The 54,447-nt window shown below is 70.5% G+C and carries 58 protein-coding genes and 1 pseudogene (1 of these 59 only partly in view); 29 read left to right on the forward strand and 30 right to left on the reverse strand.

The genetic code is table 11. The features are described 5' to 3' along the window. Positions 1-12: 12 nt before the first annotated feature. A complete protein-coding gene (gene gcvH / locus ACIPSJ_RS09105) occupies positions 13-402 on the forward strand; it encodes a glycine cleavage system protein GcvH (protein WP_401344744.1) in 390 nt (129 codons plus the stop codon). Positions 403-425: 23 nt separating this feature from the next. On the opposite strand, the gene ACIPSJ_RS09110 is transcribed toward gcvH, so the two are convergent. The 3 genes from ACIPSJ_RS09110 to ACIPSJ_RS09120 all read right to left on the reverse strand — a co-directional run bounded on the left by ACIPSJ_RS09110 (position 426) and on the right by ACIPSJ_RS09120 (position 2,992). Continuing rightward, positions 426-1,832: a purine-cytosine permease family protein gene (locus ACIPSJ_RS09110; protein ID WP_401344746.1), complete on the reverse strand. Its 1,407-nt coding sequence runs from the start codon at positions 1,830-1,832 to the stop codon at positions 426-428. 153 nt (positions 1,833-1,985) lie between these two features. Beyond that, the gene (locus ACIPSJ_RS09115; protein ID WP_355709794.1) at positions 1,986-2,228 is read right to left on the reverse strand and encodes a chaplin; all 243 of its coding nucleotides are present in this window, start codon (positions 2,226-2,228) and stop codon (positions 1,986-1,988) included. A 113-nt stretch (positions 2,229-2,341) separates the two neighbouring features. Further along, complete coding sequence (locus tag ACIPSJ_RS09120; RefSeq protein ID WP_359210093.1) at positions 2,342-2,992, reverse strand: NAD(P)H-dependent oxidoreductase; 651 nt, start codon at positions 2,990-2,992, stop codon at positions 2,342-2,344. A 97-nt stretch (positions 2,993-3,089) separates the two neighbouring features. Here ACIPSJ_RS09120 and ACIPSJ_RS09125 point away from each other — a divergent pair, with 97 nt between their 5' ends. Continuing rightward, entirely contained in the window at positions 3,090-3,443 is a 354-nt protein-coding gene (locus ACIPSJ_RS09125; RefSeq protein ID WP_359210096.1) for a helix-turn-helix domain-containing protein, read from the forward strand. Between the two features lie 150 nt (positions 3,444-3,593). Then, positions 3,594-3,695, forward strand: a pseudogene (locus tag ACIPSJ_RS09130) (DUF397 domain-containing protein); the annotation flags it as partial. A 15-nt stretch (positions 3,696-3,710) separates the two neighbouring features. On the opposite strand, the gene ACIPSJ_RS09135 reads toward ACIPSJ_RS09130, so the two are convergent. Next, the gene (locus ACIPSJ_RS09135; RefSeq protein ID WP_355709787.1) at positions 3,711-4,238 is read right to left on the reverse strand and encodes a peptidoglycan-binding protein; all 528 of its coding nucleotides are present in this window, start codon (positions 4,236-4,238) and stop codon (positions 3,711-3,713) included. Positions 4,239-4,518: 280 nt separating this feature from the next. Here ACIPSJ_RS09135 and ACIPSJ_RS09140 point away from each other — a divergent pair, with 280 nt between their 5' ends. Further along, positions 4,519-6,237, forward strand: a complete 1,719-nt coding sequence (locus ACIPSJ_RS09140; protein ID WP_401344749.1) for a LamG-like jellyroll fold domain-containing protein — start codon at positions 4,519-4,521, stop codon at positions 6,235-6,237. 16 nt (positions 6,238-6,253) lie between these two features. On the opposite strand, the gene ACIPSJ_RS09145 is transcribed toward ACIPSJ_RS09140, so the two are convergent. Further along, positions 6,254-6,520 (reverse strand): PLD nuclease N-terminal domain-containing protein, encoded by a 267-nt coding sequence (locus ACIPSJ_RS09145; protein WP_401344751.1) that lies wholly within the window; start codon positions 6,518-6,520, stop codon positions 6,254-6,256. 86 nt (positions 6,521-6,606) lie between these two features. On the opposite strand from ACIPSJ_RS09145, the gene ACIPSJ_RS09150 reads away from it, so the two are divergent. Further along, positions 6,607-7,101, forward strand: a complete 495-nt coding sequence (locus tag ACIPSJ_RS09150) for a DUF3515 family protein (RefSeq protein ID WP_401344753.1) — start codon at positions 6,607-6,609, stop codon at positions 7,099-7,101. 37 nt (positions 7,102-7,138) lie between these two features. On the opposite strand, the gene ACIPSJ_RS09155 is transcribed toward ACIPSJ_RS09150, so the two are convergent. Further along, on the reverse strand, positions 7,139-7,705 hold the full coding sequence (locus ACIPSJ_RS09155; protein WP_401344755.1) for a TlpA family protein disulfide reductase: 567 nt from the start codon (positions 7,703-7,705) through the stop codon (positions 7,139-7,141). 64 nt (positions 7,706-7,769) lie between these two features. Between ACIPSJ_RS09155 and ACIPSJ_RS09160 the strand changes: the two genes are divergently transcribed. From ACIPSJ_RS09160 to ACIPSJ_RS09200, 9 genes are all read left to right on the forward strand, one after another. After that, the gene (locus tag ACIPSJ_RS09160; RefSeq protein ID WP_359210112.1) at positions 7,770-9,227 is read left to right on the forward strand and encodes a menaquinone biosynthesis decarboxylase; all 1,458 of its coding nucleotides are present in this window, start codon (positions 7,770-7,772) and stop codon (positions 9,225-9,227) included. Then, the gene (gene mqnP, locus ACIPSJ_RS09165) at positions 9,224-10,126 is read left to right on the forward strand and encodes a menaquinone biosynthesis prenyltransferase MqnP (protein WP_401344758.1); all 903 of its coding nucleotides are present in this window, start codon (positions 9,224-9,226) and stop codon (positions 10,124-10,126) included. Before ACIPSJ_RS09160 ends, mqnP begins: the two co-directional genes overlap by 4 nt. 46 nt (positions 10,127-10,172) lie before the next feature. After that, a complete protein-coding gene (locus tag ACIPSJ_RS09170; protein WP_401344760.1) occupies positions 10,173-10,745 on the forward strand; it encodes a Uma2 family endonuclease in 573 nt (190 codons plus the stop codon). A 55-nt stretch (positions 10,746-10,800) separates the two neighbouring features. Continuing rightward, entirely contained in the window at positions 10,801-11,445 is a 645-nt protein-coding gene (locus tag ACIPSJ_RS09175; protein WP_359210121.1) for a UbiX family flavin prenyltransferase, read from the forward strand. A 60-nt stretch (positions 11,446-11,505) separates the two neighbouring features. Continuing rightward, complete coding sequence (locus ACIPSJ_RS09180; protein ID WP_359210124.1) at positions 11,506-11,961, forward strand: Lrp/AsnC family transcriptional regulator; 456 nt, start codon at positions 11,506-11,508, stop codon at positions 11,959-11,961. 82 nt (positions 11,962-12,043) lie between these two features. After that, the gene (mqnE, locus tag ACIPSJ_RS09185; protein WP_355709767.1) at positions 12,044-13,207 is read left to right on the forward strand and encodes an aminofutalosine synthase MqnE; all 1,164 of its coding nucleotides are present in this window, start codon (positions 12,044-12,046) and stop codon (positions 13,205-13,207) included. Between the two features lie 220 nt (positions 13,208-13,427). Further along, positions 13,428-13,952 carry a GNAT family N-acetyltransferase gene (locus tag ACIPSJ_RS09190; RefSeq protein ID WP_401344762.1) on the forward strand — a complete coding sequence of 175 codons (525 nt, stop codon included), beginning with the start codon at positions 13,428-13,430 and terminating at the stop codon, positions 13,950-13,952. A gap of 80 nt (positions 13,953-14,032) precedes the next feature. Beyond that, positions 14,033-14,344: a DUF4229 domain-containing protein gene (locus ACIPSJ_RS09195; protein ID WP_355709763.1), complete on the forward strand. Its 312-nt coding sequence runs from the start codon at positions 14,033-14,035 to the stop codon at positions 14,342-14,344. Between the two features lie 40 nt (positions 14,345-14,384). After that, on the forward strand, positions 14,385-15,071 hold the full coding sequence (locus ACIPSJ_RS09200; protein ID WP_359210135.1) for a TetR/AcrR family transcriptional regulator: 687 nt from the start codon (positions 14,385-14,387) through the stop codon (positions 15,069-15,071). Here the strand turns inward: ACIPSJ_RS09200 and ACIPSJ_RS09205 are convergent. From ACIPSJ_RS09205 to ACIPSJ_RS09220, 4 genes are all read right to left on the reverse strand, one after another. Continuing rightward, complete coding sequence (locus ACIPSJ_RS09205; RefSeq protein ID WP_401344765.1) at positions 15,037-16,056, reverse strand: hypothetical protein; 1,020 nt, start codon at positions 16,054-16,056, stop codon at positions 15,037-15,039. The two genes, ACIPSJ_RS09200 and ACIPSJ_RS09205, sit on opposite strands and share 35 nt — an antisense overlap. Before the next feature lie 25 nt (positions 16,057-16,081). Then, entirely contained in the window at positions 16,082-17,374 is a 1,293-nt protein-coding gene (locus tag ACIPSJ_RS09210) for a DUF6716 putative glycosyltransferase (RefSeq protein WP_401344767.1), read from the reverse strand. 215 nt (positions 17,375-17,589) lie between these two features. Then, positions 17,590-18,426, reverse strand: coding sequence for a MaoC/PaaZ C-terminal domain-containing protein (locus ACIPSJ_RS09215; RefSeq protein WP_401344769.1), 837 nt, complete (start codon positions 18,424-18,426; stop codon positions 17,590-17,592). A gap of 134 nt (positions 18,427-18,560) precedes the next feature. Then, entirely contained in the window at positions 18,561-19,862 is a 1,302-nt protein-coding gene (locus ACIPSJ_RS09220; RefSeq protein ID WP_401344771.1) for a 3-oxoacyl-ACP reductase, read from the reverse strand. A 361-nt stretch (positions 19,863-20,223) separates the two neighbouring features. Here ACIPSJ_RS09220 and ACIPSJ_RS09225 point away from each other — a divergent pair, with 361 nt between their 5' ends. Continuing rightward, entirely contained in the window at positions 20,224-22,134 is a 1,911-nt protein-coding gene (locus tag ACIPSJ_RS09225; protein ID WP_401346194.1) for an AMP-dependent synthetase/ligase, read from the forward strand. Here the strand turns inward: ACIPSJ_RS09225 and ACIPSJ_RS09230 are convergent. Next, positions 22,116-23,030: an SDR family oxidoreductase gene (locus tag ACIPSJ_RS09230; RefSeq protein ID WP_359210148.1), complete on the reverse strand. Its 915-nt coding sequence runs from the start codon at positions 23,028-23,030 to the stop codon at positions 22,116-22,118. The two genes, ACIPSJ_RS09225 and ACIPSJ_RS09230, sit on opposite strands and share 19 nt — an antisense overlap. Before the next feature lie 111 nt (positions 23,031-23,141). Here ACIPSJ_RS09230 and ACIPSJ_RS09235 point away from each other — a divergent pair, with 111 nt between their 5' ends. After that, positions 23,142-23,774 carry a TetR/AcrR family transcriptional regulator gene (locus ACIPSJ_RS09235; protein WP_401344773.1) on the forward strand — a complete coding sequence of 211 codons (633 nt, stop codon included), beginning with the start codon at positions 23,142-23,144 and terminating at the stop codon, positions 23,772-23,774. Between the two features lie 52 nt (positions 23,775-23,826). Here ACIPSJ_RS09235 and ACIPSJ_RS09240 read toward each other — a convergent pair whose 3' ends face one another. Next, positions 23,827-24,471: a class I SAM-dependent DNA methyltransferase gene (locus ACIPSJ_RS09240; protein WP_401344775.1), complete on the reverse strand. Its 645-nt coding sequence runs from the start codon at positions 24,469-24,471 to the stop codon at positions 23,827-23,829. Positions 24,472-24,899: 428 nt separating this feature from the next. On the opposite strand from ACIPSJ_RS09240, the gene kstD reads away from it, so the two are divergent. After that, positions 24,900-26,666, forward strand: a complete 1,767-nt coding sequence (gene kstD / locus ACIPSJ_RS09245; RefSeq protein WP_401344776.1) for a 3-oxosteroid 1-dehydrogenase — start codon at positions 24,900-24,902, stop codon at positions 26,664-26,666. Between the two features lie 4 nt (positions 26,667-26,670). On the opposite strand, the gene ACIPSJ_RS09250 is transcribed toward kstD, so the two are convergent. The 4 genes from ACIPSJ_RS09250 to ACIPSJ_RS09265 form a co-directional block, all read right to left on the reverse strand. Further along, positions 26,671-26,847, reverse strand: coding sequence for a hypothetical protein (locus tag ACIPSJ_RS09250; protein WP_359210160.1), 177 nt, complete (start codon positions 26,845-26,847; stop codon positions 26,671-26,673). Continuing rightward, on the reverse strand, positions 26,844-27,032 hold the full coding sequence (locus ACIPSJ_RS09255) for a hypothetical protein (protein ID WP_401344779.1): 189 nt from the start codon (positions 27,030-27,032) through the stop codon (positions 26,844-26,846). The genes ACIPSJ_RS09250 and ACIPSJ_RS09255 overlap by 4 nt, the downstream gene beginning before the upstream one ends. Before the next feature lie 135 nt (positions 27,033-27,167). Continuing rightward, on the reverse strand, positions 27,168-27,482 hold the full coding sequence (locus ACIPSJ_RS09260; RefSeq protein ID WP_359210166.1) for an AzlD domain-containing protein: 315 nt from the start codon (positions 27,480-27,482) through the stop codon (positions 27,168-27,170). Continuing rightward, complete coding sequence (locus tag ACIPSJ_RS09265; protein ID WP_401344781.1) at positions 27,479-28,141, reverse strand: AzlC family ABC transporter permease; 663 nt, start codon at positions 28,139-28,141, stop codon at positions 27,479-27,481. The genes ACIPSJ_RS09260 and ACIPSJ_RS09265 overlap by 4 nt, the downstream gene beginning before the upstream one ends. Positions 28,142-28,208: 67 nt before the next feature. On the opposite strand from ACIPSJ_RS09265, the gene ACIPSJ_RS09270 reads away from it, so the two are divergent. Continuing rightward, positions 28,209-28,775: a helix-turn-helix domain-containing protein gene (locus ACIPSJ_RS09270; RefSeq protein WP_401344783.1), complete on the forward strand. Its 567-nt coding sequence runs from the start codon at positions 28,209-28,211 to the stop codon at positions 28,773-28,775. A 93-nt stretch (positions 28,776-28,868) separates the two neighbouring features. Here the strand turns inward: ACIPSJ_RS09270 and ACIPSJ_RS09275 are convergent, their stop codons facing one another. Further along, on the reverse strand, positions 28,869-29,072 hold the full coding sequence (locus tag ACIPSJ_RS09275; protein WP_007490911.1) for a cold-shock protein: 204 nt from the start codon (positions 29,070-29,072) through the stop codon (positions 28,869-28,871). A gap of 313 nt (positions 29,073-29,385) precedes the next feature. Here ACIPSJ_RS09275 and ACIPSJ_RS09280 point away from each other — a divergent pair, with 313 nt between their 5' ends. The 7 genes from ACIPSJ_RS09280 (at position 29,386) to ACIPSJ_RS09310 (ending at position 39,610) form a co-directional block, all read left to right on the forward strand. Continuing rightward, complete coding sequence (locus ACIPSJ_RS09280) at positions 29,386-30,234, forward strand: menaquinone biosynthesis protein (RefSeq protein WP_359210175.1); 849 nt, start codon at positions 29,386-29,388, stop codon at positions 30,232-30,234. Positions 30,235-30,330: 96 nt separating this feature from the next. Continuing rightward, positions 30,331-31,908 (forward strand): serine/threonine-protein kinase, encoded by a 1,578-nt coding sequence (locus tag ACIPSJ_RS09285; protein WP_401344786.1) that lies wholly within the window; start codon positions 30,331-30,333, stop codon positions 31,906-31,908. A gap of 328 nt (positions 31,909-32,236) precedes the next feature. Further along, on the forward strand, positions 32,237-36,748 hold the full coding sequence (locus ACIPSJ_RS09290) for an FtsK/SpoIIIE domain-containing protein (protein WP_401344788.1): 4,512 nt from the start codon (positions 32,237-32,239) through the stop codon (positions 36,746-36,748). A 209-nt stretch (positions 36,749-36,957) separates the two neighbouring features. After that, on the forward strand, positions 36,958-37,233 hold the full coding sequence (locus ACIPSJ_RS09295) for an SAV_915 family protein (RefSeq protein ID WP_401344790.1): 276 nt from the start codon (positions 36,958-36,960) through the stop codon (positions 37,231-37,233). Beyond that, complete coding sequence (locus tag ACIPSJ_RS09300) at positions 37,226-38,683, forward strand: hypothetical protein (RefSeq protein ID WP_401344792.1); 1,458 nt, start codon at positions 37,226-37,228, stop codon at positions 38,681-38,683. The genes ACIPSJ_RS09295 and ACIPSJ_RS09300 overlap by 8 nt, the downstream gene beginning before the upstream one ends. A 25-nt stretch (positions 38,684-38,708) precedes the next feature. Then, a complete protein-coding gene (locus ACIPSJ_RS09305) occupies positions 38,709-39,311 on the forward strand; it encodes a DUF3592 domain-containing protein (protein WP_359210190.1) in 603 nt (200 codons plus the stop codon). Beyond that, positions 39,308-39,610 carry a hypothetical protein gene (locus ACIPSJ_RS09310; RefSeq protein WP_401344794.1) on the forward strand — a complete coding sequence of 101 codons (303 nt, stop codon included), beginning with the start codon at positions 39,308-39,310 and terminating at the stop codon, positions 39,608-39,610. Before ACIPSJ_RS09305 ends, ACIPSJ_RS09310 begins: the two co-directional genes overlap by 4 nt. A gap of 110 nt (positions 39,611-39,720) precedes the next feature. On the opposite strand, the gene ACIPSJ_RS09315 is transcribed toward ACIPSJ_RS09310, so the two are convergent. Next, a complete protein-coding gene (locus ACIPSJ_RS09315; RefSeq protein WP_352225532.1) occupies positions 39,721-39,981 on the reverse strand; it encodes a WXG100 family type VII secretion target in 261 nt (86 codons plus the stop codon). Between the two features lie 203 nt (positions 39,982-40,184). Between ACIPSJ_RS09315 and ACIPSJ_RS09320 the strand changes: the two genes are divergently transcribed. The 4 genes from ACIPSJ_RS09320 to ACIPSJ_RS09335 all read left to right on the forward strand — a co-directional run bounded on the left by ACIPSJ_RS09320 (position 40,185) and on the right by ACIPSJ_RS09335 (position 43,382). Further along, positions 40,185-40,445, forward strand: coding sequence for a hypothetical protein (locus ACIPSJ_RS09320; protein ID WP_401344796.1), 261 nt, complete (start codon positions 40,185-40,187; stop codon positions 40,443-40,445). A gap of 40 nt (positions 40,446-40,485) precedes the next feature. Next, positions 40,486-41,325 (forward strand): hypothetical protein, encoded by an 840-nt coding sequence (locus ACIPSJ_RS09325; protein WP_355709714.1) that lies wholly within the window; start codon positions 40,486-40,488, stop codon positions 41,323-41,325. Positions 41,326-41,350: 25 nt separating this feature from the next. After that, complete coding sequence (locus ACIPSJ_RS09330) at positions 41,351-42,799, forward strand: PE-PGRS family protein (RefSeq protein ID WP_401344798.1); 1,449 nt, start codon at positions 41,351-41,353, stop codon at positions 42,797-42,799. A 226-nt stretch (positions 42,800-43,025) separates the two neighbouring features. Further along, positions 43,026-43,382, forward strand: a complete 357-nt coding sequence (locus ACIPSJ_RS09335; RefSeq protein WP_401344800.1) for a hypothetical protein — start codon at positions 43,026-43,028, stop codon at positions 43,380-43,382. Positions 43,383-43,448: 66 nt separating this feature from the next. Here ACIPSJ_RS09335 and ACIPSJ_RS09340 read toward each other — a convergent pair whose 3' ends face one another. The 12 genes from ACIPSJ_RS09340 to ACIPSJ_RS09395 all read right to left on the reverse strand — a co-directional run. Continuing rightward, positions 43,449-44,885 carry a PE-PGRS family protein gene (locus ACIPSJ_RS09340; protein WP_355709708.1) on the reverse strand — a complete coding sequence of 479 codons (1,437 nt, stop codon included), beginning with the start codon at positions 44,883-44,885 and terminating at the stop codon, positions 43,449-43,451. Positions 44,886-45,027: 142 nt separating this feature from the next. Beyond that, entirely contained in the window at positions 45,028-45,750 is a 723-nt protein-coding gene (locus ACIPSJ_RS09345; protein ID WP_401344802.1) for a hypothetical protein, read from the reverse strand. Positions 45,751-45,794: 44 nt separating this feature from the next. Continuing rightward, positions 45,795-46,475 carry a hypothetical protein gene (locus ACIPSJ_RS09350; RefSeq protein WP_401344804.1) on the reverse strand — a complete coding sequence of 227 codons (681 nt, stop codon included), beginning with the start codon at positions 46,473-46,475 and terminating at the stop codon, positions 45,795-45,797. Between the two features lie 134 nt (positions 46,476-46,609). Then, on the reverse strand, positions 46,610-47,419 hold the full coding sequence (locus ACIPSJ_RS09355; protein ID WP_401344806.1) for a hypothetical protein: 810 nt from the start codon (positions 47,417-47,419) through the stop codon (positions 46,610-46,612). Further along, a complete protein-coding gene (locus ACIPSJ_RS09360) occupies positions 47,400-47,726 on the reverse strand; it encodes a hypothetical protein (RefSeq protein WP_401344808.1) in 327 nt (108 codons plus the stop codon). The genes ACIPSJ_RS09355 and ACIPSJ_RS09360 overlap by 20 nt, the downstream gene beginning before the upstream one ends. Positions 47,727-47,766: 40 nt before the next feature. After that, positions 47,767-49,263 (reverse strand): C2 family cysteine protease, encoded by a 1,497-nt coding sequence (locus tag ACIPSJ_RS09365; protein ID WP_401344810.1) that lies wholly within the window; start codon positions 49,261-49,263, stop codon positions 47,767-47,769. Beyond that, positions 49,263-49,628 carry a hypothetical protein gene (locus ACIPSJ_RS09370; protein ID WP_401344812.1) on the reverse strand — a complete coding sequence of 122 codons (366 nt, stop codon included), beginning with the start codon at positions 49,626-49,628 and terminating at the stop codon, positions 49,263-49,265. Before ACIPSJ_RS09370 ends, ACIPSJ_RS09365 begins: the two co-directional genes overlap by 1 nt. A 230-nt stretch (positions 49,629-49,858) precedes the next feature. Next, positions 49,859-50,536 carry a hypothetical protein gene (locus ACIPSJ_RS09375; RefSeq protein ID WP_401344814.1) on the reverse strand — a complete coding sequence of 226 codons (678 nt, stop codon included), beginning with the start codon at positions 50,534-50,536 and terminating at the stop codon, positions 49,859-49,861. Between the two features lie 48 nt (positions 50,537-50,584). Further along, positions 50,585-50,911 (reverse strand): hypothetical protein, encoded by a 327-nt coding sequence (locus ACIPSJ_RS09380; RefSeq protein ID WP_401344816.1) that lies wholly within the window; start codon positions 50,909-50,911, stop codon positions 50,585-50,587. A 78-nt stretch (positions 50,912-50,989) separates the two neighbouring features. Further along, a complete protein-coding gene (locus ACIPSJ_RS09385) occupies positions 50,990-51,511 on the reverse strand; it encodes a hypothetical protein (protein ID WP_401344818.1) in 522 nt (173 codons plus the stop codon). 47 nt (positions 51,512-51,558) lie between these two features. Continuing rightward, the gene (locus tag ACIPSJ_RS09390; RefSeq protein ID WP_401344820.1) at positions 51,559-53,370 is read right to left on the reverse strand and encodes a hypothetical protein; all 1,812 of its coding nucleotides are present in this window, start codon (positions 53,368-53,370) and stop codon (positions 51,559-51,561) included. 497 nt (positions 53,371-53,867) lie between these two features. After that, positions 53,868-54,447, reverse strand: the 3' portion of a protein-coding gene (locus ACIPSJ_RS09395; protein WP_401344822.1) for a hypothetical protein. 56 nt of this gene lie beyond the right edge of the window; 580 of the gene's 636 nt are visible here — the last part of the coding sequence; its start codon lies beyond the right edge, outside the window; the stop codon is at positions 53,868-53,870.

Consider the following 54,447-nt stretch of genomic DNA (forward strand, 5'->3'; position numbering starts at 1 on the left):
AGGAGCTGCGCCATGGCCATGTACCCGACGGACCGCAAGTACACCCAGAACCACGAATGGATCCAGGTCGACGGCGGTACCGCCACCGTCGGGATCACCGAGTTCGCCCAGAAGCAGCTCGGGGACATGGTGTTCGTGGACGTGCCGACCGTGGGCCAGAAGGTCGAGACGGGCGAACCTTTCGGCACCGTGGAGTCTGTGAAGGTGGCGAGCGAGCTCTTCATGCCGGTGGGCGGCAAGGTGACCGAGAGGAACGAGGAGCTGATCGACGAGCCCGAGCTGCTCAACTCCGAGCCGCACGAGGTGTGGGTGATCAAGGTCCAGGTCTCCGACAAGGAGGCGATCAAGGGTCTGCTGAGCGCCGAGCAGTACGAGAAGTACCTCAAGTCGGAGGCCGAGTAGGGCTCCCGGTCAGCCGGTCCGGGTCACGGCGTCGGCCGGACCCGGGCCCGGCTCCGCAGCGCCGCGTACAGCAGCGCGCTCACCGCGAAGCCGACCACCGGGGTGATGTCGCCGAAGGCCGGGTGGTGCTTCGGCACCCAGCCCACGTAGTCCTCCTGGTTGGAGAAGAGCGGGACGGACACCGCCACACCGATCAACAGGGATGCGAGCCCCGGCCAGTTGGTGAAGGAGCGGTCGGTCAGCCGGGCGGCGAGTTCCGCGTCGGTCGCGGTACGGCGCTGCAGCCACCGCTCGACCAGGACCACGCCCAGCCAGGGCGCCACCCAGTACGCGATGACCAGCAGGAACGCCTCGTAGGCCGCGCCCGCGTCGTCCAGCGAGGCCCAGGCCGCCGCCGTACCGGCGATGCCCGACACCACGACCAGCGCGCTGCGGCTCAGCCAGGTGGGGAGCTTCAGGCCGAAGGAGGCGATGGAGATCGCCCCGGAGTACACGTTGAGGGCGTTCGCCGAGACCCCGCCGAGCATGATGGCGATCAGCACGAGGTCGCCGAGCCAGCCGGGGAGATGCCCGGTGAAGGCGGCCGTCGGGGTGGCGTCCTTGGGGGCGAGGATGGTGGCGGAGGCCGCTCCGATGACGGCGACGATCGACACGGACACGAACAGGCCGACGGCCGGCCAGAGCACCGTTTTCACCTTGTCCGCGGTGCGCGGCAGATAGCGCGAGTAGTCCGAGGCGTACGGGTTCCAGCCGGCCGCGTAGCCCCAGGCCGCGCTGAACGCGAGCAGGAAGCCGCCGACACCGCCGCCCGAGCCGCCCCCGCCGAGGTCGGCGTCCTTGAAGGTCCACACCCCGGCGAGCAGGAAGATCACCGCGAGCGCCGGGAACGCGTACTTCTCGAAGGTGTGCACGAAGTTGTGGCCGATGAAGCCGATCAGGATCTCGGCGACCACGACCAGGAGGAGGGAGGGCAGCGGGCGCAGCCCGGTGAGCGTGTTGAGGGCGAAGGCGGCGCTCACGCTGTTCACCGCGAACCAGCCGACGCCCGCGAGCAGTCCGTTGGCGGCGGAGGGCAGGATGTTGCCGCGGTGGCCGAAGGAGAAGCGGCCGATCACCATCTGGGGGACGCCGAACCGGGGGCCGTCGAGCGACAGCACGCCCTGGGTGACCGCGCCGAGCGCGGTGCCGAGCAGGATCGCGGCGGTGGCCGTCCAGAAGCCGAGGCCGAAGAAGAGGACCGCGATCACGCCGATGTAGACGGTCGCGAACTCGATGTTGGGGGACGCCCAGGTCCACAGGAGCTGGAGCGGGCCGCCGTGGCGTTCGGCTTCGGGGATCGGTTCCGAGCCCGCCGCCTCCACGGCGATGACCCGGTCACCGTATTCGGGTGCGCTACTGGTGGTGGTGGAACCGGCGGGAGCAGTCGTCATACGAGGTAAGTGTCGGGTTCGTTCCCGGTCCGGCCCAGAGGCGCACTGTCCGCTTCGGGCGGCTCACCGGCGTACAACCTGCACGCATGCGAGGAGTTCCGGAGGCGCGTGTCCTCCGGAAGTTCCTCGCGCGTACGGCTTCTGCGGCCGGGGTCAGCCGTTCTTGCAGGTGTTGCCGATCGCCGGGTTGAGCAGGCCGATCACGTTGACGGTGTTGCCGCACACGTTGATCGGGATGTTGATCGGCACCTGGACGACGTTGCCCGACAGGATGCCAGGGCTGTTGACGGCGACACCGTTGGCCTCGGCGCCGTTGTCGGCGTAGGCGGCGGTGGAGCCGGCGAGGGCGAGGACGGCGGTGACGGCGCCGGTGACGGCGAGGGAACGGATGCGCATGACTGCCTCCTGGGCGTCGGGGGGTCGCAACCCGTTCATCACAACCGCACACCACCGGGACCGCATGCGCTGCTGGGCCGATCGGCGCAACCGGCCCGGCGAGCGGGTGGCGCTTACGCGGCGAGACGCTCCGCGAGGGTCTTCGCCTTGGCCGCGGCCTCCTGGAGGGCGCGCTCCCGGGAGGCCTCGTACAGCGGGACGAGTTCGGCCATCGCCGGGTTCTGCGGGGCCATCGTCAACTCCGGCACGATGAAGTCGAGTTCCAGGCCGAGCCCGTCGCCGAGCGCCGCCGCCAGGTAGTTCTGCACGTACTCGAACGGCTCGCGCGGGGTGCCCGGCGCGTAGGAGCCGCCGCGGCTGGCGACGACGGTGACCGGGATGCCCTTGGCGGAGGGGTTCTCGCCCGCCGTGCGGCCGAACAGGATCACGTTGTCCAGCCACGCCTTGAGCGTCGAGGGGATCGTGAAGTTGTACATCGGGGCGCCGATGAGCACCGCGTCCGCCTGCTCCAGCTCCTCGATCAGCTTCACGCGGTCCGCGAAGGCCGCCGCCTGCTCGGGGGTGTGGGTGGCGGGGTCCGCGAAACCGGCGGTGTGGGAGGCCGCGGTGATGTGCGGCACCGGCTCCGCGGCGAGGTCGCGGTAGACCACCGTGCCGTCGGGGTGCTGTTCCTGCCAGGCCTTGCGGAAGGCGTCCGTGACCGTGCGGGAGGAGGAGGCGTCGCCCGGCAGGAGGGACGAGTCGATGTGCAGAAGGGTGGCCATGGGAATCTCCAGTAGCTGAGAATTAGTACTCAGCTATAGATAACATAGGTACTTACTTTTTTTCATCCCATTCCCTCCGGGGCTGTACCCTGATGGCATGGCGTTGGAGCAGGCCCATGACCCGGAACAGTGCAAAGCCGTCGACACCGGCATCACGCGCGTCTTCCAGGTGCTCGGCAAGCGCTGGAACGGCCCGATCCTGTCCGTCCTGATGGACCAGCCGACGCACTTCGCCAGCCTGCGCCGGGCCATCCCCGGCATCAGCGAGCGCATGCTCTCCGACCGCCTCACCGAACTCGGCGCCGCCGGCCTCGTCGTCCGCGAGGTCGACGAGGGCCCGCCGCTGCGCGTCTCCTACCGCCTCACCGCCGCCGGTGCCGCCCTCGAACCCTCGCTGAAGGAACTCGGCCAGTGGGCCACGCAGCACCTGCCGGGCGACTCGCCCTGCTAGCGCCCCGGCGTCCCCCAGTGGTCCCCGCGCAGATGCCTGCGCGGCAGCACGGCGGCGTCGGTCGTCCCGCTCGCGTCGGCCCCGCCTCGGCGGCCTCCCGTCACCCGGCGAACTCCGCGCAGGCGACACGGCCGGGCACCGGCTCAATGCCTGGAAACCGCCCCCGAGTTCACCTCCGTCGTCCCTGTCCCTGACAGCAGGAACCCCGACGGCCCGGTCGTCGTCGACCGGGCCGCCTGGGACGCCTTCGTCTCGTCGCTCCGACCGTCAGCCGCAGGCCGCCGCCTTGGTGTAGGACGCGTCCTTGTAGCCGATGCTCGTCGACTTGCGGACCTGGTAGCGGCCGTTGTTGAGGTTGATCTTGAACCAGACCTTGCGGGCGATGCCCTTGTAGTAGGCGACCTCGTAGTGGCCGCTGTAGTAGTCGTGGACGAGGCGGTTGTCGGCGCTGGAGAAGCTCTTCTTGCCGGCGATGCCGTCCACGGCGAGGTGGTAGTAGTCCTGGAACATCTTGGTCGCGGTCTTCGTCCCGGCGCCGAACCGGCAGTCGATGTCACGGGCGTTCAGGAATCCGTCGGCGAAGAGCACCGCCTGCCACAGGGCCGTCGCGCTGCTGTGGGCGTGCGAGGAGGTGCTGAGGGTGCCCTCGTCGCCCCAGTCGCCGGTGATCGGGCCGGAGCCCATCGTGATGTAGCCCTGGGACGTGCTCGCCGAGGCCGGTGCCGTACCGGCCGCCATCCCGCCCGCGAGGGCCGTCGCGAGGACGACGGCCGCGGTCCGCTTCCGAACGGACATGGTGTTCCCCCTTCGTGTCGGGCCGCCCCCGTGCCGGCCGGCCCTCGGTACACCGGGAACGTAGGGGCCGGGCCGGGGGCGGCGCGTCCCGTGGGGGTTTGAGTTCCGGGGACGGCTACAACCTCCGTCGTACTGCCGCGCACCACGCTCGGTTGACGCGGTGTCCTCAAGGGCAGACCAGGGGGCAACTTGCCGTACGGGGACGGGATTTGGCCATCCTGGGCATTCGGCCCGCCCTATGCTGACCGGGTTTGCGGGAGTCGGTGGCGCGGGAGGGATCGTGGCAGCTCTGGAGCCCGGTGACCCCCGCTCCGTCGGGGAGTACCAGCTGCTGAGGCGGCTGGGCGCGGGCGGGATGGGCCGGGTCTACCTGGGGCGTTCGCCGGGCGGCCGGGCCGTCGCGGTGAAGGTCGTGCACGCCGAACTGGTCGTGGGACAGCCCGAGTTCAGGTCCCGGTTCCGCCGTGAGGTGGCGGCCGCGCGCAAGGTCAGCGGTGCCTTCACCGCACCGGTGGTGGACGCCGATCCGGACGCGCCGCTGCCGTGGCTGGTCACCAGCTACATCGCGGGGCCGTCGCTCCAGGAGGCGGTGGCCGAGCGGGGGCCGCTGCCCGCGGACACCGTCCTGGGGCTCGCCGCCGGACTCGCCGAGGCGCTCACCTCGATCCACGCGGCCGGGCTGGTGCACCGGGACCTCAAGCCGTCGAACGTGCTGCTCGCCGAGGACGGGCCGCGGGTCATCGACTTCGGCATCGCCCGCAGCGTGGAGTCGGCCACCATCACCCGGGCCGGGCTCATGGTCGGCTCGCCCGGGTTCATGTCGCCGGAGCAGGTCGCGGGCGCCGAGGTGACCGGCGCGAGCGACGTGTTCGCGCTGGGCGCGGTGCTCGCGTTCGCGGCCACGGGCGGCAACCCCTTCGGGGCCGGGCCGACCCCCGCCCTGCTCTACCGGGTCGTCCACGACGAGCCGGACATCGGCGCCGTCACCGACCCGGCGCTCGCCGTGCTGGTCGCCGACTGCCTGGCCAAGGACCCGGCGCGGCGGCCCACTCCGAGGGAGATCCTGACGAGGATCGGCCCCGCGGCCGACGCCACCGCCTTCCTTCCCCGGCCCGCCGCCGACCCCCGGGCCGACATCCCGGCGCCCCCGGCCCCGCAGCCCCCGGCCCAGCGGCCCCCCGCCACCCGGCCGGTCACCCGGCTCGACGAACCGGTGCGGCACCCGGTGTCGTACGAGCCGGAGCGGCGGAGCCCGGGCACCAGCCGCCGTACCCTGCTGGTCTCCGGGGGAGCCCTCGCCGTCGCCGCGCTCGCGGCCGTACCGGTGGCTCATTACGTCAACCGGGGCGGGGGCGGGAAGTCGCCCTCGCACGCGGGTGGTTCGGTGTCCGTCCCCTCGCCGGTGGACGCCTGGCCGCTGGACGAGACCTCGGGCACGGTCGCCGCCGACGACAGCGGGCGGTACAACGGGACGGCCACCGCGGTCGGCTGGGGGCGGGGCAAGGACGGGGCAGCGCTGTTCGACGGCGCCACCAGCCAGATCGTGACCGGGGGACCGGTGCTCCGTACCGGCAGGGGGCGCGGCTTCACCGTATCCGCGTGGGTGGCGCTGAGCGGGGTGCCGTCGTCCTTCGCGACCGCCGTCAGCCAGGACGCCGGTGACGTCAGCGGCTTCTACCTCCAGTACGCGCCGGCCGAGAACCGCTGGGCGTTCGCCCGCCCCGGGCTGCGCGCCCTGTCGTACTCCGTCCCCGCGCCGGGGGTCTGGACCCACCTGGTCGGTGTCTACGAGGGCGGCCGCAACCAGCTGGCCCTGTACGTCGACGGCACCCAGGAGGCCGGTGTCAACGACACCAACCCCGTCGCCGCCGACGGCCCCCTGGTGATCGGCCGCGCCACCTCCGGCGGCGTGCCCTCCGACTGGTTCTCCGGCTCGGTCAAGCAGGTCCAGGTGTTCCAGCGGGCGCTGACCGCCGCCCAGGTCAGGGTGTTGCTGTAGGGGCCGGCGGCCGGTGTCAGTCGGTGCGCGGGTCGTCCGGCTTCAGGGACTTCAGGAACTCGGGGTTGTCGTCCGGCGCGACCCACCGCTCGCGCGGCTGCCGGCTGCGGCCCGCGACCAGCCAGGCCACCGGGCCGACCAGGACCTCCCCGAAGAGCAGGATGACGAAGACCCAGGCCAGCTTCGGCATCCCGCGGACCTCTTCCTCCGGGGTGTTCAGGCAGTCCACGAAGGCGTAGATCCACAGCGCGAGGACCAGCAGGATAGGCAGATACCTGAGCATGGCGGCCAGGGTAGCGGGTGGGTGGGGGCCGTGACCGGGGGCACGGGCATGATGGGTGCCTTCGGGCGGGAGGGGCGGCGGTGAGGATGCGCGGATGGTCCCGCAGGGGCCGGGCCGCGGCGGGTGTGGCGGTGGCCGGCCTGCTGGCGGGTGCCGGACTGGTGGCGGGCGAACTGGACTCGCCGGTGTTCGGCCTTGCGCAGGGCCCGCGGGCCGGGGACCCGGCGTGCGCGCGGCTCGCCGACCGCTATCCCGACCGCCTCGGCGGCGCCGACCGGGACCGGGTGACCTTCGCGGGACTCGCGGTGTGGGGTCACGGCGAGGTGGAGCTGCGCTGCGGGGTGAACCCGCCGGGCCCGACGACGGACGCCTGCGTCAGCGTGGACGGCGTGGACTGGGTGTGGCGGGAGCGGGCCGGGGACGGCGCCCGCAAGTTCCTGGTCACCTTCGGCCGCAGCCCGGCCGTGGAGGTCTCGGTGGCGGACTCCGTGACCGCCCTGGACGCGGTGCTGCTGGAGCTGAGCCACCTGGTGACGCCGATCGCGGCGGACGCCAAGTGCCTGGAGAGCGGCGGGAGTTAGTGCCGGGGTTAGTAGCGGGGCCAGGGCCGAGGGTCGGTCAGGACTTCGCGGCCCCGGCCCGCTCCGCGAGCAGCGGCCGGACGATGGCGCGGACCTCGGCCCCGGTCAGCCGGCTCAGGTACTTCGCGGCGATCTTCCCGTCACGGTCGATGAACAGGGTGTACGGCAGCGCCTGCGGCAGAAACCCCTTCGGGAACCGGACGAGCCGGCGGCTGCCGGGGTCGTGCAGGCTCGGGTAGATGAGCCCGTGCTCCCGCTGGAACGCCCGCCCGCTCTCCCGCCGGGCCTCCGTGTCCACGCCCAGCACCTGGACGCCCTGGGCCGCCAACTCCCGCTGCACCTTGGACAGTTCCGGCGCCTCGGCCCGGCAGGGGCCGCACCAGGACGCCCACACGTTCAGCACGACGACCTTGCCCCGGTACTCCGCGAGGCTGACCGCGGTCCCGTCCAGGCTGCTGCCCGACAGGTCGGGCGCCGCCTTCCGCTCGGCGACCGGCACCCGGGTCAGCGGGGAGACGGCGGAGCCGCCGGCCTCCTGCCGGGGCGCACAGGCGGCGAGCACGAGCAGCAGGGCGAGCAGCGGTATTCGGCGATGACCTCTCACGGCCGACGAGTATCGCAGGGGGCGGTGACCGGGGCCGGACCCCGGGTGGCCGATACTGGGACACATGGCTTACGACGATCTTCGCTCCCTGCTCAGGGCACTGGAGCGCGAGGGAGACCTCAAGCGTGTCAAGGCCGAGGTCGACCCGTATCTGGAGGTCGGGGAGATCGTCGACCGGGTCCAGAAGTCCGGCGGACCGGCGCTGCTCTTTGAGAACGTGAAGGGCTCCGCGATGCCCCTCGCGATGAACGTGTTCGGCACCGACCGGCGGCTGCTGAAGGCCCTCGGCCTGAAGTCGTACGGCGAGATCTCCGAGAAGATCGGCGGGCTGCTCCGCCCGGAGCTGCCGCACGGCTTCGTCGGGGTGCGCGAGGCGTTCGGCAAGCTCGGCGCGATGGCGCACGTACCGCCGAAGAAGGTGAAGTCCGGGGACGCCCCGGTGCAGGAGGTGGTCCTGACCGGCGACGACGTCGACCTCGACCAGCTCCCGGCGCTCTTCACCTGGCCGCAGGACGGCGGCTCCTTCTTCAACCTGGGCCTGACCCACACCAAGGACCCCGAGTCCGGCATCCGCAACCTGGGCCTGTACCGGCTCCAGCGCCACGACCGGCGCACCATCGGCATGCACTGGCAGATCCACAAGGACAGCCGCAACCACTACCAGGTGGCGGCCCGGCGCGGGGAACGCCTCCCGGTCGCGATCGCCTTCGGCTGCCCGCCCGCCGTGACCTACGCCTCCACGGCCCCGCTCCCCGGTGACATCGACGAGTACCTGTTCGCCGGGTTCATCGCGGGCAAGCGGACCGAGATGGTCGACTGCAAGACGGTCCCGCTCCAGGTCCCGGCGCAGGCCGAGGTCGTCCTGGAGGGCTGGCTGGAGCCGGGCGAGATGCTGCCCGAGGGCCCGTTCGGCGACCACACCGGCTTCTACACCCCGCAGGAGCCCTTCCCGGCCCTGAAGATCGACTGCGTGACGATGCGGAAGCGCCCGCTGCTCCAGTCGATCGTGGTCGGCCGCCCGCCGACGGAGGACGGCCCGCTCGGCCGCGCCACGGAACGCTTCTTCCTCCCGCTCCTGAAGATCATCGTCCCGGACATCGTGGACTACCACCTCCCCGAGTCCGGCGGCTTCCACAACTGCGCGATCGTCTCGATCGACAAGAAGTACCCGAAGCACGCGCAGAAGGTCATGCACGCGATCTGGGGGGCGCACATGATGTCGCTCACCAAGCTGATCGTGGTCGTCGACTCCGACTGCGACGTCCACGACCTGCACGAGGTCTCCTGGCGGGCCCTCGGCAACACCGACTACGCCCGTGACCTGAGCATCGTCGAAGGCCCGGTCGACCACCTCGACCACGCCTCCTACCAGCAGTTCTGGGGCGGCAAGGCGGGCATCGACGCGACGAAGAAGTGGCCCGAGGAGGGCTACACCCGGGACGGGGGCTGGCCGGACATGGTCCTGTCGGACCCGGATACGGCGGCCCTCGTGGACCGCCGCTGGAAGGAGTACGGCCTGTGAGCTCCGCCTCCGCAGCCCTCCCGCAGCCGGGACGGACGAAAGCCTTCCTGCGCCTGGTGATGATCGAGCACTCGGTCTTCGCGCTGCCCTTCGCGTACATCGCCGCGCTGACGGCGATGTTCGAGCTGGACCGGAACATCCACTGGGGGCGGCTGCTCCTGGTCACGATCTGCATGGTCGGCCTGCGCACCTTCGCCATGGCCGTCAACCGGATCATCGACCGCGAGATCGACGCCCGGAACCCGCGCACCGCCCACCGCGAGCTGGTCACCGGCGCGATGAGCGTGAAGCACGCCTGGACCGGCGCGCTGATCGCGGTCGCGGTCTTCCTGGGCTCGGCGGCGCTCCTGAACCCCCTCTGCCTGGCCCTGGCGCCGGTCGCCGTGATCCCGATGGTCGTCTACCCCTACGGCAAGCGGTTCACGAACTTCCCCCAGGCCATCCTCGGCCTCGCCCAGGCCATGGGCCCGATCGGCGGCTGGCTGGCGATCACCGGTGAGTGGTCCTGGGACGCGGTGATCCTCGGCCTCGCCGTCGGCATCTGGATCGGCGGCTTCGACCTGATCTACGCCTGCCAGGACGTGACCACCGACCGCGAGATCGGCGTCATGTCGGTCCCGGCCCGCTTCGGCATCCCGGCCGCGATCCGGGGGGCGCGGGTCTGCCACGCGATCGTCACGGCCCTGTTCGTCTGGTACGCGGTCGCCACCGACGCCGGCGCCTTCTTCTGGCTGGGCCTGGTGATCGTCGCCGGGGCCTTCCTCTACGAACACTCCATCGTCCGCCCGCACGACCTCTCCCGCCTCAACCGCGCGTTCTTCAGCGTCAACGGCTTCATCGGCATTGCCCTGTTCGTGTGCGCGCTGCTGGATCTTCTGGTTCGGGGTCTGAGCGTCTGAGTACGGTGCGGCCTACCATCGAGGACAGGACACCAGGGAGGCCACCGTGACCGTCTCGGACCTTGACCGCCTGCACTCGCAGCTCAGCCGGTTCGAGGACATGTTCCCCGGCTATCACATGGAGATTGTCGAGGGCAATGTCGTGATGAGTCCGGTCAAGCCACACCATGCGGAGACCATCCGACTGGTGTGGAATGCCCTCCGTGAGCAGGTGGCCGAGGAGTGGGGCTTCACCAGCGACGTCGCCTTCCCCTTCGACGAGGACAACGAGTTCTGCCCCGACCTGGCGATCATCCCGGCCGCGGAGGTGTCGAAGAACGAGGGCGCCTACCCGCCCGATCTCATCGAGCTGGTGGTCGAGGTCGTGTCCAAGGGCAGCATCCGCCGGGACTACGAGGTCAAATCGCGCTGGTACGCCTCGCGCGGTATCGCCAACTACCTGATTTTCGACCCCCTCCAGGGGCATGTCGTCACACTCTGGAACCCTGGCCCCGACGGCTATGCGGGCCGGGACACCCTTCCCTACGGCCCCGAACTGATCGTCGCCTCGACCCTCGGCAAGCTCGCCCTGTCCACCTCCGGTCTTCCCGTCGACCCGAAGGCGCCCGACCGATCCTGAGCCCTCCCACCCGCACCGGTACGCTCAAGATGTGAACGCAGGAGAATCGCAGCGCGTGCCTTGGATCGTGGGGGTGTCCGGGGCGTCCGGAACGCCGTATGCCGCCGCTGTGCTGCGTGCGCTGCTCGACGCGGGGGAGAGCGTCGACCTGGTGGTCTCCCGGGCCTCGCGGCTGACCCTGCTGGACGAGACCGGCATCTCCTTCCGGGACGCCCACTGGCGGGACGACCTGGGGGAATGGCTGGCGCGGGGCGCCGACGGCAAGCCGGGGACCTTCGAGGCGGACCTGGCGCGGGTGCGGTACTGGAACGCGGGGGACCTGGCCGCCGGGCCGTCCTCCGGGTCGTACCGGACCAAGGGCATGCTGATCGTGCCGGCGTCCACCGCCGCCGTCGCCGGGGTCGCGCTCGGACTCTCCAAGGACCTGCTCCAGCGGGCGGCCAGTGTCACCCTGAAGGAGCGCCGGCCGCTCGTGGTGGCCGTCCGCGAGACCCCGCTGGGCGGGCAGACCCTGCGCCACCTGGTCACCCTGGACGACCTGGGGGCGGTCGTCGTCCCCACCTCCCCGGCGTTCTACGCGGGAGCCACGCACATCCAGGACCTGGTGGACTTCGTCGCCGGGCGGGTGCTGGACGCGGCGGGCGTCGGGCACCGGCTCTACCGCCGCTGGGAAGGGGACCTCGGCGGCGGCAGCAAGTAGCAGTACCTCTGCAGTACCTCTCATCTACTTCGGGATTTTTCAGCGGAAGGCTTCGATCGCATGGACGCCGTGGACAGGCAGCTCATCCAGGCCCTGAGGGAGAACGGCCGGGCCTCGTACGCGGAGCTGGGGCGCCTCGTCGGACTGTCGGGACCCAGCGTCACCGACCGCATCAACCGGCTGGAGGCGGCCGGCGTCATCACCGGCTACCGCGCCACCGTCGACGCGGCCTCGCTCGGCCTCGGTGTCATCGCCCTCATCGGCATCTCGCTCTCCGACGCCGCCGACCACGAGGACGTGGCGCAGCGGCTGCGGGACCTGCCGGAGATCGAGGACTGCTGGTTCATCGCCGGCGACGACTCCTTCATGCTCAAGGTGCGCTCGACGGACGTCGACGGCCTGGAGAAGACCATCCGGCGGCTCTCCGGCACGAAGGGCGTCTCCCGGACCCGTACCACGATCGTGCTGTCCACGAAGTGGGAGAACCGGGTGGGGGAACTTCCGGAAGAGGCGTAGGCCCGAAGGGCCGTATGGGGGCACCGCCCGCCCGAAGGGCGGGGGAGTAATCTCGGTCAGGCTGTCGTAGAAAGGGTGAGGCATGGACGTCGGGCTCAAGCGTGAGCTGGAGGAGAAGGTCCGCTCCGGTGAGCGGCTGTCCCGCGAGGACGGCATCGCGCTGTACGAGTCGGACGACCTGGCCTGGCTGGGCGGCCTCGCCCACGAGGTGCGCACGCGCAAGAACGGCGACGTCGTCCACTTCAACGTCAACCGCCACCTCAACATGACGAACGTGTGCACCGCGTCCTGCGCGTACTGCTCGTTCCAGCGCAAGCCGGGCGAGAAGGACGCGTACACGATGCGCATCGAGGAGGCGGTGAAGCTCGCCAAGGCGATGGAGGGCGAGAACCTCACCGAGCTGCACATCGTCAACGGCCTGCACCCGAACCTGCCGTGGCGCTACTACCCGCGGTCGCTGCGGGAGCTGAAGGCGGCCCTCCCGAACGTCTCCCTGAAGGCCTTCACGGCCACCGAGATCCACCACTTCGAGACGATCTCCGGGCTGTCCGCCTCCGAGATCCTCGACGAGCTGATCGACGCGGGTCTGGAGTCCCTGACCGGCGGCGGCGCGGAGATCTTCGACTGGGAGGTCCGCCAGCACATCGTGGACCACCGCACCCACTGGGAGGACTGGTCCCGGATCCACCGCCTGGCGCACGAGAAGGGCCTCAAGACGCCCTGCACGATGCTCTACGGCCACATCGAGGAGCCCCGCCACCGCGTCGACCACGTCCTGCGCCTGCGTGAGCTCCAGGACGAGACCAACGGCTTCCAGGTCTTCATCCCGCTGCGCTACCAGCACGACTTCGTGGACATGAAGGACGGCAAGGTCCGCAACCGCCTCCAGGCCCGCACCCAGATGGCGACCGGCGCGGAGGCCCTGAAGACCTTCGCGGTCTCCCGGCTTCTGTTCGACAACGTCCCGCACGTCAAGGTCTTCTGGGTCATGCACGGCGTCCAGACCGCCCAGCTGGCCCTCCAGCACGGCGCCGACGACATGGACGGCTCGGTCGTCGAGTACAAGATCACCCACGACGCGGACAACTACGGCACGCCGAACAAGCTGACCCGCGAGGACCTGCTGGACCTGATCCGCGACGCCGGCTTCCGCCCGGTGGAGCGCAACACCCGGTACGAGATCATCCGCGAGTACGAGGGTTCGGACCCGGAGCGTCGCGAGTCGCCTCAGCCGATGCGGGTGTGAGGCGGGGGCCGACGGTGCGTGTTCGGGTGCGGGTGCGTCGTGGCTTGTCGCGCAGTTCCCCGCGCCACTAAAAGCAAAAGAAGGGGCGCTGCGGTGCGCCCCTTTGGGGGCGCGGGGAACTGCGCGATCAGCCCCCACGCACCCGCACCCGACAACGCACCCCGGTCCGCATGGCGAATAGTCCTCGCACGACCCTCCGTGTAATAGATACCATCCGGCCATGTCCCTTACCTTCACCCTCGATCCCGCCGTCACCCCCGCCCTCCGCGACGGTGTCCTCACCCTGTGGACGGACGTGTCGAACGCCGGCGGTGCCGTCGGGTTCGTCGCGCCGGTGACGGCGGAGGTGATCCGGCCGGAGCTGGTGAAGCACATGGCCGCCATGGCTGAGGGGCGTATCCGGCTGCTCGTCGGGACCGACGAGTCGGGTGACGTCGCCGCCACCGCGTTCTTCTCCTTCAACACCCATCGCCTGATGAAGCACTGGGTGTGGCTGTACACGGTGATGGTGCACCCGAGCCACCAGGGCCGGGGCTACGGGCGGGACCTGCTCGCGGCCGCCGCCGACGAGGCCCGCCGCTTCGACGGGATAGACGCGATACGGCTCACCTGCCGCGGCGGCCACGGCCTGGAGCACTTCTACGGATCCTGCGGCTACAAGGAGGTCGGCCGCGTCCCCGCCGCGATCCGGGTCGCGCCCGGCGACGACCGCGACGACATCACCATGCTGCTCCCGCTGGACTGAACGGACCCCGGTGCAAGATCGGTCCCACCCCGTGCTTCACTGGACGGTGCCCTTTTTCGTCATCGGAAGACTGGATTGAGATGCTCCGCTACACGCTGATGCGCCTCGGTATCTTCGCGGGCTGTCTCCTCGTCGTCTGGGGCCTCGTCTACGCCGGCGCGTTCCCGCGTGGCTTCGGCGACTCCAACTTCCTGTGGGTCCTGCTGCTCTCCCTCGTCCTGTCGGCACCCATCAGCTTCATCGTGCTGCGCAAGGAGCGGGACCGCGCCTCGGTCAAGGTCTCGCAGCGGGTCGACCGGATGAAGGCCAACATCGAGGCCAACCGCAGCCAGGAGGACGAGGCCGTCGACGAGGCGACGCAGGCGCAGGGTCAGGCCCAGACCTCCTCCTGAGCGGCGCCCGAGCCTCCGGGCCCAACTAGGCTTGGTCTCCATGGGGACCGTGAAGACCAAGCGGATGCCGCGCGCGGTACGGGAGCAGCAGATGCTCGACGCCGCCGTACGGACCTTCGGCCAGCGCGGCTACATGTCCGCGTCGATGGACGAGATCGCCGAACTCGCCGGTGTCTCCAAGCCGTTGGTGTATCTGTACCTCAACTCCAAGGACGACCTGTTCACGGCGTGCATCCGCCGTGAGGCGAAGGCGCTGACCGAGGCGGTGCGGGCCGGTGTGCACCGCGAGCTGCCCGCCGACCGGCAGCTCTGGGACGGGCTGCGGGCCTTCTTCACCCACACCGGCGAGCACCCCGACGGCTGGTCGGTGCTGCATCTGCAGGCACGGACGCACGGCGAGCGGTTCGCCTCCGAGGTCGCGGCGATGCGCACCGAGATCGTGGAGTTCGTGACCCAGCTCATCGTCGTCGCCGCACGGGAGGCGCACCGCGATCCCGACCTGGCGGAGGGTGAGGTGGCGGGCCTCGCCGAGGCCCTGGTCGGCGCCGCCGAGTCCCTCGCCACCTGGGCCAACGCCACCCCCGGTGTCACCGCGCACCAGGCGGCGGCGACCCTGATGAACTTCTCCTGGGCGGGGCTCGGCAACCTGATGGAGGGCCGTGCCTGGTCGCCGTCGCACCCGTCCCGGTCCGTCAGCGCGGGTCCCAGGACGTCGTCGGCCGGATAGCCGTCACCTCGTCCAGGAAGGCCGCCGCCCGCGCGGACGTCCGCGGCCGCAGCCACGTGGTGGCCTCCGCGCAGACCGTGATCTCCACGCCCGTCCCGGCCAGCACCAGCGGCAGCGTCCGCAGCACCGACGAGGGCATGCTGACCAGCTCCGCGGCCACCGGGCCGCGCAACAGCTCCAGTTCCAGGGGCAGTTCGGGACGTACGATCTCCAGCTCGCCGTACTCGGCGAGCAGCCGCAGCTTGTCGGGGTCCTCACGGCGGTGCGCGTAGTAGCGCTCGACGTTGCGCTGGTGGGCGATGGACGTCACCTCCTCCACGTAGCGTTCCGTCCCGATCAGACCGGTCTCGGCGAGCGAGCTGCCGATCATGTCGGTGCCGGGCCGTACCTGCGGCGGGCCGAAGCGGTCCCGGGCCCAGGTGTAGGCGTTGCCGGAGGCTTCGGCGCCGGGTGGCAGCCGCAGCCTCTCCGACAGGCAGGAGAAGACCTCCAGCCGCCGTCCGTCGCCGGGGGTCAGCCGGCGGCCGGTACGGGCCGCCGCGTGCGAGGCCCGGCCGCGGTGGTGCCAGCGGACCAGCGGGCGGCCGGCGAGCAGCGCACGGGACAGCTCCAGCGTGGCCGTGCCGTCGTCGACGAGGACCAGGTCACGGGCGGGGGAGAGCGGGAGCAGCCGCTGGATCACGCCCGAGAACGGGTCGCCCAGGACGAGCCGGTCGGCCGTCGCCAGCCTCGGCCCGAGCGCCGTGACCGCCCGCGCGAAACCGACGGGCACGCGGCGGATGTCGTAGTGGCCGACGGCCAGCCCCTCCGCCTCCGCCAGCTCCGCCGTCACCCGGAGCTGGTGCCGGGTGACGGCGTCCCGGGGCAGCAGCACCGCGACCTCGCAGAGCGCCGGGTCCGGTGCCCCGCCGCGTTCGCCGAGCGCCCACTCCAGCAGGTTCAGCAGCTGGGCGGGGGACTCGACGAGCGCGAGGGTGCGGCTCATGAGACACCGGCCAGGGCGGCGGTGTTCACACGGCACCCCAGCGGCGCAGGGCGGGCGCGAGCCGCTGGTGACCGACGCGGTACAGCTTCTTGGCCCCCCGCCGGGCGACCCGTCGTACCGCCTTCTTCATGCGCCCCGTACCGGCGGTGCCCAGCGGCGCGGGCAGCGGGCGGCCCTCCTCGTCGAAGCCGTTGTGGCGGAGGATGGTGCCGAGGTAGATACCGGCGGACTGCGCCGTGTAGTAGGGGCGCAGCGGGGGCAGCGGGCCGGCGGCACGCAGCGCGGCGACGCGGGCCCGGGCCGCCGCGTACGGGTCGCTCTTGCCGATGCCCTGGGCCGCCGCCCACTCCGGGTCGGGCTGCGGGAGCGCGCCCGCGTCGATGTCGTCCCAGGAGGCGAGGCAGCCCGAGTGCACGAAGTAGTGGTTGCCGTGGGCCTCACGGACACCGAAGTCGGTGAGGATCGCGGTGGGTATCCGCCGGTGCATCGACTCCAGGGCGGCCGTCGAACTCACCGTGACCAGCAGGTCGGTACGGTCCAGTACCTCGCCCATGTTGCCGTAGGCGAGCTGGAGGTTGGCCGGGGCGGGTTCGGCGAGGGAGTCGACCAGGTGCTGGTAGGGGTCGGCCTCGACGTGGGTGGTCTGCTCGCCGGGCAGGCTGCGCAGCTTCACCAGCACCTGCCGCTCCGGGTGCAGCCGGGCGTGCGCGCCGGCGCGCTCCAGGAGGCCGAGCCGGGACGGCCGGTCCTTGGGCACGGAGGGCTGGACCGCGAAGGTGACGGTGAACGGCCGGTCGGCGGACGGCCGGTAGGGCGCGCCGGAGAGGAACGGCAGGGCGCACTCGACGACCGAGCCGGGGTCGACGTCCACGCTCTCGAAGACGGACCGGAAACGCCGGTGGTCGTGGCCGGAGTTGGCGAGCACCAGATCCGTGCCGGCCCGGGTCAGCAGACCGTCGACCATCTTCTCGTAGACCACGCCGACGTACCCGCTGACCGTGACCGGCCGGTGCTCCCGGCCCGCCCAGGCGCGTCCCAGGCTGTGGACGAGCGCCAGCACGGTGCCGCCGGCCACGGCCAGCACCACCAGGTCGGCGTCGGCCAGTTCCGCGTCGTCGACCAGCCCGGCGGCGGGAATCTCGCGCCGGGTGTCGGGCACGATGCCGATCTCGGCGAGCTGTCGTTCGGTGGGGGTGGACCGGGAGCTCAGGAAGTACGCGTCGAGTGCGTGCTCGGGGGCGAGTTGCCGGGCCACCGACGCCCCCCATTTCCAGCGGGTGTCCGAGTCGGCGAGTACTGCGACGCGTCTGGGAGGCATGCTCAGTGCCTTTCGTGCAGTGGATCAGAAAGTGAGCAGAGGTTAAGAACGCTGTCTAAGCGCAGCATTAGGGAATTCTTTATGCCGTCTTGGACGAGCTTGGAATCCCGTATGGAACCGACCTCGGCCGCCTTCTCCACCTGCGGGTTCGCGAGGCGATGACAGGTGCCTCACAGAAAGGCGAAACACATTCTTTGTACAGCGTTGGCAGAGATTCAGGAGATCCTTGGGGCTACGCTGCCCTCCACATGGATCCGATCTCCGCTCCGCAATTGAAAGCGGCCGCCCTCGGCCGCGTATTCGACCGTCCCCGGCAACGGCACCGGCGCCCGGAACTCCGCCCGCACGGTCGCCGCCGTCGGCACCCCGTGCGCCGCGAGACAGCGGGCCGCGGTCCACATCCCGTGCGCGATCGCCCGCGGGAACCCGAACAGCCGGGCGGTGAACGGGTACAGATGAATCGGATTCCGGTCCCCGGACGCCGCCCCGTACCGCCGCCCCACGTCCCCGGCGAGGTGCCACTCGGCGACGACGGGCAGCGGCCCGCCCGGCGCCTCCCGGGGCGTCTCCGCGGCCCCCGGGCTCCCGTGCCGCGCCAGATAGGTGCTCCGCGACTCCCACACCACCTCCCCGCCGGCCCGCATCCCGGTGACGACCGTCGCCTCCGTGCCCCGCCGGTGCGGACTCAGCTTCTCGATGTGCACCGCCAGCTCGTACGTCCCGTCCCCGGGCAGCTCCGCCCGCCGCTCGATCTCGACCGACGTGTGCACCAGCCCCAGCAACGGCAACGGGAACTCCCGCGCGCTCATCAGCCGCATCGCCAGCGGAAACCCCAGCACATGCGGATACGTCACGGGCAGCCCGTCGTCACCGGTCCCGAACCCGCAGACACGCTCATAGGCGGCGAGTTTCCGGAGATCTGGGCGCAGTCCGGGCAGCACGAGCCGGGCACGAGGGAAATCGGCATCGGCCGCAGGCCTCTTGAAGGGCGACCGCAGAGCGCCGAGGGCGAGCAGGGGCCCGAGAGAGGGGGCGTTGGTGAGGACAATCACGGGCTTCGCCTTTCACTACCGTCTGTGGAAACGCCCTGCTTTTGTCTTCAGGGGCGCGGGGCTGTGTCCGATATGCGGCTACCGCCGCGTGGGCGCGACCAGCCCCCACCCACCCGCACACGACCGAACAACCGCTACGCCCCCAACAGGCTCTGTCCACACACCCGCACGACCTGCCCGTTCACCGCCCCCGACCCCGGCTCCGCCAGCCACCCCACCGTCTCCGCGACATCCCCCGGCACCCCACCCTGCGCCAGCGAGTTCATCCGCCGCCCCGCCTCCCGGATGAACAGCGGAACCGCGGCGGTCATCCGCGTCTCGACGAACCCGGGCGCGACCGCGTTCACCGTCACCCCGTACTCGGCGAGCGCCCGCGGCGCCAGGCTCCGCACCAGCCCGACGATCCCCGCCTTGCTCGCCGCATAGTTCGTCTGCCCCGCGTTGCCCGCGATCCCGGCGATGGACGCGGTGGCCACGATCCGCCCGCCCGCGTTCAGCGCCCCCCGCTCCAGCAGCGCGTCCGTCGTGCGCAGCACGCTCCCGAGGTTCACCTCCAGCACCGGACTCCACCGCTCGGCGGGCATGTTGACCAGCCGACGGTCCCGGGTGATCCCCGCGTTGTGGACGAGCACGTCCAGCCCGTCCGGCAGCGCGTCGGCGATCCGCGCCCCCGCGTCGACCGCCGTGATGTCGAGCGCCAGCGCGCTCCCGCCGAGCCGTTCGGCCAGCGCCCGGGCGTCCGCCTCCGCCGCCGGTACGTCGAGTACGACGACCCGTGCCCCGTCCCGCGCCAGCGTCTCGGCGACGGCCGCGCCGATCCCGCGCGCGGCCCCGGTGACCAGCGCGGTGCGCCCCGCGAGCGGGCGCCGCGGGTCGTCGGGTGCGGCGAAGGCGCCCGCGTCGACCTCGATCACCTGTCCGCTGACGTAGGCGGAGCGGGGCGAGAGCAGGAACCGCAGGGTGGACTCGGCGGCCGTGGCGTCGGTCAGCCGCAGGAGGTTCACCGTCCTGCCGCGTCCGATCTCCTTGCCCAGGGACCGGGTGAACCCTTCCAGCGCCTGCTGGGCGGCGCTCTGGTGGTGGTCGGCGGGGTCGAGCGGCGCGCCCAGCACCACCACCCGGCCGCTCGTGGCGACGGACCGTACGACGGGGTGCAGGGCCGCGTGCACCTCGGCCAGCGCGTCGGTGTCCCGCACCCCGGTGGCGTCCAGGACGACGGCGACGGGGGTGCCCGAGTCGTCGGCCGGCAGCCCCGTGCGGGCGAGGACCGGGGCCAGGTCGAGAGTGGTCTTGCCCGCGGTGAGCTGCAGCAACTCCCCGTCCAGGGAAGGCGCTTGCGAGGGCCGTAGCAGCCGGGCCGGCTGGGGCAGCCCGAGCCGCCGGGTGAGGAAGCGGCCCGGTGCGGTGGCGGTGAAGCCCAGATAGCGGTCCGTCATGTTCGTCCCCTGGATGGCCCGATTTCTGACTCTGGAGTAAGGTTACCGTAGGTAAGTCTATGTCACAGCTGTCAAGAGCCGTCAGTCGTGCCAAATGTGAGAGACCCTCACGTAACCTCCGGGAATGCACAGGCCCGGCCCCGGACCATCCCGGAAAACGCACAACCCCGCCACAGCAGGCCCGTACGCTCTCCTGTCTAACCGCCGGTAACCCCTTTCTGAGGCCCGGCGCCGGTGAACGCCTCGGTGCGCGAGGCGCGTACGACATGCAGCAAGCAGTTCACCCGCTGCACGCCCGAGGAGCCGCCCCGTGTCCACTTCCTCTTTCCAGCACGCCGCCCCCGTCTCCTCCGGTGTCGCGATCCAGGCCACGGACTACGACGGGAAGCCGATCCTGGTCGAGCCCCAGGTGCAGCGGCTGGACGGCGCGGTACGGGAGGCGTACGTACCGCCGTTCGCGCCGCCGGTGCGGCACGGCTCGCTCGCCGACCTGCCGTTCGAGAACGCGGAGCGGGCCCCGGGCGCGGTGGTGCTCAGCCGCAAGCCGGCCGACGGCGAGGGCCGTTGGGAGCACGTGACGGCCGACCAGTTCGCCGCGCAGGTGCAGGCGGTGGCCAAGGGGCTGATCGCGGAGGGGCTGATGCCGGGCGACCGGATCGCCGTCATGGCCCGGACGACGTACGAGTGGACGCTCCTCGACTTCGGCGCCTGGGCGGCCGGCCTGGTGACCGTCCCGGTCTACCCGACCTCGTCGGTCTTCCAGACCCGCTGGATCCTGCACGACTCCGGCGCGGTCGCGCTGGTCACGGAGCATGCCGCCCAGGCCGCCGCGCTCGGCCCGGAACTCGACCGGCTGCCCGACCTGCGGCACCTGTGGGTGATGGAGAAGGGGCACGTGGACCGGCTCGCGGAGGCCGGCGAGCACGTCAACGACGCCGAAGTGGGCGTCCGGCGGGGCATGCTGGGCCCCGACACCCTCGCCACCCTGATCTACACCTCGGGCACCACCGGCCGCCCCAAGGGCTGCGCCCTCTCGCACGGCAACTTCTTCGCCGAGGTCGACAACGCGATCGAACTCCTCTACCCGATCTTCAAGGCGCGCAACGACGAGGAGGTCTCCATCCTCCTCTTCCTGCCCATGTCCCATGTCTTCGGCCGGATGGTGGCGATCGCCTGCATCCGCGCCGGGGTCCGCCTCGGCCACGCCCCGAGCCTCAAGGCCGAGGACCTGCTCCCGGACCTCGCCGCCTTCAGACCGACCTGCCTGCTCACCATCCCGTACATGCTGGAGAAGGTCTTCAACACCGCCCGGGCGAAGGCGGAGGCGGGCGGCCGGGTCTCCGCCTTCGACCGGGCCACGAGCATCGCCCAGCGGTACGGCGAGGCCCTGGAGGCCAAGCAGACCGGCACCGGCGGCGGCCCCGGCCGCGCCCTGAAGACCGCCCGCACCTTCTACGACCCGCTGGTATACCGCCGTATCCGCACCGCCATGGGCGGCAAGGTCCGCCACATCATCTGCGGCGGCTCCCCGCTGGGCCGCCGGCTCGCCGCGTTCTACGCCGGGGCCGGCATCGAGATCTACGAGGGCTACGGCCTGACCGAGACCACCGCCGCCAGCACCTGCACCCCGCCCCTCAAGCCCCGCCTCGGCACGGTGGGCTGGCCGATGCCCGGCACCAAGGTCCGGATCGCGGCCGACGGGGAGATCCTGGTCGCCGGCGACCACGTGCTGCGCGGCTACTGGGACCCGGCGGCCGGCGGGGTCGTCCCGGCGACCCGCGACGGCTGGCTCGCCACCGGAGACATAGGCGAGTTGGACGACGAGGGCTACCTCACCATCACCGGCCGCAAGAAGGAGATGCTGATCACGGCCGGCGGCAAGTCCGTGGCCCCCGCCCCGCTGGAGAACTGGCTGCGCTCGCACCCCCTCATCTCCCAGGTGATGCTGGTCGGCGACGGACTGCCGTACGTCAGCGCCCTGATCACCCTCGACCGGGACGGCCTCACCCACTGGCGGCAGATGCACGGCAAGCACCCCGTGCCGCCGGAACTCCTGCTGGACGACGCCGAGTTGCGCGCCATCCTCCAGCGGGCGGTGGACGAGGCGAACAAGCTGGTCTCCCGCCCCGAGTCCATCCGCCGCTTCGCCATGCTCCCCGTCGACTTCACCGAGGAGGCGGGCCACCTCACCCCCTCGATGAAGCTGCGCCGGGAGGCGGTCATGAAGGACTTCGCGGCGGAGATCGAGGGCCTCTACGCGAAGGAGAAGTAGTCGAGCCTGTCGAAGTCCTCGAACAGGCCCGGGTGGGACGGTTCCCAGCCGAGGACGCGACGGGTGGTGGAGGTCGACACGGGTGTGTTGTTCACGATCACCCGCGACATGAACGGGCCGAAGTGCGACGGGAGTTCGGCCGCCGGCACACTCCGCACCGGCAGCCCAAGGCCGTCGCCGATGTGCTGGGCGATCTCGCGCACCGGGATGCCCTCGTCCCCGGCCGGGTGCCACCGGGTGCCCGGCGGTGCCTTCTCCAGCGCCAGCCGGAAGACCCGGGCGACATCGAGGGTGTGGCCGGCGGGCCAGCGGTTCGCGCCGTCGCCGGGGTAGCCGGCGAAGCCGTTCCTGCGCGCCGTGGCGATCAGCATCCGGGCGAAGCCCGCCCGGTCCAGGGCGCTGTGGGTGATGGGCGGGATCCGGACCACCGAGGACCGCACGTCCCGCTCCGCCAGCCGCAGCACGGCGATCTCCACGTCCCCCCGGCCGCCGCCCTCCGCGCTCGGGGCGACGGGGTCCTCCTCGGTGAGGATCCGCTCGCGCGACTCCCCGGCCACGCCCGAGGCCCAGACCAGCGGCTTGCAGCTGCCCGCGAGCGCGTCGCCGAGCGCCCGCAGGGCCGTCCACTCCGCGGTGAGCGCGTCGCCCCAGCCGCCGGCGAACGCCTCCTCGTGCTTGAAGGCCAGATGGATCACCCCGTCGGCGTCCGCGGCCGCCGCCGCCAGCCCGCCCGGGTCGTCGAGGTCGCCGCGGAGCGCGGTCGCGCCGAGCCCGGTCACGGCCGCGGCGGACGCGTCCGAGCGGGCGAGGCCGGTGACCTGGTGCCCGGCGGCGAGGAGATCGGAGACGACGGCCGAGCCGATGTGGCCGGACGCGCCGGTGACGAACACACGCATGGAAACTCCCCAAAGTGATGCGACTTCGTCCCGTCACTCCGACCCTAACACCATGACGGGACCAAGTCCCGTCAGTGATGGGATACGGTCCCGTCGCCTAGGATGTGGGCCATGGCCCGATGGGAACCGAACGCGCCGGACCGGCTGGTGCGCGCCGCGCTCGCCCTCTTCGTCGAGCGCGGGTACGACGCCACGACGGTCGCCGAGATCGCGGACCGCGCCGGTCTGACCAAGAGCACGTTCTTCCGGCACTTCGCCGACAAGCGCGAGGTGCTGTTCGGCGGGCAGGGCGAGATGGCCGACCGCGTCGCCGACGCGATCCGCGACGCCCCGCCCGGGACCACGGTCGTCGGCTGCCTCGCCGTCGCCCTGGACGCGGTCGCCGACAACTTCACCGAGGAGCGCCGCGAACTCGCCCTACAGCGACGCCTGGTGATCGACGCCCACAGCGAACTCCAGGAGCGCGAACTCCTCAAGGCCGCCCGCGTCCGCACCGCCGTCACCCAAGCCCTGCGCGACCGCGGCGCGCCCGACGCCACCGCCCGCCTCGCCACCGAGATGGGCCTCCTCGCCCTCACCGCCTCCTACCACCACTGGGCAGAGGCGACAGACGGCCGCCCCTACCCCGAAATCGCCCACGCGGCCCTGCGCGACCTGCAGGAACGGGCGACGGAGCTGGGGGCCGAGCGAGTCGAGGCGGGGGCGTCGAAGACGGAACCGGGGCCTGGGGAGGCCGAGCGCTGAGTCAGGCGGCCGGTCGTATTCCCGGAACCCCACGCGGTTCCCGGCCCGGACCTCAGACCGTGGCCGTGGCCAGCAGGAACGCCTGCGGGCTGGTCTCCTCCAGGTCGGCGTCCGGCTGCCGCACCGTGGCGGAGTACAGGGTGAAGCCGGCCTCCGCCAGCAGCTCTGTCATGTGTTCGGGCCGACGCCGTTCGAAGTCCAGGGTCACCGGGTGCCCCCAGGGCTGCGCGTGCCTGCGCGCCACGTCCCCCACCTGGAACGCCAGGAGCAGTCGGCCGCCGGGCGCCAGTACCCTCCTGAACTCCGCGAACAGCGACGGCAGCCGGTCGGCCGGGGTGTGGATGGAGGAGTACCAGCACAGCACCCCGTCCAGCGCTCCGTCCGCCACCTCCAGCTCCAGCATCGAGCCCTGGACGAAGCGCAGGCCGGGGTTCTCGCGGCGGGCGATCGCCAGCATCGACTCGGACAGGTCGAGGCCGAAGACCGACAGGCCCAGCGCGGCCAGCCGGCCGGACACCCGGCCGGGACCGCAGCCGAGGTCGGCCACCTCGGCGCCGGAGCCGACGAGTTCGGCGAACACGTCCAACACGGCCCTCTCCACGGGCCTGTTGGCGAACTCGGAGCGGAAGCGGTCTGCGTAGTCTTCGGCGATCGCGTCGTAGAACGTACGGGTGGCGGTGAGGAAGTCGGCGGTCATGCCGCGGACCCTAACGGCCGCCACTGACAGACAGCGCGAGCTCGGCCCACACCGTCCTGCCGACGTCCCGCCCCGTGACTCCCCGGGTACGGGCCGGCAACGACACGAGCACCGACCCACGCCCCCCGTCCGCCTCCGGAAGTGGACGGCGGTGAGCGCGGACCCCATCAGTGTGCAGAGCGCCCAGGCTTCTCCTGCCTCCCGCAACGTGTCCAGCAGCAGGAGGGCGCCCTCGATCACACCCCGCGAGTTCTGCGCAGCACCAGCGGGCTCACCATTGCCGCCAGTCGTAGATCCGGCACGATCTGTCATACGGTCCGGATCGGTCTCGCGATGCCGGCCGGTGCACGGCCCTTGACTTCACAAGACCCCCGCGGGACCTTCCCTCACCAATCCTCATGTTCCCGTCAGGTCTGGAGGGATCGGTCATGTCGGTGCGTGCGAGACCCACCCGGAGACAGGTGCTGGGCACCACGGCCGCGACGGGGCTCGCCCTCGCGGCCGATGCGCGGGGCGTCGCCTCAGGCGCCGATCTGCCCGTGCTCGGCACGTACGACGTCGTGGTCGTCGGCGCGGGGGCCGCCGGAATGACCGCCGCACTCACCGCCGCCGCGCGGGGGCTCAGCTGCGTGGTGGTGGAGAAGGCGGCGACCTTCGGCGGCTCGGCGGCGCGATCCGGCGCCGGGATCTGGATCCCCAACAACTCCGTCATCCTGGCCGCCGGGGTGCCCGACACCCCGGCCAAGGCGGCCGCCTACCTCGCGGCGGTGGTCGGCACCGACGTCCCCGCCGCCCGGCAGCAGGCCTTCCTCGCCCACGGCCCGGCCATGCTGACGCAGGTCATGGCGGCCAGCCCGCTGCGCTTCCGCTGGATGGAGGGGTACAGCGACTACTACCCCGAACTGCCCGGCGGCCTCCCCAACGGCCGCTCCATCGAACCCGACCAGCTCGACGGCAACCTGCTCGGCACCGAACTGGCCCACCTCAACCCGCCGTACCTCCAGGTCCCGTCCGGGATGGTGGTGTTCAGCGCCGACTACAAGTGGCTGGCGCTGGCTGCCGTCAGCGTCAAGGGCGCTGCCGTCGCCACCGAGTGCCTGGCCCGCGGGACCCGGGCCGCGCTGCTCGGACAGACCCCGCTCACCATGGGGCAGTCGCTGGCGGCCGGGCTGCGCAAGGGGCTGCTGGACGCCGGGGTGCCGGTGTGGCTGAACACCCCGCTGACCGGCCTCTACCAGGAGAGCGGGGTGGTGACCGGGGCGGTGGTGACGCAGGGCGGCGCCGCCGGGCTGGTGCGGGCCCGGCGCGGGGTGGTCGTCGGGTCCGGCGGCTTCGAGCACAACGCGGCCATGCGGGCGACGTACCAGCGGCAGCCGGTCGGCACGGACTGGACCGTCGGCGCGAAGGAGAACACCGGGGACGGGATCCGGGCGGGGGCGGCGGCCGGCGGCGCGCTCGCGCTGATGGACGACGCCTGGTGGGGGCCGGCCATTCCGCTCCCCGGCGACCCGTACTTCTGCCTGGCTGAGCGCACCCTCCCCGGCGGCCTGATGATCAACGCGGCGGGTCGCCGGTTCGTCGACGAGGCCGCTCCCTACAGCGACGTCGTCCACGTCATGTACGACCGCGACCCGACCGACCCCGACATCCCGGCGTGGCTGATCGTCGACCAGAACTACCGCAACCGGTACCTGTTCCGGGACGTGGCCCCGACCTTCGTGCTCCCCGCCGCCTGGTACACCTCCGGCGCCGCGTTCAAGGCCTGGACCTGGGACGCCCTCGCCGCCGCCGTCGGCGTCCCGGCTGCCGCCCTGCGCACCACCGTCGACCGTTTCAACTCCCTTGCGGTGAGCGGCAAGGACACCGACTTCAAGCGCGGCGACAGTGCCTACGACCACTACTACACGGACCCGTCCGTCCTCCCGAACTCCTGCCTGGCACCCCTGTGGCTTCCGCCGTTCTACGCCTTCCGGATCGTGCCGGGCGACCTGGGCACGAAGGGCGGCTTGGTGACCGACGCACGGGCGCGGGTGCTGCGGGCCGACGGGTCCGCGATCAACGGGCTCTACGCGGCCGGGAACGCGAGTGCCGCGGTGATGGGGCACAGCTATGCGGGCGCCGGGTCGACCATCGGCCCCGCCATGACGTTCGGGTACATCGCGGCGATGGATCTCGCCGGCGCGCTCCCGGCATGACCCGTCACCCCGCCACCGGTTCGGCCCCGGGGCGGCGGGCCGCCGGCAGGAAGGCCTGCGGGCTCGTCTCCCCGAGCGCCTCGTCCGGTTCGCCGACTGCCGTGGAGCGGAGGGCGAAGCCCGCCTCCCTCAGCAGGTCCGCCCTCCGCTCCGGCCGCCGCCGCAGGAAGTCCGGCGTCACCGGATGCCCCACGGCTCCTCCAGCCGCCGGGCCACGTCCCCCACCGGGCCGAACACGGACAGGCCCCTGGCCAACAGGGGTCTCTCCAAGGGCCTGTTGACGAGTTCCGCGCGGAAGCGGTCGGCGTATTCGTCGGCGATCGCGTCGTAGAACCTACGCGTGGCGGTGATGAAGCCGGCGGTCATGCCCGGGGACCCTGACGGGCAGCACTGACAGCGGCGCCCCTGATCTTGTAAGGGCGCGAGGAACTACGCGACCAGCACCCACGCCGCCGCAGCCGAACAGCGACGCATCTCGCCCCCCTCTTCCCGGCGGCGCGCTCAGCCGACCCCGCCCGCCCGCAGCGCCGCCGTCACCGTCGCCGCCCCCACGACCACCACCACGAACGGCGCCTTCTTCCACGCCAGTACGGCGGCCACCAGGACCCCGGCCGGGCGCGCCCAGCCCGCGAAGCCGCCGTTCTCCGTGAGGGCGCCGGTCGCGAGGAGTGCGGTCAGCAGAACCACCGCTCCCGCCGACGCCAGCTCCTGGACCCGCGCCGGGATCTCCACCCGGCCGTGCAGCGCCGGGCCCACCAGACGGAAGGCGTACGTGCCGAGGGCGAGGGCGAGGATCATGACCACGGTTGCGTTCATCGTCGTACCACCACCAGGGCGCAGAGGGAGAGCAGGACCGGGACCCCGGCCGGGACGGCGGGGGTCACCGCGAGGGCGATCGCCGCGCCGAGCAGGGCCGCCCGGCGCACCCCGGGGGCCGCGCGGAGTACCGGCAGGACCAGGGCGACCAGGACCGCCGGGAACGCGGCGTCCAGGCCGTAGCGGGCGGTGTCGCCGAGGGCGCTGCCCGCGAGGGCGCCGGCCGCCACCCCGACGTTCCAGGCGGCGAACAGGCCGAGGCCCGAGATCCAGAACGCGGCGCGGCGGCGGGCCGGGTCCGGCTGGGCCAGGGCGAAGGCGACCGTCTCGTCGGTGACCAGGTGGGCGCCGAGCAGACGGGTGGCCCGGCCGGGGCCGAGGAGGTCGGCGACGGCGAGGCCGAAGGCCGCCGTGCGGGTGTTGAGGAGGAGGCCGGTGGCGGCCGCCGCCAGCGGTCCGCCGCCGGCGAGCAGGACACCGACCGCGCTGAACTGGGCGGAGCCCGCGTAGACGACGAGGGACATCAGGACCGGGACCCACACGGGCAGGCCGCCGGCCACGCTGACCGCGCCGAAGGAGACGCCGACGATCCCGCCGGCCAGCCAGACGAGGGAGCTGTCCCGGACCAGGGCGGTTCCGGTTCGGTGTAGCGAACGCATGTTCTCTACAATGAACAAGGCGACACTGTTCGTCAAGGCGAACGATCGTACCGATGGAGCGAACGCGATGTCCGACACCCCACCACCCCGGCTTCCCCTCGACTGGATCGCCGCGTCCCTCAAGCGGGAGCGGGCCCGGGCCGGGCTCTCGCTCTCCGAGCTGGCCAAGCGGGCCGGTATCGCGAAGTCCACGCTGTCGCAGCTGGAGGCGGGCAGCGGGAATCCGAGCGTGGAGACGCTCTGGTCGCTGGGGGTGGCGCTCGGCGTGCCGTTCAGCGCGCTGGTCGAGCCGCCGGTGTCCGCCGTCCGGGTGATCCGGGCGGGCCAGGGCCCCACGGTCGCGTCGGAGCAGGCGAACTTCGCCGCCACCCTGCTGTCGGCCTGCCCGCCCGGCGCCCGCCGGGACGTCTACCACCTGAGGGCGGAGCCGGGCGCGGTACGGGAGTCCGAGCCGCACATTCCGGGGACCGTCGAGCATCTCGTCGTATGCGACGGGCGGGTGAAGGCCGGACCACGGGGAGAAATCGTCGAATTGAACCCGGGGGATTACCTGACGTATCGCGGAGATCTTCCGCATTCGTACGAGGCGCTGGCGCCGGGCACGTCGTTCGTCCTCGTGATGCAGCACGTCTGAGGGGCCGGGAAAAGGCAGGAGCCCCGTCGCCTTGCGGCGCGGGGCTCCTTGGGTACTGCACTCAGTCTGCGATCAGACTTGGGATGTCCGTGATCAGACGGGGGTGACGTTCTCCGCCTGCGGGCCCTTCGGACCCTGCGTGACGTCGAAGCTCACCTGCTGGTTCTCCTCCAGGGAGCGGAACCCGTTGGCGTTGATCGCGGAGTAGTGGACGAAGACGTCGGGGCCGCCGCCTTCCTGGGCGATGAAACCAAAGCCCTTTTCGGCGTTGAACCACTTCACGGTTCCGGTAGCCATAAGCCCTCCTTGGGCTCAAAAGGGTCGCCCTGCTCCAGAACCTGCAAGTGTGAAAACAAACTAAGTGCCGCACAACTGCATATGTCTGAAAACGACGAGAGCCCACGGTTACATGCTCCGCAGGCTCTGTACTGCAAGGGAAACCAAACTGCAACTTGCGGCGAGCCTAGCATGTGGGCAGCGGAAAGCAACAGAGGCCAAGATCATGTCACCCGGAGGTTTGAATGGCCTCGCAAGTGGGTTGACGCCCGGAGCGGTGTCGATGCCGGGGGCGGGTCCGAGCACGGTACCCCACGGGGTCTAGTCTCGCGATGTGGACAATTCTCGCACCCGGCCGCGCGTCGGCCACATCCAGTTCCTGAACTGCCTGCCCCTCTACTGGGGGCTCGCGAGAACCGGCACCCTCCTCGACTTCGAGCTGACCAAGGACACCCCTGAGAAGCTCAGCGAGCAGCTGGTGCGCGGCGACCTCGACATCGGGCCCATCACCCTCGTCGAGTTCCTGCGCAACGCCGAGGACCTCGTGGCCTTCCCGGACATCGCCGTCGGCTGCGACGGCCCGGTGATGTCCTGCGTGATCGTCTCCCAGGTCCCCCTCGACCAGCTGGACGGCCGCCGGGTCGCCCTCGGCTCCACCTCGCGCACCTCGGTCCGCCTGGCCCAGCTGCTGCTCGCCGACCGCTACGGCGTCCGGCCCGAGTACTACACCTGCCCGCCCGACCTCAGCCTGATGATGCAGGAGGCGGACGCGGCGGTGCTCATCGGCGACGCGGCCCTGCGCGCCAACCTGCTGGACGGCCCGCGCTACGGCCTCCAGGTCCACGACCTCGGCGCGCTGTGGAAGGAGTGGACGGGCCTGCCGTTCGTCTTCGCGGTGTGGGCCGCCCGCAGGGACTACCTGGAGCGCGAGCCGCAGCTCACCCGCGAGGTGCACGGCGCGTTCCTCGACTCCCGCAACCTCTCCCTGGAGGAGGTCGCCAAGGTCGCCGAACAGGCCGCCCGCTGGGAGGCCTTCGACGAGGCGACCCTGGCCCAGTACTTCACCACCCTCGACTTCAGCTTCGGCGCGGCGCAGCTGGCCGCGGTGACCGAGTTCGCCCGCCGGGTGGGCCCGACGACCGGGTTCGCGGCGGACGTGAAGGTCGACCTGCTGACGCCCTGACACCCCTTATGGCGCCCCTGACACCCCTTATGACTCCCGGACACCCCTTAGGCTGCTGCGTGGACTCAATGGGGGGTGGCCATGGGGGGTGGGCACATGCAGCCGCTCGCGGGTGACGAACCCACGACCGTCGGGCCGTACCGGCTGCTCGGCCGGCTCGGCTCCGGCGGCATGGGCCGCGTCTATCTGGGCCGGTCGGCCGGCGGCCGGACCGTCGCCGTGAAGATCGTGCACCCGCACTTCGCGCTGGACGAGGAGTTCCGGGCCCGCTTCCGCCGCGAGGTGGCCGCCGCCCGGCGGGTCGGCGGCGCCTGGACGGCCCCCGTCCTGGACGCCGACCCGGACGCGCCCGTGCCGTGGGTGGCCACGGCCTACGCGGCCGGACCCTCGCTGGCCGCGGCGGTCGCCGACGGCGGCCCGCTGCCGGCGCACACCGTACGGGCGCTGGGCGCGGGCCTCGCGGAAGCGCTGGCCGCCGTGCACGAACTGGGCCTGGTGCACCGGGACGTGAAGCCCTCGAACGTCCTCCTCACCCTCGACGGTCCCCTCCTCATCGACTTCGGCATCGCCCGCGCCACGGACGGCACCGCATCGCTGACCTCCTCCGGGGTCTCCCTCGGCTCCCCGGGCTACATGTCCCCCGAGCAGATCCTCGGCAAGGGCGCCACCGGCGCCGCCGACATGTTCTCCCTCGGCGCGGTCCTGGCGTACGCGGCGAACGGCGAACCGCCCTTCCCCGGCGACTCCTCCGCCGCCCTGCTCTACAAGGTCGTCCACGAGGAGCCCGAACTCGGCGCGCTCGGCGGTGAGCTGCGCTCGGTGGCCGAGGCGTGCCTCGCCAAGGAGCCGGGGCACCGGCCGGGCCCGGCGGAGGTGGCCCGGCGGCTGGCTCCGGAGGGGGCCGCGCGGCTGGTGACCGGCGGCTGGCTGCCGGGGGCGCTGGTGGAACGGGTCAGCCGGAGCGCCGTACAGGTGCTGAACCTGGAGACGGCGGAGGTGGCGGTGCCCGCCTCCGGGCCGGTGGAGTTCAGCAGCCCCTCGGTGGGGACAAGTCCCCCGGCGGGGACGGCGACGGTGGTGCCCGAGCCGCGCGACGCGCCGCCCGGCGGGGTCTCGGTGAGCGTCGCCGCGACCTCCGCGCCGGGGGCGGGCGGCCGGGGCCGCCGGGTGAGCTGCACGGTCGCGCTCGCGGTCGCCGGGGCGCTGGCCGCGGTGACCGTCGGACTGGGCTTCCTGGTGGGGCCGTGGAGCGGCGACGACCGCGACACCGGCGCGAGCGCCGACAGTTCGGGCGCCAGCGCGACCGCCAAGGGCGGCGGGCGGATCCCGGCCGCCTACCTCGGCACCTGGGAGGGCACGGCCACCGCCCTCTCCGGCAACCTGCCCATCGGCACCTTCCGGATCACCGTCGCCCAGGCCGCCGAGGGCGACGAGCTGGGCCGGCTGCGCCAGACCGACCAGCTCGGCGGCGTCTGCACCGACGTCCTCACCCTGAAGGCGGTCACCTCCACGAAGCTCGTCGCCTCCTCCGCCGGAGTCAAGGGCAACCACGACGGCTGCGACCCCGGCCCCAACACCGTGTACCTGACCCCGAGCCACGGCGACCTGGTCTACACGTCCGACAGCTCGGCCGAGGGCAACCCGGTCGCGGTGATGTCGAAGACGGGCGACTGAGGCACAGGGGCGCGGGCCCGGCGCCCGCTCCCGCCCCCTCGGTCACTACTGTGGCTGCGCCGGCGAACACGCGAAGTGAAGAGGACGGGGGAAGTCCGCGTGAAGAGGACGGGGGAAGTCCGCGTGGATGTGACGGAGGAAGTCCGCCTTGGACGCACCGCGGCCTGACGATCCACGGGACTTGGACAGCCACCGCACGCGCCTCCGGCCCCATGCCGAGCTCGCCCGCGGCCTCCGGCCGGCCGAGCGCGCGGGCCGTCACCGGCATTAGTCTCCGTTAGCTGAAGTAACGAACGTGGCCACAGGGGCCGACGGGAGGATGACCGCCATGCGGATGCTGGTCACGGTCGTGCGGGAAGGCGGTGAGCCGCACGACGTTGTGATCGCAACGGACGAGACGGCCACCGCCGGCGATGTCGCCGAGGCACTGGGGGAAGCGCTGCGGCCCTCCGGTCACGACCTGCGGAACGTGGTGCAACTGCCGGGCACCGCACCGGCCCCCATACCCGGCTACGGCGCCGGCCCCGGGGCTGCCTCGCTGTGGGCGGACGGCGTGCCCTGCGATCCGGCGGCACCCGCCGCCACCGTGCTGCGCGACGGCATGCGGGTCTCGGTCGACGACTCGATCGGCCCGCTGCTGCGCAAGGGCGAGCCCGTCGGCCAGTTCGAACTCCGGGTGGCGGGCGGTCCGGCGGCCGGCCGCGTGGTCCGGCTCGGCGTCGGCGCGGCGACCGTGGGTTCGGCGCAGACCTGCACGTTCCCGCTGGCCGACCCCACGCTGGCGCCGCTCGCGCTGCGGGTGACGATCGACCTCCAGGGCACCACCACGATCACCGCCGAGGGCGGCGCCGAGATCCTCCTCGACGACGAGCCGGTGGACGCGGCCACGGCCACCCCCTGGCCGCTCGGCGCCGTCGTCCGGGCCGGTGACTCGCTGCTCGTCCTGGACCGGGTGGCCGAACCCGACGCGCATCTGTCCCAGATGAGCGAGGGCGGACTCGCCTACAACCGCCCGCCCCGGCTCTCCCCGCTGCGGCCCCGCCGCCGGCTGGTGGTGCCGGTACCGCCGAACAAGGGCGAGAAGGCCAAGTTCCAGTTCCTCATGGCGATCATGCCCATCTTCTTCGGTGTGGGCATGTACTACGTCACCAAGCAGGTCTACATGCTGGCGTTCTGCCTCATGAGCCCGCTGATGATGCTCGGCCAGTGGATCAGCGAGAACCGCGAGGGCAAGAAGAAGGACAAGACCTCGCTCAAGCAGTACAAGAAGGACCTCGCCGAGCACCGGGCCCAGCTCGCCGTCCTCGGCAAGGAGGAGCAGCGCGCCCGCCGCGCGGACGCCCCCGACCCCGCCGAGATCCTGCTCTTCGCCACCGGCCCGCGCCGCCGCCTGTGGGAGCGCCGGCTGACCGACCCGGACGCGATGCTGCTGCGCATCGGCGTCGGCGGCCTGGAGTCCGACGTCGAACTCGCCCTGGCCCGCGGCGGGGTGTCGCACGACGACGAGGCCCCGCAGCCCCCCGTGCTGCCCGACGTCCCGGTGACGCTCCCCTTCACCCGGCTCGGCGTCGTCGGCATCGCCGGGGACCGCGCCCGCGCCCTGGCCACCGCCCGCTGGCTCGCCGTCCAGGGAGCCGTCCTGCACAGCCCCCGCGACCTGTCCATGGTGACGCTGGCCGCCACCCAGGCGGCCGGCGCCGAATGGCACTGGGCGCACTGGCTGCCGCACACCGACCCGGAGCAGGGTCAGGACTGCGTGGCGCTGACCGGCTTCGACTCCGAGACCATCACCCGCCGGGTCAACGAACTCCTCAACGAGCTGACCCGCCGCAAGGCCGCCCGCGAGCAGCAGAACGCCATGGGCCAGCTCTACCCGGACCCCACCATCCTGCTGATCCTCGACGGCGCCCGGCTGCTGCGCCGGGTGCCCGGCGTCCCCCAACTCCTCACCGAGGGACCGCAGTACGGCATCACCGCGCTCTGCGTCGACGAGGACGAGCGGCTGCTCCCCGAGGAGTGCAAGGCCGTCGTCGCCTGGTCCCCGGACGCCGCCCACCACGTCCGCGTCCGCGGCTACGGCATGGAGGGCGTCGGCGACATCCTGGCCGACCAGGTCACCTACGAGTGGTGCGAGCTGCTCGCCCGCTCCCTCGCCCCCGTGCGGGACGTCAGCCGCGACGACGCGGGCGCCGCGCTCCCGTCCTCGGCCCGCCTGCTGAACCTGCTGGGCCTGCCCGACCCCACCGGCGCGGACGTGGAACGCATTTGGCAAGCGGGCGGCGCCACGACCGCCGCCGCCATCGGCGTCGCCGCCGACGGCCCGTTCGTCCTGGACATCCGCCGGGACGGCCCGCACGCCCTGGTGGCCGGTACCACCGGTGCCGGCAAGTCCGAACTCCTCCAGACGATCATCGCGTCGCTGGCGATGGCGAACCGCCCGGACGCCCTCAACTACGTCCTCATCGACTACAAGGGCGGCAGCGCCTTCATGGACTGCGCCCGGCTGCCCCACACCGTCGGCATGGTCAGCGACCTTGACGCCCACCTCACCGAGCGCGCCCTGGCCTCCCTCGCCGCTGAACTGCACCGCCGCGAGCGGATCCTGTTCGAGGCCGCCGCCAAGGACATCGAGGACTACAACGACACCCGCAGGCTCCGCCCCGAACTGGAGCCGATGCCCCGACTCGTCCTGGTCATCGACGAGTTCGCGTCCCTCGTCGCCGAACTCCCCGACTTCATCGCGGGGTTGGTCGACATCGCCCGCCGGGGCCGTTCCCTCGGCGTCCACCTGGTCCTGGCCACCCAGCGCCCGGCCGGTGTGGTGAGCGCCGACATCAGGGCCAACACCAACCTGCGGATCGCCCTGCGCGTCACCGACGCCTCCGAGTCCCAGGACGTCATCGACGCCCCCGACTCGGGCGCCATCGCCAAGTCGACCCCCGGCCGGATGTACGTCCGCTCCGGCGCCCAGTCCCTGGTCGGCGTCCAGTCCGCCCGGATCGGTGGCCGCCGCCCGGCCACCGGCCAGACCGGCCCGAAGGCGACGCTCACCCCGCTGCCCTGGAACGCCTACAGCCGTCCCCTCCCCAAGCAGGCCCAGGCCGACGACGACGGCACGATGGTCACCGACCTGGCCGTCCTCGTCGACGCCGTCCGCGACGGCGCCGCCCGCATGGGCTTCGGCGAACAGCGCAGCCCCTGGCTGCCGCCGCTGGCCGAACAGGTGACGCTGGCGGAACTGGAGTCGTACGGCAGCGGTGCGAGTGGTGGGAGCGGCGCGGGCGGTGCGGGTGGTGCGAGTGGGGCTGCGGCCGGGGCCGACGTGGCGCCCGTCCCGTACGGCCTGATCGACCAGCCGGCGCGGCAGAGCCGTACCCCGCTCGTCCTGGACGTGGTCCACGGCGAGCACACCCTGCTGCTCGGCGGCGCCCGCTCCGGCCGCTCGACGGCCCTGCGCACCCTGGCCGGTTCGCTGGCCCGCGCCACCTCCCCGCACGACGTGCACCTCTACGGCATCGACTGCGGCTCCAACGCCCTGCTCCCGCTGATGCGTCTGCCGCACGTGGGCGCGGTCGTGACCCGCGACGAACCGGACCGCGTACGACGGCTCATCGACCGCCTGCTCGCCGAGATCGCCCGCCGCCAGCGCCTCCTCGCCATGGAGGGCGCCTCCAGCGCGGCCGAACAGCGGGCCACCGCCGCCCCGGAGGACCGCCTCCCGTGGATGGTGCTCCTGCTCGACAGCTGGGAGGGCTTCGCCTCCACCTTCGAGAGCTACAACTACGGCTCGCTCCTCGAAGCGGTCCAGCGAATGTTCCGTGAAGGTTCCGCGGTCGGTCTGAAGGTGGTCATGACGGCCGACCGCAGCGGCCTCAGCGGCCATGTCTCCTCGGCCTTCGCGGACCGGCTCGTGCTGCGCTTCGCCGACCCCAACGACTACTCCACGGCCGGGCTCCAGCCCCGCGAGGTCCCGAAGAACATGCCTCCGGGCCGCGCGCTGCGGATCACCGACACGGGCGTGGAGGAGACCCAGATCGGCCTGCTCGCCGAGGAGCCGGCCGGCCAGGCCCAGGTGCGCGCCCTGCGCGAGATCGCCGAGGAGGCACGGGCCCGGTACGCCCGGATCCCCGTCGGACGGCGCCCGCTGCGGGTGGACGCGCTGCCCTCCCGTATCACCGCGTCCGAGGCGCTCGCCCTGGACGCCGACTTCACCCCGCCGTCCCGGCTGTGGACGCTGGTCGGCGTCGGCGGCGACGAACTCCACCCCGTCGGCATCGACCTGGAGGAGAACGGCCCCGGCTTCGTCATCGCCGGCCCGCCCAAGTCCGGCCGCTCCACGGCGCTGCTGGCCGCGACGGAGTCCCTGCTCCGGGCCGGCACCCCGGTGGTCCTGGTCGCCCCGCGCCGCTCCCCGCTGCGCGACCTGGAGGGCCGCGACGGAGTGCTGGGTGTGTTGAACGCCGACCACCGCGAGGACGACCTCACGGAGTTGACGGACAAGGCGCCGAACGGCTCCTACGCCGTCGTCGTCGACGACGCCGAACTCCTCTACGACACCAGCCTCGACGAGGCCCTGGAGGCCGTGGTCCGCAAGGCCTCCGACGGCGGCATCGGCCTCGTCGTGGCCGGTACGACGGACAGCCTCTCCGGCCAGTACCGGGGCTTCGCCGTCGAGACCCGCAAGTCCCGCAACGGCCTGCTGCTCACCCCGCAGAGCCCCTCCGACGGCGAACTCTTCGGCGTCCGCCTCCCCGCCAACAGCGGCGGCGGCACGGCGGGCAGCGGACTGTTCGTCTCCGGCGGCTCGTTCATGCCGGTCCAGGCGGTCCTGAACGGCTGACGCCCGGCTGCCCGCTTTCTCCGGGAAGCGGGCAGCCGTCGTAAGTCGCCCGTCATTGCTGCGTGCTACGTGCTGCGTGCTGCGCTTGTGCGAATTGCCCAAACCTTAGGAATCCTCATACCTGGGGCAGGGTTCGCCCTTCATAGTCTGGCCGGATGGATTCGGCAGAGCCTCCCCTCATACCCCCGGATGTCCTGGTACTTCCCACCATGGCGGATGTGCCCAGGGACGCGCAGGGTACGCCGCTGCTCGAAGGCACCGTCGACGTGATGCTGCTCCGTGTGGAGGGGGAGCCGGGCGGGGAGCGACGCGTTGCGATCGCGTTCTCCACCGTCGTCGGACTGGTCGAGGCGATGGGCGAGGAGCAGCCCTGGGTGGCGATCCCGACCGCCGAACTGGAGACGGCGCTGCGGGGCTCGGGCGCGCAGGCCGTCCTGCTGGACCCCCGGCTGCCCGACGGCGCGGGAGCCCCGGACCGTGACTGACCCGAACTTCTCGGGGATCAACCCGGACAACCTGATGGGGACCATCAACAGCCTGGTGTCGGGCAGCAAGACCCTGCACCAGGGAAAGACCGCCTACACCGCCCGGTTCCAAAGGTTCGGCCTCGACACCGCCGCCCTGACCGAGATCGACAGGATCGCCTCCTGGGTCGACGGCGAACTGCCCATGCTGCGCCGCCGCCAGGCGCTCGCCGCCGCGATGGAGTTCCACGGCGTGGGCCCCAAGCCCACCATGGTCGAGCTGCGCGAACCGGTGTGGACCGTCCAGCAGGCCCGCGACCAGGGCGCGGACCTCGCCAAGGAGGCCAGCGCCCTCGCCGGCATGGACCCCGCCGACGCCGGTCCCGAGTTCCACCGCATCGCCGCCGTACTGGCCCAGCACAAGGGCGACCCGGACTTCGACTCGTCCTTCTACGCGAAGATGGACCCGAACCTGGTCAAGAACCTCCCCATGGCCATCGCGACGTCCGGCGCGCCGACGGCCGAGGAGGACACCAAGGTCTTCGGCGCGGCGTTCACGGCCGCCGTGAACGCGGACCAGCCGGCGCCGGGCTTCGACAAGGTGCTCGACCTCTTCCACGGCGACATCCCCAAGGACGAGCCGGGCGCCGTCTTCAACCGGGCCCTGATGCAGGGGGACGATCCCGACCTGTGGGACACGGCCTGGAAGCACCTCGAGAAGGCCGTCACGGACCTCGGCGACCCCAAGGCGACCTGGACCGTCCACGCCGGCCTGCTGGCGAGCGTCATCGGCTTCCAGTCCCACCTGTCCGAGCAACTCTGGGACGAGGCCGACAAGTTCTCCCAGGAGGCCAAGGCCGCCTACGACAAGCGCGTCAACGCCATGTCCCCCCAGGAACGGGCCCAGTTCCGCAAGGAGACCCGCGCCGCCGCGAAGGCCTCCAAGGCCGCCTCCCGGGAGGCCGAGCAGATCTACGGCAAGTACGGCCTGGGCTCGCTCTCCCGTTTCATGGAGACGACGGTCGGCGACTCGGGCCGCTGGCTCGTCGACAAGGCCCCCTTCGTCCGGGGCTCGGCGAGCGACGCCGGATGGCTCGGCAAGGTCTTCCGGACGGGCGACCGGCTGCCCCTGGTCGGCACCCTGCTGACCATCGGCGGTATCGCCTACGACATCAAGGTGAACCACTCCGACACGGACGTGGCCGTCACCTCGAACGTCGCGTCCATGGGCGTCGGCATGGGCGCCACCTGGGCCACCGAGGCCCTCATCACCGCCGCCGCCGGCGGCCCGGTCGGCTGGGCCGTGGGAGCGGGAATCCTGGTCGGGGCCGGGCTTGGCTACGCTGCCTACTACGCCCTCAACACCGACACCGGGAAGAAGGCCGTCCACGCCGTCACCAACGCGGTCAAGGATGTCGGCAAGGGTCTGGGCAGCGCCGCCAAGACGGTCGGCGGCTGGCTCGGACTCTGATCACGGAAACCGGAAACCGGACAACATGGCGAAGAAGAAGAGGACGACGAGACGGGCGCCGGGCGACTGGACCCCGCCACCGAAGGCCGCCGAGCAGAAGGCACGGCTGGACCGGACCCGAAGGAAGTTCACCGACGCCCGCCGACCGGTGCCGCAACGGCGGCTGATCGCCACGCTGTTCGCCCTGTTCGCCGTGGTGCTCGTCGGATTCCTCGTGCTCTTCCTCCCCTCGCACACACTTGTCGGTGATCTGCGTTCCCGGGGAGTCGCCACCTGGGCGGAGGTCACGTCCTCACCCCGGGACAAGTTCGGCAGCCCGGGGAACATCAAGCTCCGCTTCGACGTGGGCAAGCGCGAGGTCGACACCACGCTCAGCGACTGGGGCGGCAAACGCCCCGGCGGACTGGCGACGGGAAGCACCGTGTCGGTGACCTACGACCCGCACGACCCCACCCGCGTACTGACGACGGCGTGGGTGAAGCACCCGCCGGCCATGACACTGCCGATGCTGGTCTTCCTGGTCCTGACCCCGTTCTTCCTGGCCGGGGCCGTCTTCCTCACCGTCCTGCGGCACAGACTGCTGGCCGCCCGCAAGCACGAGAACGAGCAGGAGGGGGAACTCCGGTGACCGACCCCGAGCCCAAGGTGCCCAACCCGAGGAAGGCGGACCTGGTGCGGCTCCGCGGCGACCTCGCCAAGGAGGTGGACGGCTTCCGCGACGCGCTGAAGCGCCCGACCGCGGACATGGGGGGCGACAAGGTCTGGGTCGGCAGGAACGCCCGTGCCTGGCAACAGGAGTTGGACGGCCGCAACAGGCGACTGCGCGACCAGGTGGACAAGTTGCTGCCGGTGATCGACGCGGCCATCAGGAACGAGCCCGAGCAGCTCTCCCAGTCCGACGCGCGGATGTACCACCAAGGGGCCTGAACACGCCGCCGGGGCGCCGGCCGGAGACCTACGGGTCCTCGGCCGGCGCCCCGGCGAGCAGCGTCATCCGCGCGGATACGGATGGCGTCATCCGCGCGCATCGCCCGGAATCAGGTGGCGCGCTCGATGTTGTCGGCGCTCGTGTTGGCCGACTTGCTGGCCTCGTTCAGCGTGTCGACCCACTTCGAGAACGTCGGCTTGACGTCGTGCCAGTCGTGCCGGAAACGGTCGGCCTTCGGGCCCTTCCAGAAGCCCTCGCTGTTGCCCGTCCGCGCGTCCAGGTCCTTGATCAGGGCCTGCAGGTCGTGGGCCTTGTGAGCGAAGAGCTTGGAAAGCTCCCGGAGTTGCTGGAGATCTGCACCGCGATCCATGGCAATCCTCCCCGTGGTTAAGCGGCAACCGGACTGTCCGTTTGCAACAGTGGACGCTACCGCACCGTCCGTAGTTCCCGTCCACCGCTGCCGAAGATGGGATCTTCCGGTGAACAAGTCGTGTTCGTCGCCGTCGGGGGGCAGGACCGGACGTAACCGTGCATCGGTATGCTGAGGCGGTCGATACAGCGGGGGAGGCTGCTATGGCAAATCCTGACATTCAGGAACTCAATCAGCGTGCCAGTCAGTTGAGGTCCCTGGCGGACCACGTCGACTCCCTCCTCGCCGCCGCCAAGCAGCACAGCACCACCGGGATGAAGTCCTGGTCCGGCCCGAACGCCGACGACGTGCGCGGCAAGCTGAGGAGCTGGCAGGCGACCTGCGGCACAGTGGCCCAGTCCTTGCGGGAAGAGGCCCAGCAGTGCACGAACGACGCCAAGGAGCTGCAGAACCCGAAGAAGTGAGCCGGCGCCCGAGCCGCTTCACGAGAGGAACCCCGGACCAGTGCCTTCCTACGACAGCTCCCGCGCGCGCTTCCGCCTGGCCGACCGCCACATCGCGGTCTTCGCCCACCTCCTGGACGGCGAGACCCCGCCCGAGGAACTCTGGGAGTCCCTCGTCGAACTCCAGCGGATCGGCCTGGTCGGCGAGGAGGGCGAACTGGCGCCCCTGCTGCGCGACCTGCTCGGCGCCCTCGCGGATCCCATGGTCATGGTCCAGGTGGAGATCACCGGCCAGCACGGCCCCGTCAACCACGGGGTGATCGTCGGCCAGGAGGCGGTCTTCTCGCACGACGGCTGGCCCGGCGAGGAGGAGTCCGAGTATGTCTCCATCGAGCCCAACACCCTCGTCTGGGAACTCTCCCGCAAGGTCAACCTGCACCGCGGCGACAAGCCCGAGCAGGACGCGCCCGAGGTCCGCCTGACCACGAAACTCGCGGCCCTCGACGCCGCGTTCACCGCCCTGGAGCAGCCCGGCCAGGACGACGACGCGACACGCGACACCGTCCGCAAGGCCCTCACCGAGGCCGACCCCGACCTCAAGGGCGACGCCCTCGCCCACTTCCTCGAACTGGTCGTCTCCCTCAACGCGACCTGGCGCATCACCACCGCCTGGGACGGCCGCCACGACGACCGGCCCTCCACCATGATCCGCGCCCTCGCCGTCTGGGACTGCGGCCCCCTCGGCTACTGGATCCGCGAACAGCCCGAAGAACCCATCATGCCCGGCCAGGTAACCCCCGACAGCCCCCTCGTCCTCGTCAACTCCCACTCCGCCGAAGTCTGGGAAAAGATCACCAACCTCCTCCCGGACCGCGAAGAACTCCTGATCGCGGGGGAGTGACGGCGCCCTCTGCCCCGGACCGGACATGAGGAACGTCAACCCCGACGACCTGGACCGCCTCGCCACCCTGCTCGACGGCCGCGGCGGAGTCGCGGACAGGACCGACGAAGCGTTCACGAGAGCCTCCCGCCTGGGAGTCAGTGACCGGCTGAACGCCCTCAAACCGCTGCGCGCCTGGGTCTCCGACACCGCCCCCGACCTCCGCAGGCGCGCCACCGTCGCGCGCCTGGAGGACGGCGACCCCGAAGCCGGCCTTCGCTGGGCCGGCTTCAACGCCAAGGACATCGCCGAGGCCGCTCTCTACCTCAACGCACCCGGCGTACTCCTCCTCGCCAACGCGATCGCCGTCAGCGGAGACCCGGGCGCCGAGACCTTCCGCCACCGCCGAGGAGAATCCCTCGACGACTGGGTGGACCGCCTACGAGCCCACGGCATCACGACAGCGGTACCGGCGCTGAAGCCGTACGAGGGGGAGATCACCGAGATCCTCGGCGCTGTCGGAGACACCACGTCGACTGTCCGGCACGGCGGGGTCGCGGTATTCCACGGCGTGAACCTCACCAAGGTGCTGGTGGGAAACTCCGTGACGCAGGGCGCCCTGGGGACGTACAAGAGCCAGTTCGCCGGTGCCCTCCTGCGGTTCCAAGGCAGGTACACCTGGGTGCCCGAGACCGTAGCCGGGTGGGCGGCCAGGCTCGACGCCTGGAATCCTCCCGTCAAGTCCCTGTCCGCCCCTGGTACATGGCTGCCCAGCAAACTCGCCGGCTTGGCCTCCGGGAACGCCCTTTACCAGGACGCGAGCCGAGTACCGCTTCTGAACACCTCCATCCTGGCCCGAGTCGGCGACGCGTACGACACCGTGCGCGCCAGTGGCCTCATGAACGCGAGAATCGCGTTCGGGATCAGCGGCAACAGCCTGATCGACGGACTCGTCGGCTCGGACAGGCTCGCGAAGATGTACGGCGGCCTGACACACGCCGAGCAGATTCCTGGACGAGCCGCACAGGCCAGCCTCTGGAAGGTCACCCGCAACGTCTTCGCGGACGAACGTCTCTTCGGGGCGGGGCGCCTCGCCGCGCTCGGCAGAGGAGTCAAGATCGCCGGAAAGGCCGGAGGAGCGCTACGCGGTGTCGGCGTGATCGGTGGCCTCATTTCGACGGGCTACAGCATCGCCAACGTCGTCGCCCAGGGCAATCCGAAGACCGCCTACAAGAAGAAGGGCGCGGGTTATGTGGCCGACGTCGCCGAGATCGGCTTCAACGCCTCACTGACGGCCGCGACCATCGCCCCCAACCCGTACACCATCGGGGCGGTCGCCGTGACCGGTGCCGTGTACGCCGGTGCCAAGGTGGTCGAGCACTGGGACGACATCAAGAAGGGCGCGGGCGAGGCGACGAAGTGGGTCGACCACAATGTCAGCGACCTGGGCAAGGGCATCGCCAAGTCCAAGGCGAATCCTATGAACTGGTTCTAAGGGAAGATTCGTGTCGAGTTTTGAATTCGAGGTCGAGCCAGAGCTCGACGGACCTGTACAGCGTGGGTACTCGGGAGTCGTCGGTTCCTTCGGTGCGGTGCGGGTGTTCCGGCCGCAGGGCAGGGCGGGCGCGGAGTCGTTGCGCCAGGCTGTCCTCTCCGGGGCGAATTTCCCGGCAGTCGTGTTCAGCGGGGGAGCGGGGAACCTGCCCTCCCTGGACGGCGGCATGCTGAAGATCGACGACGCGGTGGTGGACATGAAGCTGAAAGTCAACGGGGTGCGCAAGGGCTCCCGTTGGCTTGAGATGCACCATCAAGGCTTCCGCTACCAGTACACCTCGGCGAGGGGAACGGCCCACCTGGAGCGCGACGGCGCGAAGGTCACCATGGGCAGAGGGCGATACATCCGGGGGGTCGGAGGAACCCGCCTCGGCCAGGCGGAGGGCGATGTCACCGCCACGGACCTGGCCATCGCGCTGGTCCTGGAAGAGGTCGACACGGCAGTGCTCACCACGGGGGGAGCCTTGCTCGCCATCCCGATGAACTTCCTCTTCGGCCGGCAGCGTGACGAGGGAACGTGGTGAGCTGCGGGGAAAAAGGGGCGACTCGATGACCGCCCCGGTGCAGGACTGCTCGTGGAGGGGGCCGGGTCAGAACCAGTTCATCGGGTTCGCCTTCGACTTGGCGATGCTCTTGCCCAGGTCGCTGACCTTGTTGCCGACCCACTTGGTGGCTTCGCCGGCGCCCTTCTTGATGTCGTCCCAGTGTTGGACGATCTTGGCGCCGCCGTAGATGATGCCGGTGCCCACGGCGAGGCCGATGGTGATCGGGTTGGGAGCGATCATGGCGGCGGTGAGGGAGGCGTTGAAACCGACTTCGGCCACGTCGGCGACGTAGGCGGCGCCCTTCTTCTTGAAGGCGTCGACCGGGTTGCCCTGCGAGATGACGTTGGCCGCGCTGAAGCCGGTCGAGACCACGCCGCCCACGATGCCCGCGCCGCGCAGGAAGCCGGCGGTCTTGGCGGCGGTGCCCAGACCGAAGCGCAGGGCACCGGCACCGCGCGCCGCACCCGTGGCCTCCGCCGCGGAGTTGGCGAACCGCTGGCTGTTGGCGGCCTTGCTGAAGACCTTGATCAGGCTCGCGTTGCCGGCCCGGGCGACCGGCTGCCCCGCGTGCGTGAAACCGCCGTACATCTTGGCGGCCTCGTCCGAGCCGACCAGGAAGTCGATGACCCCGTTGGCCCGCAGGCTCTGCATGAGGGGCGTGCTGCGGGCCCAGTTGTAGCTCTGCCCGATCAGGTCGCCGCGCAGTCCGCTGGTCAGGGGGATGCGGGAGAGGTTCTGGTAGGCGGTGCTGCGACCGAAGAGCGAGCCCAGCTGACCGGGCAGCCAGCTGCCGGGAGCGCTGAGGGAGCGGATCTTCGGCGTCCACTTGATCAGGCCGTTGCCGGCCGACCGTATGAGGCCGTTGTCGGAACCGCGCAGCACCACACCGAGCCGCGTCTTCCACGTCCGCAGCGCACCGGCCTTGAGCGAGTTGCCCAGCAGCGTCTTGGTCAGCGAGGTGCCCTGGATGGTGACGACCGCCGTCGCCGCCGTCACGGAGCCCCAGTCGCCGTAGAGACCGATCATGGTGGCGATCGTCTCCTCGTGCGGCTGCAGACCGGGTATCTGCGAGATCGCGTGCGCCTCCAGCCGCTCGATCCAGTCCGCCAGGGACTCGTCGGGCTGCCGCTTGAACTTGTACGCGTTCGGATCGTCGCTGGCGGCAACGGAGTTGGCGAGCAGCAGCACGTCCGGGCCCAGGCCCTCGCCCTTGTACTTCTCGATGTCCTTCGCGGTGAACCCGGCCCACAACATGCCGGCCTGCGGATCCCCGCTCTCCAGCCGGGCGAAGGTGGCGCGCTTGCGCAGGTCCGGCGCGGCGTCCGTGGTCCAGGAGCGCAGCGGTCTGAGCGAGGTCAGCTTGCTGGACACACCCAGCCGGGAGGCCCTCGTGAACGCCTCGTCCAGCTTGTCCTGCACGCCACCGCGACCGTCGAGCAGCTTGGCGAGCTGATCGAGATCATCCGGATTGACGCTTCTCATGCCCATGTTTCATTCCCCCCAGAGCACTCCGACCGCGGGCCGTCCGATTGCGGCCGTGAATCGGCGCACCATGATACGGACGCGGTAAGAGCGGGGTGAGAATCAGGTGTGGTGAAGCGGTGCGTATGCGCACCCCCACCGGTCAGCGATCGCCTACGAGGGCGAACGCGAAGGCCAGTCGGCGGTCGACCCAGCCGGCCCGCACCGTCACCTTCTCGCTGCCCTCCGAGACCATCACGACCTTGTTCTCGGCACGCCACTCCAGCGTGCGGGGCTTGGACGGCTGGTCGCCGCCCTCCGCGCCCAGGTCCGTCACGGCGTTCAGCACGCCCCCGAGGAGCTTCCCGGCCACCCGGCCGGCGATGTCCTTGGCGTCGCCGCTCACCCACTCGTTGCGCCCCACGACCTCCGGCCGGCCCGGCTGTTCGATGCGCCACGTGTGCTTGAAGGGCGTGAAGGAACGACGTCCGGGCGGCACACGCACGAGCGTCCCGACAAGCTGCCCCCGGCCGTCGCGCACGGCGAACCGCCGCTCCCCGTCGACCTCGGCGTCCACCGGGGGCTCCACGAAGCAGAGCAGACGACGTTCGTCCGGGTCCTCGTACAGCGTGTGGCCGGGACGCGCCGTCAGGCCCGCCACCTGCCGGCCCGGCCCGGACGACGACCCCACGAACGCGCAAGGCGCCCACACCCGCAGGTCCTTGGGGCCCCGGGCCACCCGCACCGCCCGCTTGCCCGACACGGCACGCTTGCGTCTGAGGGTCACCGGACGCTCGACGGCGGAGACCACGAACGTCTGTACGCCCGCCCAGTCGACCGGCTCCACCGGCGGTTCCGCCGCCTGCTGCCGCCTGCCCAGTGCCATGTCTGCCCCCGACCGTAACCGCGAAAGTGACCGTGACCGGGGGTTCAGGAGCGGGCGCGCAGCAGTGCGTACGCGAAGACCAGCCGCCGGTCCAGCCACCCGGCCCGGACCAGGAAGCGCCGGTCGGCGTCGGACGTCAGCACCAGCTCGCCGTCGGCCTTCCACTCCAGCGCCCGGGACTTGGCGGGCTGGTCGCCGCCCTCCGCCCCCAGGTCCGCCACGGCCTGCACGGCGCCCAGCAGGAACTTGCCCGCACCCTTCTGGACCATCTCGGTGACCCCGCCCTTGGCCCACTCGGCACTGCTCACGATCTCGGGACGACCGGGCTGTTCGATACGCCAGGTCGGCTTGAGGGCGTGCTTGAGCGGGGGGATACGGCGGACCGCGCCGACGACCTGGCCCTGCCCGTCCAGGACCGGATAGCGGCGGGCGCCGTCCGCCTCCTCGGGGGCACCGACCGAGCACAGCGGACGGCGGCCCTCCGCGTCCTCGTACAGCCGCAGGTCGTCCGCGGTGCCCAGCGGGGGGAGGAACGCGCACGGAGCGTTGACCTTCTGCGCGCCTCCGCCGTGCGGAACCCGCACCGCCCGGACGCCGAGCACGGCCCGCTTCCGCTGGAGCGTGACGGGGCGTTCCTCATCGGTGAGGGCGAACTCCCAGGCGTCGGCCCAGGGCACGACGGGAACGGGCGGCTCGTCGACGTTCTTGCTCCTGCCGAACACCATCTGTCCTCACGGTCGCCGGTTCGGGGCGGGGCACTGGTCGTACCACCACACCGGGCAACTCTAGCCGCGGCCCCGCAGCGCACCGGCCCCGCAAAGCTCCGGTTCGACCGAGCTCCGGTTCGGCCGCCGTCCCGTCACGCGCTCGTCCGCGTCAGCCGTACGACGCCCTCCGCGAGCCCCGACACCTTGAACAGGACGCCCGCGAACTCGACCGTGTCACCGGCCCGGACGTCCTTGTACGCGGCCACCGGGATCCCGGCGCAGTTCGCGCCGAAACCGGCGGTTCCGGTGCCGGTGTCGACGTAGGAGACGGTGACCGACAGCCCGGTGGGGAAGGTCTTCACACCGCCGTTGCGGAGCAGGGAGAGGGTGCTCCCCTGGGCCGGAAACCCCTTCGCCGCGGCGGCCAGCACGGACGGGTTGGTGGAGAAGCACAGGCCGTCGTCCGCCGCGCCGCCCTTGGACCGGAGGGACGTGGGGGCCGCGGCCAGGGCGGCCTTGTCCTTCGCGTCCTGCGGTTCGAGGACGACGCGGTAGGAGCAGATCTGGCTGACCGCGTAGGCGTGCCCGGCGAGCGTGACCGTCTGCCCGGGCTTGACCACCTGCTGCTTCTGACCCTCCGCGTAGCTCGCGCCCTCGCGCAGGGTCGCGGTGCGGGTCGTACCGTCGGCGGTGGCGGAGCCGTACTGGACACCTCCGCCGCCCGGCAGCCGGAACCCGCCGCCGCGCAGCACGTGCAGGCCGTCGGCCGAGGCCTTGCCGACGCACACCGGGCCCTTGTCCTTCGCCGCTGCCTGCGTGGTCGTGGGCGCGGCGGTCGTCGGGCCGTCACCGCCGGTTCCGTCGGACGACGATCCGCAGCCGGACAGGGCCAGGGTCAGCAGGGCGGCCGTGACCGTGCCCGCGATGCCGTACGTACGCGACTTACTGGCCGGCCTGAGCACCGGTCGCCTCCTTGTTGCCGTCGGTCACGCGCTCCAGCGTGAGGTGGGTGCGGTACTCGACCTCCGTGACGCGCCAGGCGTCGCCGGTGATCTCCACGATGTCGCCGGGGGCCAGGTCGTCGTACTCGGCGAGGGGGCTGCCTTCGCGGCCGATCCGGATCCGGCCGTGTACCGACGGTTCGCCGAAGACGGCCGCCACGACCTGGTGGGCACGGCCCTCGTACCGGACGTCGTACGGAACGTGGTGGCGCAGCACCCAGCGGCCGTCGCTCTCGAAGGGGTACTTCACGTGCGGGCGCTCGGACACGTCACTCACCTGTGGGATCCGCGGGGGAATCGGTCGGACATCAGGGCGCATCGAAGGCCTCGGCTCCTCCGAAGTACTTGTCGAACTGATCCTGCGACACCGTGATCGGCGGATAGCCGGACACGCCCCACGGGTTGCCGAGGACGACCTTGCCGTCGGGGGTGAAGCCGCGCACGTAGTAGGCGTGGTCGGTGCAGTAGGTGTTGCCCCACTCCTTGGGGTGGTCCTTGTCCAGGTTCTCGTCGTCCGGAGTGGAGACGGTGACGACCTTGCCGGAGTCGAAGGCCTTCTTCAGGTCCGCCAGGTTGTTGTCGGAGTGCTTGCCGATGCCCAGGAAGCCACCGGTGGTGAGGTCGTCGCCTTCCTTGCCCGTCAGATACGGCGCGGACTTCTTCGGGTCGTCGCCCTCGATGCCGCCGTAGCCGCGCTTGTCGTCGCCGTCGTCCGAGTAGACCAGCGCGAAGGCCTTCTCGTAGTACGCGGGCCAGGACTCGCCGTTGCCGTACGTGGTGATGGGGGAGCCGTTGCTGTCGGTCGGCAGGTCGGCGGTCACGGTGACCCACCGGTAGGTGCCGTTCTTGTCCCAGACGCGGACGCTGACCGTGCCGTTGGGGTTCTGCTTGATGCCTTCCTCGATGAACTTGGGGTCCTTCTGGGCCAGTCCGGCGAGCGAGGCGACGTACCAGCAGTCGCCGAACTGGCGCTGGTTGACGTCGTCCGCGGAGACGCCGTCGACGATCAGCGGGTCGGAGGGCGTCTCCCAGTGGATGCCGCTGTTGGTCTGGCCGTTCTGGCTGTTCCCGCCGTTCTGCCAGGCGGCGGTGTTGGTGACGTCCGGCTGCATGCCGGGGAACGCCGTCTGGAACTTGCCGAAGTTCTCCGGGCCGATCTTGGACAGCATCTTGCTGAGGGTGTCGCGGCGTTTGTCCTCCGGCAGACCGTTCTCGTCGAACGGGTTCCAGAACGAGTCGTCGGTGTCGCCGAGCAACTGGCTGTAGAAGGCGAGGTCCTTGGGGGAGGCCTTCGACACGAGGGCGTCCGTCTCGGCGGCCGTCAGCCCGTCGAGCTCACCGGATACCTTCTCCAGATCGTCCCGGTTGCCGTCGGTCCCGAAGTCCTTCCCCTGCAACTCCTGCAGATGACGCAGCGCGTCGTCGATCTTCTTCGCGTCGGGTGGGTTCTCGTCGAGGAAGAGGTCGCTGTCGTTGACGGGGTACCCCCGCGCGGCCAGCTCCTGCACTCCCTCGATCTGTTTGATACGACGCTTCATCGACGCCTGCATGTCGCCGAGCTCGGCGCCGAGGGACCCGGGCAGCCGCCGGCGCCCGCCGAGGACGGCCGGCATCGGGATCACGTCCCCGACGAGATCCTGCAGGTCGGGGTCGCGGGACGCGTTCTGCCCGGGCGGCAGGTTCTGCTGGGCGCTGGTCAGGACGGAGGCGAGCTGGGTGTGCAGCCGCCCGGACTGCCCGGCGAGCGTGTCCAGGTCCTGGGCGAGCCCGGTCAGCTTGCCGGCGTCGAACCCTCTGAACGCCATCAGTTGCCGCCGCCCGTCCCGGTCTTCGCCCCGTCCTTCTCCTTCGCCTTCGCCTGCCGGTCCAACTCGTCGGCCTGCGCATCCCAGCGCGTGGCATCGGCGAGCAGCGCACCCGCCATGCCGTTCAGGCTGCCCTGCCGCTTCCGCAGAGTCGCCGTGCACTCGTCGGCGAACGGCCCCTCCCAGATCGCGTTCGCGTCGTCGCCGGTACGGAAGGCCGCGGCCCGCGGACTCGCCTTCTTCACGGCATCATCCAGATACGGCCCGAGCCGCCGCGCTATCCCCCGAGCCTCCCGCGCACACCCACGCAGCGTCTCGGCCCGCTTCTTCAGTTCCACGGCGTCGCCGCCGTCCGTGGCCGCCATGTGCGGTCCCTCCCCCGTTGACAACTGCTGCGTCGCGAGTCGGGCGCGATGCGACGTCGATGGTGAAGCATACGAGGGGGGCGGGGGCGTCACGATTCCCGGCGGGAATCTCCTTGACCGTCACATGGCCGTCATACTGGTCGATTCAGTCGTATCCATCATGACGAGGACGGGGATGCTGGAAGCAAGAATCAGAGCCTCGGCGCCAAGCAGCATGTGTAGGGATTCGCTCACTGGCACTTCGCCGCCTTGGTCTGGACGTACACCTTGGATGCCTGCCACAGGTCATCGGCTGTGGGGAGCTTCACCATGACGATCTTGAAGTAGTCGAAGTCCGCGAGGCTGGGCTTGGTTTTCAGGACCTTTCCCGTCTCGATCTCCCTGCCGTAGAACTTGGTTGAGTCCACACAGAACGCCACTTCCACTGCCTGGCCGTTGGTGGTGGACCGGGTGCTGACGTCGTAGTGGCGCTCCGTGCCGGTCGCCGTCCAGCCGCCCTTGATCCAGTCGCTGATCTGCACCTGTGCGTAGTGGAGCCCGTCATCGGTGGCGTACGCGGTCAGGGACGCATCCTTGGTCGTGCGCTTGCCGACGCCCCGGTAGATGGCGCGGAGGTAGTTCGCCGCGTCCTTCATCGCGGCCGCTTCGTTCTTTCCCTTCGGCTCCGCCCAGTCGAAGACCATGGTCAGGTCCATGCCCTTGGGCAGAGACACGTCCACGCCGTCCGGCTTGTCCTCTCCTGGTGCCCCCGAAGCGGATGCCGAGGCCGTCGGCTTCTTCGATCCCTGGTCGGCGTCAGCGACCTTGTCGTTGACGCCGGCTTTGTCATCCCCGCTACCGCAGGCGGTCAACAGCAGTGTCGTAGTCACTGCCAGCGCGGCAGCAACGGGCAGGGTATGGCGCTTCACACTGAACTCCCCGTGAATAAAATTACTGAAGCTGTCGCCGCATCACGGTCAGCCCATACGCCCGGCAAGGAATCGACGCTCGCTGTCAGCCTCGGCCTGCGTGACTTCCTTCGGGTGCGAGGCGCGCTGGCTCGCCACGTCTGAGAGGAATTCATGTGCCTGCTTGGACAGGTCGGTGTTGGCTCCGTGCAGGTCGCTGCCCCAGTTCCGTGCATTGGGACCGACCCAGACGTCGCCCTTGCCGCCGGCCATCTGCGTGTCGGCTTTTTTGAGTGCATCGGCCACTGTAGCGATGTCCTTGGACACCTCTCGGTAGAGGTTGTCCAGCTCTTGCCAGATGGGACTGGGCACTTTCTTTTCAGTTTTGTCAGGCATTACTTCGTCCTAGGAGTGTCAAACCGCTGGCGCTTGCTCTCGGCCCACTGAACCTGATGTGCCATTCGAAGATTCCGTTCAGCGCTCTGCGAATGTTGTGGGGACTGGAGATGCTGATGCCTGTGAGCTGCTGTACTTGTCCGATGCGCTGGCGTATTCGGCTGTGAGTGGGTCGGCAGCCTTACCCACATTCACGCATTTACTCCGCACTTGCAGCTCGACGGAAGTTCCCGTGATGGGCGACGGATTGACTTCGACGCTGATGTCGTTCTTGGTTGCAGATCGGTGAACCCCGCTGGACGGGCTCAAGTTCCAGCCCGAATTTTTCAATTGCTTGGCTACCGCCGTCGTCAAATTTTCCAGCGACTCTTTCTTTTCGCTGGGGCCCAGGAGGGTCGTGACTCGGTACATCACCGAATCTTCCTTGACCTTCTCGCAGTCGGAAAAGAATCCGGAGCCGCCACCTCGTGACGCAGCACTGCCGATCGAGTTGTAGAGCTGCCAGTAAACTTTGGCAACGGGGTGCCGCATCTCGTCAGCTGTCTGCTTCCCCTCTGCTGCGCTGGGGCTCTTGTCTGTGCCGTTCGAGCAAGCGCTCATCGTTAGAGAGAGCAGCAAGACAGCCGGGACCCATCGACGGTATGACATCATCCACCCGCCATATCCTGGCCGTCATGGCGACCGGTATCACGATTGGTGAATCCGTAATCTCCGGAAATCTTTGTTCCTACTGCCGGATCCTTTAGCCAGGCATTATAGGCTGCTTTCTGTGCAGCCTGCTGCTTTTCCGTTCCGGACAAAGCCAAGCTCCCATCGGAATCTAGGAAATTTGGGCAGCCGTATTCTTTCGCATATTCTTTGGGATCTCCGGTCCAGGTGATTCCGTCACGCGTCGTCACCGGAGGGAACTTGCCGTCTTCTGCGTAGATTTTTCCAGCCTCTTCTTGCCACAGGTGGTCCCATTGAACCGTCTTTGGCGGGCTAGGGGCGGGCGCTTCGCTGTCTGGCCAGAAGGCGTCGGTAGCCAAGTGGATTACAGTCTTTACCGCAGTGACGGTAACTGTCTTGGCGGCACCCTGTGGATCCAAGGCTACGTCGATGACCGTATCGGCTGCAGTATTTGCCTGCTCCTGGAACTTACTCTTCCATTCGTCTGCATTTTCTTTCTGGTCGTGCACCATCTGCTGGTACACATTACTTGCTTCCTGGCTGAAGAACCCTTCGATGACCCCACTGGCGTGGGTTGCCACGGGATTGTCCGGGTTTTCTCTCGAATATGCATCGGCTTGTTGTGATGCGTACACAAGCAGCTTGGCCCCGGCGTCCGCATTCTGCATGGCTTCGCCGGTGAACGCCAGCCATTCCTTGGATGAGACAGTAACGTGCCCCTTGCCGAGGTCCGTGAACGCCGGGTCGGTCAACGAGGCCTGGAGATCTGGGAAGTAGTGAGCGATGTCCTTGGCGAAGACAGCCTGCACTTCTGAATGGGTGTGTTCCCCGTCGTGGTTGGCGTAGTACTGAATCAGCTTCTTGGTGTTGTCTGCGGCGACGTTCTCATCCGCACCCATACCGTTCAGCGTCCCCGCCGCGATGACTCCGGCAAAGGCCTTGGCCTGAAAGTCCGGCAGTCCGCCGTGGTGGTCGGAGTCGTCCTTCATCCAACCGGGGATGACGTCCATGTTGTCGTGGAGGAACTTGGTGGAGGCCGCGGGGTCGTTGCCCATGGCCTCCCAGACCTTCTCGCCGTACATGTAGTTGCCAGGTGCCAGGCACTGCTTGCCGAGGTTCGCTACGACGTCCGTCGGGAAGTCGGCGTAGGCGAGCAGGCCGGACAGGTGCTGGAGGTCCTCGTTGCCGTTCTCGTCCTTGAACGTCGTCCCGTTGCGCATGGCGGTGGCGACCGTCGTCGCCAGGATGCGTGTACCGGCTTCGGGGTTGTCCGGGTTGAACATCATCGGACCGTCCTGGAGCCGGTAGAGCGCCGTCTGGCCCAGCTCGTCCATAGCGGCCTTGCAATAGTCCGGGTCCGTCTGGTTGGCCTCGAGCTTCTTCATGTAGTCGGCGAGGCTCATGTCCCCGTCCTTGTAAGCCTTGGCGTCCTTCTTGGCGGCCTTCTGGGCTTCGGACTGCGTCTTGTACGTGCCGATGTCCCCCGCGCCGGCGGAGACCATGCCGCTGCCGAGACCGATCTCCTTGTTCCGCTTCTCCTCGTCCATGGCCAGGCTCTGTCGACGGCGGAGCATGGGGAGCTGATCCTGTGCCCAGCCGAGATGCTTGGTGATCTTCGTCAGGCGGGAGGTGTCCATCTGAAGTCGACGCGCATGACTCATCCAGCTGTTGACCCGTGTGGGAGCGGCTGCGGCTCCGTCGCCGGAATTGGTGCCGATCTCCTTGATCAGATCACCGAGCCGGTCCGGGTTGATGCCGCGGAAGTCTCCTCCGCCGTCGTCCGGGCGCATGCGCTTCCCCCAGGTGAGCACTTCAGGTAAGTGAAGTTGTCGAGTGGCGTCGCGTGACGGCAGCCGCGTGCGGCGCCAAGCTTACGGACGCTGTCTGTCGTGTGCATGGTTTCACTGGTGCCAACGGTCCTGCGTTCGCTACCAGATCTGATCCGAACCGCAGATATGCCCCAGAAGCCCGATGTTGTCTGCACTTCAGGGACCGGATTTCTTGGACAGCGTTCCGCTGATCTCGCCGAAGGTGCCATCAGCAGAGGGTCACTGGTGCTGGCGCAGCTGACCTCAGAGGTTACGGTCGCCCGCAGTTCGCAGGGACCGTCGCCCGAGGGCCGCAGTTGCTTGATTCTGTGCCGCCGTGCGCGGTCCTCCCCGTCGCCTGCTTGTGCAGACACAAGGTGATCTACGCCATCGTCGAAGAGGCATAGGCAGCGCACGGAGGCCTCGCGGCTCTCACCGGGAATCTCCTCGACCATCACATGGCTTTCACATCGGTGGGGTTACTTGAGGGACGCAGTATTGATCGCGCCGACCGGGATGCAGTTGGTGGCGGGCTCGGACCACTCCGACTCGCAGAGGGTGGCACCGGCCAGGTTCGCCTTCTTCAGGACGAGCTGCCAGACCCAGTGGTAATAGACGGTATTTGCCTGCAGTGTGCCGCCGGCCAGATCGACCCCCTGGGTTTTCTCGTTACCGGTGAGCATCTGATCCTTGGTCAGGTAGTTTGTTCCGAAATCGAGTTCGGTTCCGGCGGCCCCGTAGAGCTCGCCCGATTTGATGTCGGCCTTGCGGCTCGGGTATTTGATCCCCATGTCGAAGGGGGGCGCGGCCATGCTGCGATTGCTCGGCTTGGCCTGTACTCGCAACAGGAGAGCCAGCGCCATCATGTTGTCCGGTGGGCTACCTGTCCCGTTCGCCAACTTCACGACGGTCCGGGCATCGAGGATCTGCAGGTCGTAGTTGTGCGTGCCCCGTACGCGCAGCACCGGCGTGCGGGCAGGGGGCAACGTGGACAGCGGAGGCACCAGCGGGTTGGCCGGGCTCTTGGCCGGCGACGGGGCCCCTGACGTACCCGCCGTC

Source organism: Streptomyces sp. NPDC090088 (assembly GCF_044747345.1).
Taxonomy (GTDB): domain Bacteria; phylum Actinomycetota; class Actinomycetes; order Streptomycetales; family Streptomycetaceae; genus Streptomyces.

Excerpts from the sequence above, each read along its gene's own strand:
- gcvH (WP_401344744.1), top strand. The coding sequence starts at position 13 with ATGGCCATGTACCCGACGGACCGCAAGTACACCCAGAACCACGAATGG.
- ACIPSJ_RS09110 (WP_401344746.1), bottom strand. The coding sequence starts at position 1,832 with ATGACGACTGCTCCCGCCGGTTCCACCACCACCAGTAGCGCACCCGAA.
- ACIPSJ_RS09115 (WP_355709794.1), bottom strand. The coding sequence starts at position 2,228 with ATGCGCATCCGTTCCCTCGCCGTCACCGGCGCCGTCACCGCCGTCCTC.
- ACIPSJ_RS09120 (WP_359210093.1), bottom strand. The coding sequence starts at position 2,992 with ATGGCCACCCTTCTGCACATCGACTCGTCCCTCCTGCCGGGCGACGCC.
- ACIPSJ_RS09125 (WP_359210096.1), top strand. The coding sequence starts at position 3,090 with ATGGCGTTGGAGCAGGCCCATGACCCGGAACAGTGCAAAGCCGTCGAC.
- ACIPSJ_RS09135 (WP_355709787.1), bottom strand. The coding sequence starts at position 4,238 with ATGTCCGTTCGGAAGCGGACCGCGGCCGTCGTCCTCGCGACGGCCCTC.
- ACIPSJ_RS09145 (WP_401344751.1), bottom strand. The coding sequence starts at position 6,520 with ATGCTCAGGTATCTGCCTATCCTGCTGGTCCTCGCGCTGTGGATCTAC.
- ACIPSJ_RS09150 (WP_401344753.1), top strand. The coding sequence starts at position 6,607 with ATGCGCGGATGGTCCCGCAGGGGCCGGGCCGCGGCGGGTGTGGCGGTG.
- ACIPSJ_RS09160 (WP_359210112.1), top strand. The coding sequence starts at position 7,770 with ATGGCTTACGACGATCTTCGCTCCCTGCTCAGGGCACTGGAGCGCGAG.
- ACIPSJ_RS09180 (WP_359210124.1), top strand. The coding sequence starts at position 11,506 with ATGGACGCCGTGGACAGGCAGCTCATCCAGGCCCTGAGGGAGAACGGC.
- mqnE (WP_355709767.1), top strand. The coding sequence starts at position 12,044 with ATGGACGTCGGGCTCAAGCGTGAGCTGGAGGAGAAGGTCCGCTCCGGT.
- ACIPSJ_RS09190 (WP_401344762.1), top strand. The coding sequence starts at position 13,428 with ATGTCCCTTACCTTCACCCTCGATCCCGCCGTCACCCCCGCCCTCCGC.
- ACIPSJ_RS09195 (WP_355709763.1), top strand. The coding sequence starts at position 14,033 with ATGCTCCGCTACACGCTGATGCGCCTCGGTATCTTCGCGGGCTGTCTC.
- ACIPSJ_RS09200 (WP_359210135.1), top strand. The coding sequence starts at position 14,385 with ATGGGGACCGTGAAGACCAAGCGGATGCCGCGCGCGGTACGGGAGCAG.
- ACIPSJ_RS09205 (WP_401344765.1), bottom strand. The coding sequence starts at position 16,056 with ATGAGCCGCACCCTCGCGCTCGTCGAGTCCCCCGCCCAGCTGCTGAAC.
- ACIPSJ_RS09210 (WP_401344767.1), bottom strand. The coding sequence starts at position 17,374 with ATGCCTCCCAGACGCGTCGCAGTACTCGCCGACTCGGACACCCGCTGG.
- ACIPSJ_RS09220 (WP_401344771.1), bottom strand. The coding sequence starts at position 19,862 with ATGACGGACCGCTATCTGGGCTTCACCGCCACCGCACCGGGCCGCTTC.
- ACIPSJ_RS09230 (WP_359210148.1), bottom strand. The coding sequence starts at position 23,030 with ATGCGTGTGTTCGTCACCGGCGCGTCCGGCCACATCGGCTCGGCCGTC.
- ACIPSJ_RS09235 (WP_401344773.1), top strand. The coding sequence starts at position 23,142 with ATGGCCCGATGGGAACCGAACGCGCCGGACCGGCTGGTGCGCGCCGCG.
- ACIPSJ_RS09240 (WP_401344775.1), bottom strand. The coding sequence starts at position 24,471 with ATGACCGCCGACTTCCTCACCGCCACCCGTACGTTCTACGACGCGATC.
- kstD (WP_401344776.1), top strand. The coding sequence starts at position 24,900 with ATGTCGGTGCGTGCGAGACCCACCCGGAGACAGGTGCTGGGCACCACG.
- ACIPSJ_RS09255 (WP_401344779.1), bottom strand. The coding sequence starts at position 27,032 with ATGACCGCCGGCTTCATCACCGCCACGCGTAGGTTCTACGACGCGATC.
- ACIPSJ_RS09260 (WP_359210166.1), bottom strand. The coding sequence starts at position 27,482 with ATGAACGCAACCGTGGTCATGATCCTCGCCCTCGCCCTCGGCACGTAC.
- ACIPSJ_RS09265 (WP_401344781.1), bottom strand. The coding sequence starts at position 28,141 with ATGCGTTCGCTACACCGAACCGGAACCGCCCTGGTCCGGGACAGCTCC.
- ACIPSJ_RS09270 (WP_401344783.1), top strand. The coding sequence starts at position 28,209 with ATGTCCGACACCCCACCACCCCGGCTTCCCCTCGACTGGATCGCCGCG.
- ACIPSJ_RS09275 (WP_007490911.1), bottom strand. The coding sequence starts at position 29,072 with ATGGCTACCGGAACCGTGAAGTGGTTCAACGCCGAAAAGGGCTTTGGT.
- ACIPSJ_RS09285 (WP_401344786.1), top strand. The coding sequence starts at position 30,331 with ATGCAGCCGCTCGCGGGTGACGAACCCACGACCGTCGGGCCGTACCGG.
- ACIPSJ_RS09290 (WP_401344788.1), top strand. The coding sequence starts at position 32,237 with ATGCGGATGCTGGTCACGGTCGTGCGGGAAGGCGGTGAGCCGCACGAC.
- ACIPSJ_RS09295 (WP_401344790.1), top strand. The coding sequence starts at position 36,958 with ATGGCGGATGTGCCCAGGGACGCGCAGGGTACGCCGCTGCTCGAAGGC.
- ACIPSJ_RS09305 (WP_359210190.1), top strand. The coding sequence starts at position 38,709 with ATGGCGAAGAAGAAGAGGACGACGAGACGGGCGCCGGGCGACTGGACC.
- ACIPSJ_RS09315 (WP_352225532.1), bottom strand. The coding sequence starts at position 39,981 with ATGGATCGCGGTGCAGATCTCCAGCAACTCCGGGAGCTTTCCAAGCTC.
- ACIPSJ_RS09320 (WP_401344796.1), top strand. The coding sequence starts at position 40,185 with ATGGCAAATCCTGACATTCAGGAACTCAATCAGCGTGCCAGTCAGTTG.
- ACIPSJ_RS09330 (WP_401344798.1), top strand. The coding sequence starts at position 41,351 with ATGAGGAACGTCAACCCCGACGACCTGGACCGCCTCGCCACCCTGCTC.
- ACIPSJ_RS09335 (WP_401344800.1), top strand. The coding sequence starts at position 43,026 with ATGCTGAAGATCGACGACGCGGTGGTGGACATGAAGCTGAAAGTCAAC.
- ACIPSJ_RS09340 (WP_355709708.1), bottom strand. The coding sequence starts at position 44,885 with ATGAGAAGCGTCAATCCGGATGATCTCGATCAGCTCGCCAAGCTGCTC.
- ACIPSJ_RS09345 (WP_401344802.1), bottom strand. The coding sequence starts at position 45,750 with ATGGCACTGGGCAGGCGGCAGCAGGCGGCGGAACCGCCGGTGGAGCCG.
- ACIPSJ_RS09350 (WP_401344804.1), bottom strand. The coding sequence starts at position 46,475 with ATGGTGTTCGGCAGGAGCAAGAACGTCGACGAGCCGCCCGTTCCCGTC.
- ACIPSJ_RS09365 (WP_401344810.1), bottom strand. The coding sequence starts at position 49,263 with ATGGCGTTCAGAGGGTTCGACGCCGGCAAGCTGACCGGGCTCGCCCAG.
- ACIPSJ_RS09370 (WP_401344812.1), bottom strand. The coding sequence starts at position 49,628 with ATGGCGGCCACGGACGGCGGCGACGCCGTGGAACTGAAGAAGCGGGCC.
- ACIPSJ_RS09380 (WP_401344816.1), bottom strand. The coding sequence starts at position 50,911 with ATGCCTGACAAAACTGAAAAGAAAGTGCCCAGTCCCATCTGGCAAGAG.
- ACIPSJ_RS09385 (WP_401344818.1), bottom strand. The coding sequence starts at position 51,511 with ATGAGCGCTTGCTCGAACGGCACAGACAAGAGCCCCAGCGCAGCAGAG.
- ACIPSJ_RS09390 (WP_401344820.1), bottom strand. The coding sequence starts at position 53,370 with ATGCGCCCGGACGACGGCGGAGGAGACTTCCGCGGCATCAACCCGGAC.